The sequence below is a fragment of the Chitinophaga varians genome, assembly GCF_014529945.1.
GTDB lineage: Bacteria > Bacteroidota > Bacteroidia > Chitinophagales > Chitinophagaceae > Chitinophaga > Chitinophaga varians.
The window spans coordinates 1903161-1960831 of sequence record NZ_JACVFB010000001.1 but is presented as its reverse complement, the minus strand read 5'-3'; the positions used below and the strand labels follow the sequence as shown (position 1 = coordinate 1960831).

The 57671-nt window shown below is 50.1% G+C and carries 46 protein-coding genes and 2 tRNA genes (1 of these 48 only partly in view); 34 read left to right on the top strand and 14 right to left on the bottom strand.

Going from position 1 to position 57671, the window contains the following annotated elements; translation table 11 throughout:
* Nucleotides 1–760, bottom strand: the 5' portion of a protein-coding gene (locus ICL55_RS07615) for a helix-turn-helix transcriptional regulator (protein WP_188095547.1). It extends 194 nt beyond the left edge of the window; 760 of the gene's 954 nt are visible here — the first part of the coding sequence; its start codon is at nt 758–760; the stop codon falls past the left edge of the window.
* Between the two features lie 90 nt (nt 761–850).
* On the opposite strand from ICL55_RS07615, the gene ICL55_RS07610 reads away from it, so the two are divergent.
* The 8 genes from ICL55_RS07610 to ICL55_RS07575 all read left to right on the top strand — a co-directional run bounded on the left by ICL55_RS07610 (nt 851) and on the right by ICL55_RS07575 (nt 15060).
* Complete coding sequence (locus ICL55_RS07610; RefSeq protein ID WP_188095545.1) at nt 851–1837, top strand: NAD-dependent epimerase/dehydratase family protein; 987 nt, start codon at nt 851–853, stop codon at nt 1835–1837.
* Between the two features lie 151 nt (nt 1838–1988).
* A tRNA-Arg gene (locus ICL55_RS07605) sits at nt 1989–2062 on the top strand.
* 144 nt (nt 2063–2206) lie between these two features.
* Nucleotides 2207–2280 (top strand) — tRNA-Arg (locus ICL55_RS07600).
* A 190-nt stretch (nt 2281–2470) separates the two neighbouring features.
* Complete coding sequence (locus ICL55_RS07595; RefSeq protein ID WP_246496170.1) at nt 2471–6541, top strand: hybrid sensor histidine kinase/response regulator; 4071 nt, start codon at nt 2471–2473, stop codon at nt 6539–6541.
* 218 nt (nt 6542–6759) lie between these two features.
* Nucleotides 6760–9876 (top strand): SusC/RagA family TonB-linked outer membrane protein, encoded by a 3117-nt coding sequence (locus ICL55_RS07590; RefSeq protein ID WP_188095543.1) that lies wholly within the window; start codon nt 6760–6762, stop codon nt 9874–9876.
* 17 nt (nt 9877–9893) lie between these two features.
* The gene (locus ICL55_RS07585) at nt 9894–11567 is read left to right on the top strand and encodes a RagB/SusD family nutrient uptake outer membrane protein (RefSeq protein ID WP_188095541.1); all 1674 of its coding nucleotides are present in this window, start codon (nt 9894–9896) and stop codon (nt 11565–11567) included.
* A 161-nt stretch (nt 11568–11728) separates the two neighbouring features.
* Nucleotides 11729–13258, top strand: a complete 1530-nt coding sequence (locus tag ICL55_RS07580; protein ID WP_246496169.1) for a glycoside hydrolase family 30 protein — start codon at nt 11729–11731, stop codon at nt 13256–13258.
* On the top strand, nt 13255–15060 hold the full coding sequence (locus ICL55_RS07575) for a glycoside hydrolase family 35 protein (protein ID WP_188095536.1): 1806 nt from the start codon (nt 13255–13257) through the stop codon (nt 15058–15060). Before ICL55_RS07580 ends, ICL55_RS07575 begins: the two co-directional genes overlap by 4 nt.
* 82 nt (nt 15061–15142) lie before the next feature.
* Here ICL55_RS07575 and ICL55_RS07570 read toward each other — a convergent pair whose 3' ends face one another.
* The 4 genes from ICL55_RS07570 to ICL55_RS07555 all read right to left on the bottom strand — a co-directional run bounded on the left by ICL55_RS07570 (nt 15143) and on the right by ICL55_RS07555 (nt 19883).
* Nucleotides 15143–15841, bottom strand: a complete 699-nt coding sequence (locus ICL55_RS07570) for a T3SS effector IpaJ family cysteine protease (RefSeq protein ID WP_188095534.1) — start codon at nt 15839–15841, stop codon at nt 15143–15145.
* Nucleotides 15842–15859: 18 nt separating this feature from the next.
* Entirely contained in the window at nt 15860–16435 is a 576-nt protein-coding gene (locus ICL55_RS07565) for a tail fiber protein (protein WP_188095531.1), read from the bottom strand.
* Between the two features lie 4 nt (nt 16436–16439).
* Nucleotides 16440–19178, bottom strand: a complete 2739-nt coding sequence (locus tag ICL55_RS07560; RefSeq protein WP_188095528.1) for a hypothetical protein — start codon at nt 19176–19178, stop codon at nt 16440–16442.
* An 84-nt stretch (nt 19179–19262) separates the two neighbouring features.
* A complete protein-coding gene (locus tag ICL55_RS07555) occupies nt 19263–19883 on the bottom strand; it encodes a hypothetical protein (RefSeq protein ID WP_188095525.1) in 621 nt (206 codons plus the stop codon).
* 225 nt (nt 19884–20108) lie between these two features.
* On the opposite strand from ICL55_RS07555, the gene ICL55_RS07550 reads away from it, so the two are divergent.
* Genes ICL55_RS07550 through ICL55_RS07540 form a run of 3 tightly spaced genes read left to right on the top strand, consistent with a single transcriptional unit; the run spans nt 20109 to nt 23118 of the window.
* The gene (locus ICL55_RS07550; protein ID WP_188095522.1) at nt 20109–20537 is read left to right on the top strand and encodes a hypothetical protein; all 429 of its coding nucleotides are present in this window, start codon (nt 20109–20111) and stop codon (nt 20535–20537) included.
* An 8-nt stretch (nt 20538–20545) separates the two neighbouring features.
* The gene (locus ICL55_RS07545; protein ID WP_188095519.1) at nt 20546–22369 is read left to right on the top strand and encodes an ATP-binding protein; all 1824 of its coding nucleotides are present in this window, start codon (nt 20546–20548) and stop codon (nt 22367–22369) included.
* Nucleotides 22366–23118 carry a LytR/AlgR family response regulator transcription factor gene (locus ICL55_RS07540; protein WP_188095516.1) on the top strand — a complete coding sequence of 251 codons (753 nt, stop codon included), beginning with the start codon at nt 22366–22368 and terminating at the stop codon, nt 23116–23118. The genes ICL55_RS07545 and ICL55_RS07540 overlap by 4 nt, the downstream gene beginning before the upstream one ends.
* Here ICL55_RS07540 and ICL55_RS07535 read toward each other — a convergent pair.
* The gene (locus ICL55_RS07535; RefSeq protein WP_188095514.1) at nt 23111–23503 is read right to left on the bottom strand and encodes a hypothetical protein; all 393 of its coding nucleotides are present in this window, start codon (nt 23501–23503) and stop codon (nt 23111–23113) included. The two genes, ICL55_RS07540 and ICL55_RS07535, sit on opposite strands and share 8 nt — an antisense overlap.
* Before the next feature lie 65 nt (nt 23504–23568).
* Nucleotides 23569–23976, bottom strand: coding sequence for a hypothetical protein (locus tag ICL55_RS07530; protein WP_188095511.1), 408 nt, complete (start codon nt 23974–23976; stop codon nt 23569–23571).
* Nucleotides 23977–24030: 54 nt separating this feature from the next.
* On the opposite strand from ICL55_RS07530, the gene ICL55_RS07525 reads away from it, so the two are divergent.
* The 10 genes from ICL55_RS07525 (at nt 24031) to ICL55_RS07480 (ending at nt 36846) form a co-directional block, all read left to right on the top strand.
* Complete coding sequence (locus ICL55_RS07525; RefSeq protein WP_188095508.1) at nt 24031–24825, top strand: AraC family transcriptional regulator; 795 nt, start codon at nt 24031–24033, stop codon at nt 24823–24825.
* 97 nt (nt 24826–24922) lie between these two features.
* Nucleotides 24923–25945 carry a hypothetical protein gene (locus ICL55_RS07520; RefSeq protein WP_188095506.1) on the top strand — a complete coding sequence of 341 codons (1023 nt, stop codon included), beginning with the start codon at nt 24923–24925 and terminating at the stop codon, nt 25943–25945.
* Between the two features lie 81 nt (nt 25946–26026).
* Entirely contained in the window at nt 26027–26425 is a 399-nt protein-coding gene (locus ICL55_RS07515) for a hypothetical protein (RefSeq protein ID WP_188095504.1), read from the top strand.
* A 184-nt stretch (nt 26426–26609) separates the two neighbouring features.
* Nucleotides 26610–26813 (top strand): hypothetical protein, encoded by a 204-nt coding sequence (locus ICL55_RS07510; RefSeq protein ID WP_188095502.1) that lies wholly within the window; start codon nt 26610–26612, stop codon nt 26811–26813.
* A gap of 239 nt (nt 26814–27052) precedes the next feature.
* Complete coding sequence (locus ICL55_RS07505) at nt 27053–27505, top strand: response regulator (RefSeq protein ID WP_188095499.1); 453 nt, start codon at nt 27053–27055, stop codon at nt 27503–27505.
* Nucleotides 27506–27571: 66 nt separating this feature from the next.
* A complete protein-coding gene (gene treZ, locus ICL55_RS07500) occupies nt 27572–29422 on the top strand; it encodes a malto-oligosyltrehalose trehalohydrolase (RefSeq protein WP_188095497.1) in 1851 nt (616 codons plus the stop codon).
* Nucleotides 29412–32099 carry a malto-oligosyltrehalose synthase gene (gene treY, locus ICL55_RS07495; RefSeq protein ID WP_188095495.1) on the top strand — a complete coding sequence of 896 codons (2688 nt, stop codon included), beginning with the start codon at nt 29412–29414 and terminating at the stop codon, nt 32097–32099. Before treZ ends, treY begins: the two co-directional genes overlap by 11 nt.
* A gap of 211 nt (nt 32100–32310) precedes the next feature.
* A complete protein-coding gene (locus ICL55_RS07490; protein ID WP_188095493.1) occupies nt 32311–34053 on the top strand; it encodes an ABC transporter ATP-binding protein in 1743 nt (580 codons plus the stop codon).
* Nucleotides 34037–35791, top strand: a complete 1755-nt coding sequence (locus tag ICL55_RS07485) for an ABC transporter ATP-binding protein (protein WP_188095491.1) — start codon at nt 34037–34039, stop codon at nt 35789–35791. Before ICL55_RS07490 ends, ICL55_RS07485 begins: the two co-directional genes overlap by 17 nt.
* 86 nt (nt 35792–35877) lie before the next feature.
* Entirely contained in the window at nt 35878–36846 is a 969-nt protein-coding gene (locus ICL55_RS07480) for a class I SAM-dependent methyltransferase (RefSeq protein WP_188095489.1), read from the top strand.
* Here ICL55_RS07480 and ICL55_RS07475 read toward each other — a convergent pair.
* Entirely contained in the window at nt 36773–37837 is a 1065-nt protein-coding gene (locus ICL55_RS07475) for an App1 family protein phosphatidate phosphatase (protein ID WP_223151355.1), read from the bottom strand. The genes ICL55_RS07480 and ICL55_RS07475 overlap by 74 nt on opposite strands.
* A 15-nt stretch (nt 37838–37852) precedes the next feature.
* Here ICL55_RS07475 and ICL55_RS07470 point away from each other — a divergent pair, with 15 nt between their 5' ends.
* Nucleotides 37853–38755, top strand: a complete 903-nt coding sequence (locus tag ICL55_RS07470; protein ID WP_246496168.1) for a diacylglycerol/lipid kinase family protein — start codon at nt 37853–37855, stop codon at nt 38753–38755.
* On the opposite strand, the gene ICL55_RS07465 is transcribed toward ICL55_RS07470, so the two are convergent.
* The 3 genes from ICL55_RS07465 to ICL55_RS07455 form a co-directional block, all read right to left on the bottom strand.
* Entirely contained in the window at nt 38744–39151 is a 408-nt protein-coding gene (locus ICL55_RS07465) for a hypothetical protein (protein ID WP_188095487.1), read from the bottom strand. The two genes, ICL55_RS07470 and ICL55_RS07465, sit on opposite strands and share 12 nt — an antisense overlap.
* Nucleotides 39152–39163: 12 nt before the next feature.
* Nucleotides 39164–39526 (bottom strand): DUF1304 domain-containing protein, encoded by a 363-nt coding sequence (locus tag ICL55_RS07460; RefSeq protein ID WP_188095485.1) that lies wholly within the window; start codon nt 39524–39526, stop codon nt 39164–39166.
* Between the two features lie 113 nt (nt 39527–39639).
* A complete protein-coding gene (locus ICL55_RS07455; protein WP_169226312.1) occupies nt 39640–39963 on the bottom strand; it encodes a KGG domain-containing protein in 324 nt (107 codons plus the stop codon).
* Nucleotides 39964–40231: 268 nt separating this feature from the next.
* On the opposite strand from ICL55_RS07455, the gene ICL55_RS07450 reads away from it, so the two are divergent.
* The 3 genes from ICL55_RS07450 to ICL55_RS07440 all read left to right on the top strand — a co-directional run bounded on the left by ICL55_RS07450 (nt 40232) and on the right by ICL55_RS07440 (nt 42021).
* A complete protein-coding gene (locus ICL55_RS07450) occupies nt 40232–40684 on the top strand; it encodes a DUF6496 domain-containing protein (RefSeq protein ID WP_188095483.1) in 453 nt (150 codons plus the stop codon).
* 116 nt (nt 40685–40800) lie between these two features.
* The gene (locus ICL55_RS07445; protein WP_188095481.1) at nt 40801–41061 is read left to right on the top strand and encodes a hypothetical protein; all 261 of its coding nucleotides are present in this window, start codon (nt 40801–40803) and stop codon (nt 41059–41061) included.
* A 72-nt stretch (nt 41062–41133) separates the two neighbouring features.
* Nucleotides 41134–42021: a mechanosensitive ion channel family protein gene (locus ICL55_RS07440; RefSeq protein WP_223151353.1), complete on the top strand. Its 888-nt coding sequence runs from the start codon at nt 41134–41136 to the stop codon at nt 42019–42021.
* Here ICL55_RS07440 and ICL55_RS07435 read toward each other — a convergent pair.
* A complete protein-coding gene (locus ICL55_RS07435; RefSeq protein ID WP_188095479.1) occupies nt 42018–43148 on the bottom strand; it encodes a histidine decarboxylase in 1131 nt (376 codons plus the stop codon). The two genes, ICL55_RS07440 and ICL55_RS07435, sit on opposite strands and share 4 nt — an antisense overlap.
* 166 nt (nt 43149–43314) lie before the next feature.
* Here ICL55_RS07435 and ICL55_RS07430 point away from each other — a divergent pair, with 166 nt between their 5' ends.
* A complete protein-coding gene (locus ICL55_RS07430; RefSeq protein ID WP_188095477.1) occupies nt 43315–43779 on the top strand; it encodes an Lrp/AsnC family transcriptional regulator in 465 nt (154 codons plus the stop codon).
* A 1-nt stretch (nt 43780) separates the two neighbouring features.
* Here the strand turns inward: ICL55_RS07430 and ICL55_RS07425 are convergent, their stop codons facing one another.
* Nucleotides 43781–45751 (bottom strand): tetratricopeptide repeat-containing sensor histidine kinase, encoded by a 1971-nt coding sequence (locus tag ICL55_RS07425; protein ID WP_188095475.1) that lies wholly within the window; start codon nt 45749–45751, stop codon nt 43781–43783.
* Nucleotides 45752–46059: 308 nt separating this feature from the next.
* Here ICL55_RS07425 and ICL55_RS07420 point away from each other — a divergent pair, with 308 nt between their 5' ends.
* The 3 genes from ICL55_RS07420 (at nt 46060) to ICL55_RS07410 (ending at nt 48783) form a co-directional block, all read left to right on the top strand.
* Nucleotides 46060–46335, top strand: coding sequence for an Rdx family protein (locus ICL55_RS07420; RefSeq protein WP_188095473.1), 276 nt, complete (start codon nt 46060–46062; stop codon nt 46333–46335).
* A 156-nt stretch (nt 46336–46491) separates the two neighbouring features.
* Complete coding sequence (locus tag ICL55_RS07415) at nt 46492–47670, top strand: BamA/TamA family outer membrane protein (protein ID WP_188095471.1); 1179 nt, start codon at nt 46492–46494, stop codon at nt 47668–47670.
* An 84-nt stretch (nt 47671–47754) separates the two neighbouring features.
* Nucleotides 47755–48783: an outer membrane beta-barrel protein gene (locus ICL55_RS07410; RefSeq protein ID WP_188095469.1), complete on the top strand. Its 1029-nt coding sequence runs from the start codon at nt 47755–47757 to the stop codon at nt 48781–48783.
* A 147-nt stretch (nt 48784–48930) separates the two neighbouring features.
* Here the strand turns inward: ICL55_RS07410 and ICL55_RS07405 are convergent, their stop codons facing one another.
* Nucleotides 48931–49884 carry an aldo/keto reductase gene (locus ICL55_RS07405; RefSeq protein ID WP_188095467.1) on the bottom strand — a complete coding sequence of 318 codons (954 nt, stop codon included), beginning with the start codon at nt 49882–49884 and terminating at the stop codon, nt 48931–48933.
* Nucleotides 49885–50071: 187 nt separating this feature from the next.
* Between ICL55_RS07405 and ICL55_RS07400 the strand changes: the two genes are divergently transcribed.
* The 5 genes from ICL55_RS07400 (at nt 50072) to ICL55_RS07380 (ending at nt 57258) form a co-directional block, all read left to right on the top strand.
* Nucleotides 50072–50887 carry a DUF6630 family protein gene (locus ICL55_RS07400; protein ID WP_188095465.1) on the top strand — a complete coding sequence of 272 codons (816 nt, stop codon included), beginning with the start codon at nt 50072–50074 and terminating at the stop codon, nt 50885–50887.
* A 94-nt stretch (nt 50888–50981) separates the two neighbouring features.
* Nucleotides 50982–51326 carry a hypothetical protein gene (locus tag ICL55_RS07395; protein ID WP_188095463.1) on the top strand — a complete coding sequence of 115 codons (345 nt, stop codon included), beginning with the start codon at nt 50982–50984 and terminating at the stop codon, nt 51324–51326.
* A gap of 188 nt (nt 51327–51514) precedes the next feature.
* A complete protein-coding gene (locus ICL55_RS07390; RefSeq protein ID WP_223151351.1) occupies nt 51515–52909 on the top strand; it encodes a TolC family protein in 1395 nt (464 codons plus the stop codon).
* A gap of 34 nt (nt 52910–52943) precedes the next feature.
* On the top strand, nt 52944–56147 hold the full coding sequence (locus ICL55_RS07385; protein ID WP_188095460.1) for an efflux RND transporter permease subunit: 3204 nt from the start codon (nt 52944–52946) through the stop codon (nt 56145–56147).
* Nucleotides 56148–56169: 22 nt separating this feature from the next.
* Nucleotides 56170–57258, top strand: a complete 1089-nt coding sequence (locus tag ICL55_RS07380) for an efflux RND transporter periplasmic adaptor subunit (protein WP_188095458.1) — start codon at nt 56170–56172, stop codon at nt 57256–57258.
* The last annotated feature ends 413 nt before the right edge of the window (nt 57259–57671 follow it).

The window sequence follows — 57671 nt, the reverse complement described above, 5'->3', positions numbered from 1 at the left end:
GCAATTGTTGTTTGATCTGGTATTCCGTTAAGGTGAAATGCCGGGCCACCGCTGCAAGGGATGGAATATCGAGGTAGTGTTCAAGGATATAGTGATAGATGTCCTGCATCTCCCGTTGCCATGCGGGGCGCGGTTCTGGATGAAGGCCGGAAAACAGCAGGGCGATGATTTCCGTTACTTTGCTATGCAGATACACCGGCAATAAATTGTCTGATACCGGCGGGCGTACCAACGAGCGTAGTGCCAGTTGGATCTCCGGTGAGATGGTCATCGCTTTGGGAGAGAGCGCGAAAGTGGCGCCGGAAGCCAGTTGCGCGGCAACATCCCCTGGAGGAGCGGTAAGCTGTGCCAGCACCTGTTGTAAAAGAGCCTGCCGGAAAGTAATAGCGAGGTATTCAAATCCTTGCTGGGCTTTGAAATGGAGGTCCGACTGGAAATTGTCAGAGGCGTACAAATTAAACTCCCCGGCTTGCAGCGGTTGAGGGGGAAGTCCTTTGAAATCGGCGCAGGAATTACCTTTGAGCTGAAAATGAAGGCTTACGTGAGGGACGGCTCCTTTTACCTGCTGTATCGTAATGTCCCGCTCAAAATCGGCCCTGAACTGTATGATTCCGAAGTCGTGGTTAAAGGCATGCGACACCTGATGCCGTACGTAGGGTAAGGCAACGGTGTTATGCTCGAAGTGATCGAAGCGGCGGCCATCGGAAAACCTCCGGGCTGCAATCTCTTTATAGGCGTCTCCGCTGATCGTGTATGACATACTACAAAGATCAACATTTTTACCTCCTAAATCAATATCCTTTGCCGGCTGGTCCTGCTATCTTTGAGGGTATCAAAATATCAATATAATATGCGTGTTTTAGTTACAGGTAGTTCCGGGCACTTGGGAGAAGCATTGGTGCGCAGATTGCTGGAGCTGCGTTATGAGGTAGTGGGCATTGATCAGAATGCCGGTGTTTTTACCAGTCATATTGGTTCCATTACTGATGCCGACTTTGTGCATGAGCGTATGAAAGGCGTGTCTGTGGTGTTTCATGCGGCCACGTTACATAAGCCACATGTAGTGACACATTCGGTACAACAGTTCATCGATACCAATATCACAGGCACCTTGCGTCTGTTGGAAGCCGCAGTGGCGGCGGGAGTGGAGCGTTTTGTTTTTACCAGCACCACCAGCGTGTTTGGGGACGCTATGGAGCCGGCGCCAGGTGGACCGGCAGTGTGGGTAACGCCGGCGCTGGCGCCGATGCCTAAAAATATCTATGGCATCACCAAGTTGGCGGCAGAAGATCTTTGCCGGTTGTTTTACCGTAAGCATGGCCTGCCTTGTGTGGTGCTACGTACTTCGCGGTTTTTTCCGGAGATCGATGATGATCGTAATAAGCGGGAGGCATATGATGATGCCAACCTGAAAGTAAATGAACTGTTGTTTGGCAGGGTAGACCTGGCGGATGTGGTGACGGCGCATTTGCTGGCAGCGGAGAAGGCGGCGTCCATTGGCTTTGATCGTTATGTGATCAGCGCTACCACGCCGTTTTCCAGGGAGTATATGCTGGCATTGCAACATGATGCGCCGGCGGTGTTACGTCATTATTATCCTGGTTTCGAAAAGCTGTATGCCCGGCTGAACTGGAAGATGCAGCCGGTAATAGACAGGGTGTATGATAATGCGAAAGCCCGAAAAGACCTGGGGTGGAAGCCGGAGTATGACTATGGAAAGGCACTGGAAGCACTGGAAAATGGTCAGCATGTTTTTAGTCCACTGGCACAACAGGTCGGCTCCAAAGGTTATCACAACACTGTTTTTACAGAAGGCCCTTACCCGGTAGAGAAATAAGATGATGCCTGAAAGTGTGTATGGTGGCTGTTTTATGTAGTGTTGTGATCACTGCGTATAGTGGTTGACGGTAGTGCCTTCAAAAAAATATTTCAAAAAAATTTGTTTAAATAAAAAGTAATCCTACATTTGCAATCCCAAACGGGGAAATGGCCTTGTAGCTCAACTGAATAGAGCATCTGACTACGGATCAGAAGGTTTCAGGTTTGAATCCTGACAGGGTCACAACTTAAAAAATGCTGCAATACATTTTGCAGTTTTTTTTAGCTCAATAAAAACATACTGTTAAAAAGTAGCAGATGTAAAGAATTGAAAAATAATTTGTTAAGATAAAATAAATGTTTATCTTTGCAACACCGAAAGGGAACTGGCTGCGTAGCTCAACTGAATAGAGCATTTGACTACGAATCAAAAGGTTTCTGGTTTGAATCCAGACGCGGTCACAAATTTTAAATGAATAATAAAGGGTAGCATTTTCAAGAATGCTGCCCTTTATTTATTTAAGACCTGGACCCATAAGAAAAGATTCCACATTCCCCTGCGTCTTCTAAAACATTTCAGCAACACCAATCCATTTCTCCTGTCTCGAAAGTTTATCTTTTTCAATAGCTTTATAGCCGTTAAAAGAAGCCTATGCACGTTGTGAGGATATGTTGCTTTGTTTTATTGCTGATGGTGGTCACTGCCACTTCGTTTGCTATTGGTTATCCCATCCGGTACCTGGGCATAGAAGACGGGTTGTCCAATAATGCCGTTACCTCTGTATATCAGGACCACAAAGGATTTATGTGGTTTGGTACGTATGATGGACTCAGCAGGTACGATGGGTATAGATTTAAAGTGTACCGGAACAAAGTAGGCGATAGCACCTCACTGGCCGATAATGGTATTTACACGCTTGCCGATGATAATCACCACCAGCTCTGGGTGGGCGGCCGGCGGGGAGTAAGTGTTTTTAACCCTGCCACAGAAAAATTTCTCATGCCGATGTACCGGCCGGTGAATAGTCGTACCCTCCAAAAAGCCAATGAAAACATACATATCATCAAGTCGGATGAAAATGGACTTGTCTTAGTCGGCACCGAGAAAAATGGCTTGCTCGTATTTGATAATAATCTTTGTAACGGCTTGCAAATTCCAATACATAGCGGCGCCACCACCATCACCAATTATGAGGTGACTGGTATAAAATTTACGGGTAAGTCTGCCTGGATATTCGTGCAAAATGTTGGCCTGTGTAAATATGAAACGGAGCAGCATTCCTTGTCCATCGTCTCCGGGGATATTCCCCGCGCCAACTGCCTCAATGTCGACAAGTCCGGCAACCTGTTGCTGGGCACGGATGCCGGCGTATTCCGTTATATGCCGGGCACCGGAAAATTTTCCGCTAACGCCTTACCCGACAACAGTAAGATCGTACACCTGTATACCGACAGGGAAGGGACTACCTGGTGCGCCTCCGACGGCAACGGCATTTATCTGATAACGGGTACCGATGTTCCTGCCCGCCCGTTTACCAGTCCGGGCAGCCGGTCACAGCTGAGCAGCAATTCCGTTTATTCTATTTATGAAGACCGGGAAGGCCGCAAATGGATCGGCACCCTGCGGGGCGGCATTAATATCCTTGAATCGCGACGTAACCCGTTTGAGCTAAATGTGCTGAATCGCAACCCTGATGCCAGGGCCATCGATAATTTTATTTTTTCCTTTTGTGAAGATGACGCAAAAAATATCTGGATAGGTACCGACGGAGGAGGCCTGAAACACTGGAACCGGGAAACCGGCGCCATTACTTCCTACAGCCATGATATACATCAGCCGCAAGGCATCAGCAGTAATTTTATCACCTCCATCATCCATGATGTTCACCGCGACCTATGGATATCTACCTGGTTTGGCGGGGTAAACCGCTACAGCACCACCACCAGGAAGTTTGAGCACTATACCTGTTTTAATCCATATACCCGTACCGCAGAAAACAATGTATGGATGGTCTATGAAGATCGTCAACAGCAGCTATGGGCCAGCACGACCAACAACGGTACCCTGTATCGTTTTAATCCGCAGGAAAACCGTTTTACCCTTTTCGACAGTAGCCTGGTAAACATGCAGTGCCTGGCAGAAGACCGTGAAGGACAGCTATGGGGCGGTAATTACTCGGCTCTCATCAGGGTAGACCGATATCACCTGAAGCACCAGCGTTTTGATATTGGTTATACGGTCCGGTCTATCTACCATGATAAACAAGGTAATTTCTGGGTAGGTACGGATGGTGGCGGCTTATTGCGCTTTAACCGGCAAACCGGCGCCTATACCCGCTACACCATGACGGAAGGGTTGCCGAGCAATTCCATTCTCCGGATGCTGGAAGACAACAAAGGCAATATCTGGATCAGCACCTTCAATGGGCTCTCCAAATTTGACCCGGTAAAGAAAACGTTTCGCAACTTCTATGCCTCTGACGGATTACAGAGTAATCAGTTTAGCTTTAATGCGGCACTGGCACTGCATTCCGGCGAGCTGGCCTTTGGTGGCATTAAAGGGTTCAATATCTTTTACCCCGATAGCGTGTATGCAGAAACTACCATCCCGCCGGTGTGGCTGACCAATATCAACGTCAACAATACGCCGGTGACGGCCTCAGATCATTATGTATCCGGCAGGACATCGGAAAAAGAAGTACAGGAGATTACTGTTCCCTATGACAAAGCCACCATTGCTTTCGATTTCGTAGCGCTGGAATATACGCTGCCTGATAAAATCAGCTATGCCTACCGCCTGCGAGGCTGGGACAATAACTGGAACTATGTCGGTCAAACCAGGACCGCCAACTATACCCATCTACAGGAAGGACATTACACCTTTGAGATAAAAGCCAGCAATGCCGATGGATATTGGGGGCCGGCAATACGCACGGTTTCCCTGATTGTATTGCCTCCGTGGTACCGTACCTGGTGGGCTTATCTGTTGTATATCAGCACCACCCTGGCTGCTATCTATCTGTATATTCAGTATCGGGCACGGGAGGAACGGCTGAAATACGAAATCAAGCTGGCTTATCTGGAGAAGGAGAAAGAAAAAGAGCTGAATGAGAAGAAACTGTCGTTCTTTACCAATGTTTCTCACGAGTTCCGGACACCGCTCACCCTCATTATCAATCCGCTGAAAGAACTGCTGCAGCATAAAAACGATCGGGACCTGGGCATTGTATACCGCAACGCCAGACGCCTGCTTAGTCTGGTAGACCAGCTGCTGTTATTCCGCAAGGCCGATCAGGAGGGCGACCAACTCAAGATTGCCCGGCTGGATATGGTGAATCTCTGCCATGAAGTATATCTCTGCTTTTCCCAGCAGGCAAAAGCTAAAAATATTGAATACACTTTCCATACCCGGCAACCGGCCATAGACTTATACGGCGATAGTGAAAAACTGGAGATTGCCATTTTTAACCTGCTCTCCAACGCCTTTAAGTTTACCCCCGATAACGGGACCATTATTTTTGAACTGAGCGCCGATGCTGACACGGTGACCATTGTAATCAAGGACAGTGGTTGTGGCATTGAAGCGGGCGTAGGTAACCGGATCTTCGAAAAATTCCAGCGGGCGCAGGACCGTAAAGAGTCGTTACAAACAGGTTTTGGGATTGGGCTTTACCTGGTAAAACACTTCATCGAAAAGCATCACGGCATCATCAGCTATGAGAGCAAGGTAAGTGAAGGCACTGCTTTCCGGCTTTGCCTGAAAAGGGGCTATGCCCATTTCGACGGTACGCCATTATTGGAAAGCAGCGGGCACCAATCGGCTTTTCTGAAGGAGCTCAGCGCTGACGCCAGCCTGGAGGTACAGGATACCGCCACTGACGCCCAGGAGGCAGATGTGCCCACCACGACCATTACCGAAAAGAAATCCATCCTACTGATCGATGACCACGATGAAATCAGGCAGTACCTCCAGCAGCTGTTCAAAGATAAATTTGTGGTATATGAAGCGGACAATGGTACCAGTGGTTTTGCAGCGGTACAGAAATATATGCCCGACCTGGTGATCAGCGATATCCAGATGGAGGGGATGGATGGGGTAGAGCTCTGCACCAAAATAAAACAGACAGAGATGATCAGTCATATCCCGGTGATCCTGCTTACCGGGTCTTCTGCCTCCGATACCCGTCTCAAAGGTCTCGAGGGCGGAGCAGATGATTATATTACCAAACCTTTCGACAAGGACCTGCTGATGGCCAAGGTGAATAACATCATCAAGAACAGGAACCTGTTGCAACAGTACTTTTTTGACCGCATCACCCTTAAAAACAGTAATATCAGGGTACCAGCAGAATACCAGGATTTCCTGAAACGCTGTATTGAGATCATAGAGTCGAACCTGGAAGATGAAACCTTCTCCATTAAAAAGTTCACCCTGGAAATCGGTATGAGCCACTCCAGTTTATACAAGAAGGTAAAATCTATTTCCGGCCAGACGATCAATTCTTTTATCCGGTCGATCCGGCTCCGTAAAGCGGCCGTTTTATTGCTCCGGGAAAATTACACGATTACACAGGCAGCCGTTCAGGTAGGCATCGGAGATATTAAATATTTTCGTGAACAGTTCGTGAAACTGTTTGGGATGAATCCTTCCAGCTACGTAAAAAAATACCGGCATTCCTTTAACCGTGACTTCAATATCACGGAAAGCCATGAAGAGATATAATTGCTCCTTTCCCGCTACTGCATTCATTTTAGATATAGGGGGTGATGAAATGCCCCCTATAATATTTTACGATTTTACCCCCGTTTTTAAATGATTTACCCCCTCTATGATCTGTGTACGGCATAGTACATTGCGGAGGTCACAGCGGCTGAAAATAGACCGTCCAATCAACCAGAATTAATTCGCCAGCATTCCATCAATCATTTAAATAGAGCGTTATGAAAAAACTTCCATCCGGAACGGACCGTGAACTATTTGTCCCTTTACGGAGCCTACCTATTCTTACCCACTTATTTTTTACGTTGTTATTGTTATGGGCCGGCAGTGCCCAGGCGCAGCAGACCGTTGTAACCGGTACGGTGTCTGCCGACAATAGCCCTGTTCCCGGCGTTACCATTCGGGTAAAGAACAAAACAGGCGGAGCACTGACTGATGGTGATGGGAAATTCAGCATCAGCGCTGCCATTGGAGATACCTTATTATTTAACCATATGTCATATAACGAGCAACGGGTAGCCGTAAAAGGCGGCGCCCCGCTGCGTATTGTGCTCACTGCCCTGAGTAAAACAGTGAATGAGGTGGTAGTGGTAGGGTATGGCACCCAAAAGAAAGCTACCCTCACCGGCTCTATTTCTGTGGTGAAGGGGGCCGACATTGTGCAAAGCCCGCAGCCTAACGTATCCAATGCGCTGACAGGCCGGTTTTCCGGTGTGATTGCCAACAACCGCTCCGGTGAGCCAGGCTACGACGGTTCAACGGTGACTATCCGCGGACTCGCCACCACCGGTAACAACGACGTATTGATCGTGGTGGACGGCGTGCCCGGACAAATCGGGGGCCTCGAACGGCTGGACCCGAACGATATAGAAAGTATTTCGGTACTGAAAGACGCCTCCGCCGCTGTATATGGCAGCCGTGCTGCCAACGGCGTGATGCTGATCACCACCAAACGGGGTAAAACCGGGAAGCCTGTGATCAACTACAGCTTTAACCAGGGATTTTCATCGCCAACCAGGTTACCTAAAATGGCGGACGCCTATACCTATGCTCAGATCATGAATGAGATCCGGTATTATAATAATACCGCCGGCGGGATGAACCAGTTTTACACCGACGAGCAATTGCAGAAGTTCAAAGATGGTTCAGACCCGGTAAACTATCCGAATACCGACTGGCAAAAGGCCACCCTGAGAAAAACGACGACGCAGAACCAACACAGCCTTTCTGTGAACGGCGGAGGGGAAAATGTACGGTATTATGTTTCCCTGGGCATGATCGGGCAAAATGGCTTATATAAGAACGGCGCTACCAAATACAATCAGTATAATTTCAGGTCAAACATTGACGCCGATGTTACCAAACGGCTGAAAGTAAGCTTGTACTTATCCGGTCGCCAGGAAGATCGTCAATATCCTACCACTTCGGCGGGAGATATTTTCCGGGGTATCTACCGGGCATATCCCACGGTATTGGACAGATATCCCAACGGCCTGCCTACCACCGGCATTGAAAATAACAACCCGGTGATGCAGGTAACAGATATCGGCGGTATTTCCCGCAACCCTGTCCAGGTGTTTAACGGTATCCTGAAAGGGTCGTACGCTATCCCGGGCGTAGAAGGGTTATCCCTCGATGGTTTCCTGTCGGCCGATAAAGCATGGAGCTTCGCCAAGGCCTTTGCTACTCCTTATAAAGAATACACCTTTGATGCGCCGTCCAATACCTACGTGCCGAAGATAGTGGGAGGGTCCAACGGTAAAGCATCTCTGGTAGAGCAACAGCGGAACATGTCCCTGTTGACCACCAACATTAAACTGAATTATGTCCGCCGTTTTGGGGCGCACGATTTTAATGCGTTGATAGGGTATGAGCAAAGCAAAAACATGGTAGATACCCTGAGCGCCGGCCGTATCAACTTCCCGACACCGCTCACCCCGGAACTGTCGCAGGGTGGCGCTGCCGCAACCGACAGGAGCAATTTTGGCAGCAGCTACAATTTCACCAGGAAAAGCTATTTCGGAAGAATCGCTTACAACTACCTGGAGAAATATCTGCTGGAAGTACAGGCCCGTGTGGATGGATCTTCCACTTTCCCGAAAGGTAATCAATATGGATTTTTCCCTTCCGTTTCTGCTGGTTGGGTAGTCTCCAAAGAATCCTGGTTTGAACCGGTGAAATTCATGAACAGCCTGAAACTCCGTGGATCGTATGGTTCGCTGGGTAATGATAATGTGGGGCTGTTCCAGTATTTCGACAACTATTCTTTCTATAACCAGTATGTGATCAACGGACAAATTCAGAGTGGCATAGACCTGGTAAAGCTGGCCAATCCCAATATTACCTGGGAGGTAGCGAAAAAAATGGACCTGGGCCTGAACGCCACTTTCCTGGACCACTTCTCCCTGGAGTTTATCTACTTCCAACAGCGCCGTACCAAGATATTGACGCCACGTACCTCCCTGACACAAACCTCCGGCATTGTGAATCCGTTTGATAAAAACAATCCGTTGGTGCCCGCAGAAAATATCGGTAAAGTCAACAGCCAGGGTATTGAGGCAACGCTGGGATATGACAATACCACCGGCGGTTTCCACTATAATGTTTCCGGTAACGTCACCTATGCCAAAAATAAAATCATCTTCAAAGATGAAGCAGTAGGCACTTTGCCCTATCAACGGGAAACCGGCGGGCCGATGAATACTTACCTGTTGTACAACGCCATCGGCATTTTCAGAACAGCAGACGATCTGGCCAAATACCCACATCTGCCCAATGCCAAACCGGGTGATTTGATCTATCAGGATTATAACGGCGACAAGCAGATCACAGCAGATGATATGGTGAGGACCAAATATGGCAACATTCCTGAAATCACTTACGGAATGAATCTGGCTGCCGACTACAAAGGCTTTGATTTGTCTGTGTTGTTTGCCGGACAAACACACGTGAGTCAATATGTACTACCTGAATCCGGTACCATTGGAAACTTCTACAGCAGCTGGGCCGATAATCGCTGGAGCCCTTCCAACACGGGAGGTTCTTATCCCCGCGTAGATGAACGTGCTTCCTCTTCCGTCAATGGCGGCCTTCGTCCTAATACTTTCTGGCTGAACAACGCATCTTTTCTTCGCCTGAAAAATATTTCCCTGGGATATACCATCCAGTCGCCTGCTTTGTCACGCGCCAGGATAGCGGGTCTTCGTGTATATGCCAACGCCTTCAACCTTTTCACCATCACGCAGGTAAAAGACTACGATCCGGAAGGATTCAGCAGCAGCGGACAGTTCTATCCGCAACAGCGTATCGTGAACCTGGGTGTAAATGTTAAGTTGTAAAACTCAAAAATTAAATCATGAAAACGACAAATATATTCTTCGGTCTGGCTTTAGTGGCGGCTGGTTTCCTTTGCTCCTGTCAGAAAGATTTTCTGAATGTGACACCTACCGATAAAATACTGGGGAACGCCGTCATCGCGGATTCTTCTTTATTTGAAAACTATGTCATTAATCGCTATCTGAGCATCCGGTTGCAGGACAAAGAAGGAGAGGGCAGCAACCCCGGATTTGGAAGAGGATTTGAGTACGGCCTGTGGAGCTCTATTACAGATGAATCCATTTACAATAATGATGATAATACCTGGGTAGTTCAACAAGGGCAACTGGCGCCGGAAAACATGGGTATCACCGGTACTATCTGGGGAAGAAGTTACCGCGGTATCCGGGAATGCAACTACGGGCTCAATAACATTGACAGCGTAGTGATGAGTGCCGCACACCGCAAGCGGTTAAAGGCAGAACTGCGTTTCATCCGCGCCTACCGTTATCATGATCTCATCCGCAACTATGGCGGTGTGATTATGATGGGAGATAAAGAATACAGCTTACAGGATAACCTGAACGACCCGGCCTTATTCAACAGGGCTACCTTACAACAGTCGATGGACTACGTTATCGCCGAGCTGACAGCCGCAGCGGCCGATCTTCCGGTTGATAACAACAGCGCCGACTGGTTGCCAGGCAGAGCTACACAGGGTGCCGCATTGGCCCTGAAAGCCCGTCTGTTGCTTTATGCAGCCAGTCCGCTTTATAACGTAGGTACCTGGCAGGCCGCAGCCGATGCTGCCAAAGCAGTCATGGCACTCTCCAAATACAGCATAGCGCCGGATTATACGCAGTTGTTCCTCAACAATAATAACAACGAAATCATTTTTGCGCGGCAGTTTGCCATCGGCGCCCGCCACGTATGCCTGGAGATCTCCAACGGCCCCAATGGCTATGGAGGATGGGCCGGCAATACACCTTTACAAAATATGGTGGACGCCTACGAAATGAATAATGGGAAGCCAATTACTGATCCTGCTTCCGGATATGATCCGCAGAACCCCTATCAGAACCGGGACGCCCGTTTTTATGCTACCGTTCTCTATAACGGCGCTTCCTACAGAGGATCTACCATACAAACCTTTACCCCTGGCGGTAAAGACAGCAAGGACGGACCTTCCAACTGGAATGCCTCCAAAACGGGTTACTACCTGCGCAAATTTATGGATGACAAAAATCCGATCGACAATCCCTGGGATGTAGCCGGTTTACAGCCCTGGATATACCTCCGTTACGCAGAAGTGTTGCTGAACTACGCAGAAGCACAGAATGAGGCCATGGGGCCCGACGCCAGCGTATACAACGCTGTTAACCAGATCAGGCAGCGTGCCAGCGTGCAGCAGCCGGCGTTAGCTCCCGGCCTCACCCAGGAACAGATGCGGGATGCCATCAGGAGAGAAAGACAGGTGGAGCTGGCCTTTGAGGAACATCGTTTTTATGATGTACGCAGATGGAAAATCGCCAACGTCACTGAAAATATTCCGGCTTACGGTATGACCATTACCCGGAATAATAACAGTTATACCTATACGCGTAAAGTAGCGTTAGATAACCGTCTGTTCAAAGAAGCCAATTACTGGTTACCCATTCCGAGGGCAGATATCCTGGCATCTAATGCCACCCTGAAACAGAACCCTGGCTACTAGTTAATCGGGCAACACAGTTGTAAAGTGGTAAGATAGCCGACCGGATTTAGAAAAAAATCAGCGACTATTTTACTACTTTACAGCCTTGCGACCATGCTTCTTATGATCAACGGGAAGTCTTGCATACCCTGCGGCTTTGCGTGCAACCGCTTACTATGAACATGAAAAAAACAATAGGTGTTCTGCTGGGCTGTATGGTGCTGCAGCAGGCTATGTCTCAGCATCATCAGGCGATTCAGGTAAACATCGACCTTTCCGGGAAAGCACAAACCATTCACAACTTCGCAGCATCAGATGCCTGGTCCTGCCAGTTTACCGGCGCCTGGCCGGATAGCAAAAGAAACCAACTGGCAGATTGGTTGTTTAGCAGCGACACGGCCGCTAACGGGCAGCCCAAAGGCATTGGCTTGTCGATGTGGCGATTTAATATTGGGGCCGGTAGTACCGAACAGGGCGACGACAGCGGCATCCGTGATGAATGGCGCCGCGCCGCCTGCTTTCTGGGCGCCGATCATCAGTACCACTGGCAGCAGCCCGCAGGGCAGATCTGGTTCCTGAATGCCGCTAAAGCCAGAGGCGTTCAACAGTTCCTGGGCTTCCTCAATAGCCCGCCGGTAGCCTTCACCCGCAATGGTAAAGCCTTTGCCACTAAAGGCCTGTGTAACGTATCGCCGGAGCAATACCCCCTCGTCGCCAACTTCCTGAAAGACGTGGTACTGGGTATTCAGCAAACGACCGGCATCACGCTCGATTTTGTAAGTCCCGTTAATGAACCCCAATGGGACTGGAGCGATGGAGGCCAGGAAGGATGCCCTTACAACAATGAACAAATTCACGGGCTTGTAAAAGCGGTAGACCAATCCTTTCGCCAGCACCAGCTGTCTACCAAAATATTAATTACAGAAGCAGGCAAACTCAACTATCTCTATGCCGGTGAAGACAAGCCCGCCAAAGGCACTCAGATAGCGGCTTTCTTTGATCAGCATAGCCCTTTTTACCTCGGCAATTGTTCCCATGTGTATAAGGCGCTGGCAGGACACAGCTATTTCACCACCTCTCCCCGGGATACGGCCTTGGCTATACGCCAAAGACTGCACACCACCCTGAAAGGTATTCCTTTCTGGCAATCAGAATATTGTATACTGGGCGATAATGCCGGAGAAATGAACGGCAGTAAAGTTGATCTCGGGATGGACGCCGCACTGTACGTGGCTAAAGTTATTCATACAGACCTTACCGTTGCCAATGCCTCGGCCTGGCAGTGGTGGCTCGCGATATCGCCCTACGACTATAAAGACGGATTGATTTATATTGATAAAAATAAGGTAGACGGGCAAATACACGACACCAAAATGTTATGGGTGTTGGGCAACTATAGCCGCTTTGTACGGCCTGCCGCGCAAAGGGTGGCCGTGCAGCTGGGTGGCAACGCTGAAGTGAAAGACCTGTACCTGTCGGCCTACAGAAATAAAGACAACAGCCTCGCCATGGTGGTGATCAACAGTGGCACTTCGGCCGCTACCATCGAGGTGCGGGGTAAAGGCATTCCCCGTGGAGGCATGCGCAGTTATACCACGAATAGGGAGGGGAACCTGCAACCGGATAACGTAAACGGGCATACGCTGGTGGTCCCGGCGCGTTCCGTTGTCACAATAACGCAACAACTAAATAAAATAAACAGTAAGCAATGAAGAAAATCAGCGTAGTAATACTGATGATGTTATACTGTGTTCAGCTCAGCGCGCAGCACACCTTTCAGTTAGGCGACTCCACCTTTTTGCTGGACGGGAAACCGTTTCAGATGATTTCTGGCGAAATACATTATCTGCGGGTGCCCCGGGAATCGTGGCGCGGCCGTATCAGGATGGCGAAGGCCATGGGGTTGAATACCATCGGTACTTATGTGTTCTGGAACATGCACGAACCAGAGCAGGGACGGTATAATTTTTCCGGCAACAACGACGTCGCTGCCTTTGTGAAAATATGCCAGGAAGAAGGGATGTGGGTTATTTTACGTCCCAGTCCTTATGCCTGTGCCGAGTGGGAATTTGGCGGTTATCCGTATTGGCTCCAGGAAATAAAAGGACTGGAAGTGAGGAGTAAAGAACCACAATACCTGAAGGCCTATAATAATTATATCAAAGCGGTGGGCAGGCAGCTGGCGCCCTTGCAGATCAATCATGGGGGGAATATCCTGATGGTGCAGATCGAAAATGAATACGGTTCGTATTCCAACGATAAATCTTACCTGGAGATCAACCGTAAAATGTTTACAGAGGCGGGTTTTGATGGGTTGTTATATACCTGTGATCCGGGTGCAGATGTGGCCAAGGGGCATCTGCCGGGCCTGCTGCCGGCTGTAAATGGCGTGGATGATCCCGAAAAAGTGAAACAACTGGTAAGAGAAAATCATCAGGGTAAAGGACCTTTCTATATTGCCGAATGGTATCCCGCCTGGTTTGACTCCTGGGGCGAAAAGCACCATACCGTTCCTTACGAAAAATTCCTTACCCGTTTAGACAGAGTGCTGGCTGCCGGTATTTCTATCAATATGTATATGTTCCACGGCGGTACTACCCGCGGTTATATGAACGGCGCCAACTATAGCGACGAGGCGCCCTATTCGCCACAGATCAGCAGCTATGACTATGACGCTCCGCTGGACGAAGCAGGAAATGCAACGCCCAAATTCATGGCGTTCAGAAACGTCATCGCCAAACATCTGGCGCCGGGAGTAACACTGCCGGAAGTACCAGCGAAAAAACCGGTGATCACTACGCCGGTGATTACTTTTGAACGCAGCGGCGCCCTGTTCGGCCAGCTGCCAGCTGCGGTAAAAAGCGTATATCCGCTAACGTTCGAAGACCTGAAACAGGCCTATGGCTTCGTATTGTATCGTACTACCCTGAAAGGTGGCAGTAGCGGTACTTTAAAGATAAAAGACCTCCGCGATTACGGACTGGTTTTCGTAAACGGAAAAAGAGTGGCCATCCTCGACAGACGCCTCAAACAAGACAGTGTCGATATTACCCTTCCTGCGGGCGTGGTAACATTAGATATTCTGGTCGAAAATCTGGGACGCATCAACTTCGGTCCTTATCTCCTGAAAAACAGAAAAGGAATAGATGGTCAGGTATTGTTTAACGGAACGGCTATCAGCCAGTGGCAGCAATTTAAGCTCCCGTACGAACAGCAGCCGGTTGTCAAAACCTCCGCAGTGACGGCAGATGCGCCGGTATTGAAAGAAGGTAGTTTCACTTTAAACAGCAAGGGCGACACTTACCTGGACATGAGCAAATGGGGCAAAGGTGTTGTGTGGATCAACGGCCATCATCTGGGCCGTTACTGGCAGGTAGGCCCACAGCAAACACTGTATGTGCCGGCTGAATGGCTGAAAACCGGTCAGAATAAAATTACTGTGCTGGAACTGATTAAACCTGCTGAAACACAGGTGCAGGGATTAGACCATCCCATATTGGACGTGGTCCAGTAATTCATTTTTTTCGAAGAAGCTCATCACAAAGCGGTTGATTCACTGATCGAATCAACCGCTTTGCTTTTTTGGCTACCAGCTGTTACGCCTTCAATTTGATCCATACGCCGCTGAAATTATAGTTGACAACCAACCCGCCGGGGAGGGTGAAACTAATTTGTGTCAACGGCAAAGGTCCGTTGTTATTGAGCGTATAAGGTCCCACATAGCCATAGCCGGGATCATAGAGCTCATTATCATTCAGCGCAATCGTGTGGTTAAGATTATCCACTACCACCAGATGCGCTTCCTGGGCGCCGGGCTTTTGTGTATAGTTAACCGGGCCATTCACCAGTCCATATGCCGGTTGCGTCGTGATCAGATCAATTTCTGTCTGTAACAGGTCGGTACCTGCACCCACATTGGTGACCTGTATGTTCTGCAGTATCGCTGCGGCCTGATTGGTATAATACACGATGATGTTGGTGGCCGCCAATCCAAATTGATTGGCGATATAAGCCAGCGCTGAAGGCGGATTATAGTCGTCGACCGGTTCTTCGTACCGGTAGGTGGCGGTAGGAGCCGTGGCGGCGAGGTTGAGAAGCAGATTGCCTGTTGTCTGGTAAATACGTTGGGCAAGGGCTGCCGGACCAGGCGCGGTATACCGTTGCGTCAGGTTGCCTGTATTCAGGATGTCTGGGACGGCAGCGGCGCCGAGATGTACCAAAGCCGCGGCCAGCGAGAAGGCGCCACAACTGTTGTCAGTCGTTTGCGTGACGCCATGATAAGCATTAAAAGCCATAAGATAAGGTTTTAACTGTTAAACAAATTTGATGATATAATAGACGTAGACGTTTTTAGCCCTTGTTTCAGTGCTGGTTCGTACACTGCCCGGGGAGCCGGTACCGTCAACGGGATCGCTGGTGAAAGCAGAACCCGTTGGCACAGGTTTGCCCTGTTCGTTTTTACCTTTAGGGTCATTCAGCTCGCCGGTTTTCAGGTATGCATGCTGGTGTATTTGCAGGGCGTCTTCCTGAATGGAGCCCACTTCACTGCTGACGGAATTGTTCGCCAGCTTCCTGCTGCCGGCATCGGGATCGCGTCCGCTGCCCATATCGGCCATGCGCAGAAAATACCCCCGGTAATCCGGAATACAGAACGCATCGTCCTTCACTTCGGCGGTATTGTATTGGTCGCCTAACACGGCGTATAGCACCGGATAATCACTTTGTGCCAAGGTCCGCCCGTCACAGAGCATCCAGCCATAGGAGTTGATCATACTCTCGAATTGAACGTAATGGTCCGTTACTTTTCCGGCGAAAGCCATGACGGCTCCGGGCGGAATGCTGGTGGGCATCATCGCCAGATGACCGGGGTAGAAAGGTGCTGTTATCATGGTCTTAAGTATGAGGGGGTGAAGTGAATTCCGGAAGCTGACTGCTTTCCTGTACTACCTGCATGGCGGTAGGGAGGACGATCTCCCAGGTATGTTCCGGTTTCGTATAGGGGTGATGGTTATATACCGCTTTCAGATGATTAGCTATCCGGATGTCTGGCTCGTTTACCGGCACAAATGGATAGGGGGCGGGCCATATCATGCCGGAGGAGAGATAGTACAACAACTGAAAATTGAACGATGGTCTCACCGGCAGCAGCACCCGCGCCTGCTGCGCCTGCAGGAAAGGCCTCAATGAATCGTTTCGTCCCTGCAGGGCATAGCTGAATATAGAAGGACTGTCGTCAAAGAACCAGGTCATTTCATCCCATTCAAGTGCTTCCCGGAAGAACTGATCGTAACGGGTCCCATTCACGGCGAAGCTGGCGGTGGCCGGGCCATCGGGCGGAATGCCCACTTTGGTGCCATGCACCTGCATCAGCAACGCTGTGCAGCGCCGCTGCAGGGCTGAGCGCTCCGTATTGCGTAACAGTTCAGGATTGTTCTGTTCATCTTCTCCGGCAAGCCGGCTAAGGCTACCAACGTACAGGGATAAACGCTGCTGATAGGCTTCGTTAACCTGACGGTAGACTACGGCTTTCCATTCGTTCATTTTTTCTTCGCTCACGCGGCATTTGATCCGGATATTGATGATGAAGTCATTGGGCTTGTAGGGTGGCATGTCTGGCAGATTGGGCCCGATAGCGGATACGGGCAGCTGACCGGTTTCGCCCTGCATGTTGAGTGGTTCCGATGTCGTCGCCGGCACTTCAAAAACAGTGCTGCCAACGATGCCTTTGATCACCTGTACCGGTGCGCCATCGGCAATAATGCCCGCTACGGACGCCTCTTCCGCGGCATAGTGCTCCGGTATGTCCGCATATTTCTCGGTTTCTCCCGGACGAAGTACCGCTGCTGCGTAGGTGAATGGCTCCGGTGGTGGCTGTATGGTATTTACCTGATAATAGCTGAGTAGCTCCGCATAGTTGCTGACGGTGATATCGGTAAATACAGCGATGCCTTTTGCTGCTGGTGACAGTGGCATCTGCAAATCGATCGCATTGAGCGACTGTTGCGATGTTATATAGTCCAGTGCGGGTTGCTCGATGTTGAATTCCAGTAAAAAGCGATGCCCGTAATTTTCTACTGTAACACGGTATACTTTATTCAGCCAGCGATAAATACCTCTGAAATGCCCGTTGCCCTGACGGTTGTCAAACAGACTGCTGGTCACTGCTTCCTGTTCATTGTATTGACTGAAAGACCTTATTTTGGAAATGCGCTCGCTGACACGGTTGATGGTGCTGTTCAGCACCCGGCTCATAAACCCGCTGTCGGATTGTTTGCCGTCGCTGTCTGGTTTTAAGGATGATGACCAGCTGCCATTGAGCACGGCCTGTGTAGGCGGACCATAAGTCGTCGTGAAATTATTGTAGGAGGTGCTTTGTGTGAAGCCGGCCAGTGTTTTCCGGGCTTCCAGTAGCAGGTCGTTGCTGGTCTGCTGATAACTGCCGGTGTTGCTATGCTGCTGTGAGCTGCTTTCCTGCTGCGTTTCCTGACTACTTTGCAGCTGCCGCTGCACCACTTTTTTCTGTTCTCCTTTCATCACATTCTGGATCCCGGAAATCTCTCCCGGCTGATAGCGGAGTAGTCTGTAACGCGACATCTTCAGTTGCCCGATGGCAAAAGGCATGATCCAGCTGTTATTTTTCAGAGGAGGCGGAGTGGTAGCGTAAGGAGGCAACGGAAATATCACCGGTGGCAATAAAATAGTGGCGTGCAGCAGGCTACGGATCTCTTCCTGTGTGAATGCCCGTGGTGGCTCGGTGCTGTACTGTGTTTGCAGCAGATTACATACCAGCAGTATTTTGTTCAGCGCGATAGCAAAGGATTCGTTAAAACCTGGTATGATGGCCAGCGCGAAGTAATTCTGCCACAACTGGTCGATAATGGGAAGCCAGGAGGTGGTGTCAATGCCGGCACTGGCATCTTCGTCGCTATCGCAGGCGGTAGCGGCTATCCACGTGTCGTACAGCGCAGGGAAGCTGTTGAACGGCGGCGGTACCTGTTGTACGCTGCCATAATACTGACCGGTAAAGGGCTCATCCTGCTGCAGAAACTGAAGGGCCAATTGTTCCATGGCCTGCCGGTTCTTTTGCGGCGCTATCGCTGTCAGTTGGCTATAGAGAGACGTAGCGCCGGTATGGGCAGGGTCGTAGGTAAAGAAATGAAGCCAGCTGTCTGCCGGGGTGTCGTCAGGCCAGGGCTGTATATTGATATAGGGAAAAAGCGGAGCGTCAACAGTGAGCTGCGGTGGAAAGTCGTCACTGTTTTCGTTGTTGTCATCCGGATATGGCGGTGGCGGTGGTAGCTCCCGGAACAAAGCAAGCGTACCATCGAAATGATGTTGCAGGGCCGGATTTTCATTATGTCCGTAGTAAAGGTTACCGTTCAGTATGACTTCCTTTTCTTTTACTGTCAACGTCAGCTGACCTTTTATCCGGAACGCATCGTATCCTGTGTATTGTACCTCCCGGCGGTGTTGGGCGTCGATATAGCCGGTGATCACCGGTACGGGCGCCTCTACAGGGTAGTGGAACTCATACTTTACTACCGTCGCTGTTTTATGAGGATGTTCCTGGTCCGGAGCAAGCAGCTCAGACACCACCTTAAACGTGTTATTGATAATAGTTGTCTCAATCATCGCTGACAGTTTGAAAGATGAAAGGAAAGCCCCACCCCATTTCACTCGGCAGTTGGCGTTGGAAGCGGGAATGGGGCGTAACGGTTATGCATAGAGGATATTCTGCAGGGTAAACTCGAAAGGAGTAGAGCTGGCACCGGGTCCGCCGCCTGTCATCACGATATCTGCGCTGGCAATACCGAACAGCGACAGTTCCGTGTTGATCTGCTGCAGGATCGCGCTGTTGATCAGCTGACCTTCCTCTACCTGGGAAACCACGCCTATCCAGATGGTAGGCCTGAACTGGAAAGTAGCTTTCTGGCCTGGTGCAATAGCGGTTTTGGTGGCCAGCAGTTTACCGTCGCGATATACGTTGGCGTTAACGGCGCCCTGGTCCAGTGCGTTCAGTACTTCCACTTCGTTCTGGCTGGTAGCCTGACCGGTGTATTTCAGGATATCGCCTGAGGGGTCACGTACTACCTGGAACTGCTGACCATTTTCTGCTGCTTTCAGCGGGCTGTAGTTGCCCCAGCTATCGCTCGCGGCAACGGCCATTCCCATCGGATAAGCGAAAGGGTGGCTCCAGCCTTGTCCCAGATTTTTAACTACCTGCCAGGCTACCGCCAGCTCATTAAAAGAAGTGGCTTCATTCCGTTGGAAAATAACGATGCTGGAATTGTTGCGGTCATTAGACCGGTTGATAAGGTTTAACTTAATGTCTGCCATAAAAAAGCGTTTAAAAGGATAAAGTGAATGTTTTGTTATCTGAAGTGCATCACCGGTGATGAACTGAAGTAAAGGTAGGACGGGGACAGCCCCGGTTTGAGGCAGATGGCATAAGCGTGCGGTTGGATGGAATAAGTGGCGGGATTTAAGGTATGAGCGAAAAAATGAATGGAGATTAATCTTATATTTGTTACACTCAATTAATAATCGTTCAAACTATCCTCGATGAACCAGACTGGTACTAACTCACCCGTTGTCATTAAAAGTCAGGAAAAGAAACTATTTGGCTCCGGGCTGGCTGCCAGGCTGTCTACAGAGCCGCTGGTAGCAGTTTATCCGGATGCGGAGTTTCCCAATATGTATCACCTCGTTATGAGTTTATATGTTCCGGACGGCGCCGAACCGATGATTGATGATAACTTCAATAACATCGTGGAGGAAAATACCGAAGCCGGGCCATTAATGATACGACAGATCATCATCGATTATCCTAAAAACGAGTCGCCTGATAGCACCTGGTCGTTATGGAAGATACTGATCAATTATGCCGTAGAAGATGAAAAACTACAGGCCCAGGCTATCCGCGTGATGTACAGGATCGGTGATCCGGAAACTTCCAGAGGTACTGTGACGACCGTAAAAAGACCCGCATAAGTGGTTACATGAAACAACTCTTTGCTGTTCCTGTGGTGGCCCTCCTCTGGGTAACACAGGTGTTGGCATCGCCCGGACCTGTGACGGGCGCCATCTACAACACGCTGCGCCAACGATGCAGTATTTGCCGGCATACACCTGCAGATTCTGCCAGGCTGATGGCAGACAACCAATATCCAACGTCTTACCTGGTCTATTTTCATAATAGCCATGTATCATTGCGGAACAGAGATCCTGACAATGCTTACCGATACATCCTGAAAACATTGGAAGACATTGACAACGCGCCAACACATCCTCTTTACCCTTACGCTTTTTTTCTACGTGCCAGCATACAGTATAACCGACAATTATATCATGAGGCGTTACAGGATTTTCTTCAGCTCACGACAACAAAAGGACTGGACCCGCAACTGCTGGCCGACTGCTATATCAATGTAGCAGAGATCAGTCTTGAATTGCGGCAGTTCACGACAGCGCTGCAATATTTCAATAGCTGGGAAAACCGGTTTATGCCGCTGTCGGAATTAGACGTCAGAAAAAGCGTTTATCATAATAAAGGGCTCTGCTTCTTTCACATGGGAAGGTTTAGCGAAGCGGAGAAGTATCTCCTGCAAAGCATGAACATGGAAAGACAACTAAAGGATACGACCGGACTGGCTATTTCCAGCATGGACATTGGAAACCTGTATTATGAGCAGTACCTCGACAGTAAAGCGATTCCCTATTTCGAAGCCGGTCTGCGCTTTGCCCGGAAATCCGGTGATACGGCCGTGCTCCGCAATGCCTACCGCAACATGGCCGTGGTGGAGGAAAACAGGAAAAGCTATCGGGCGGCGTTACAATACCGCAAACAATACGAAGCTTTACAGGACAGCATCTGGAACAGGGACCATATCTGGGAGATGGCGAAGCTGGAGAAAAAACTCGCTGTGGAGAAAAGAGAACTGGCTATCCGGGTACTGGAACAACAAACGCGGCTGCAACTGGCCGCGCTCTCCACACAGCGCTGGCAGCGGAATACCTTGATGGTGGCTGTGGCGGGCCTGATGGTACTGGTAGCTTTCGCCTGGTATGCTTACCGGCAGCAGAAAAGAAACGCCTATATCATTGCGCAGCAGAAAGAAACGTTACACGTGCTGAATGAAACAAAAGACCGCCTGTTCTCTATAGTGGCGCATGACCTCCGGTCGCCGGTATACCGGATGAAACTCAGTCTGGGACGGCTTAGGAAGGCGATACAACAGGCGCGCCATGAAGAAGCGGATGTGCTGGCGCTCAACAATGAAAAGATTGCCGGCAGCACTTACGCGCTGCTCGATAATCTGTTGCACTGGGCACTCAGTCAAACCGGGCAGCTGTTCTTTCGCAAAGAGAAGCTGCATCTCCGCACGGTGGTCAATCAGATCTGCTATGACCTGCTTCCGGTAGCGGCAGATAAAAACATCACCGTTCACCGGGAAATTCCGGAACCGGCCTTTTTTTCCGCCGACCTGAATACATTCCGGATCATGGTGCGTAACATCATTGATAACGCCATTAAATATACGCCGGAGGGCGGCGCCATTACCATATCGGCCAACCTGCAGGGTACCGGATGTCAACTGATAATAAGCGATACAGGAGTAGGGATGGACACACACCTTCTGCAGACATTAATGACGAATAACCATATGAAAAACCAGGCAGATACCGATGGAAGACAAAGCACCGGACTGGGCCTCTGGCTCTGTAAAACACTCGCTGAAAAGAACGGGGCACGGTTGCTGTTTTCCGCCCAACAGGGAAAAGGTACTACCGTAACCATCTCTCTCCAAACAGACGTATCATGAAAGGAGTGAAAATAATGATCATCGAAGATGACCGGCACGATGCCGGTCTGCTGGAAGACATGTTGCTGGACCACGGCTACGAGGTAGGCGGCATTGCCAACTCATTGCAGGAGGCATTGCGGCTGTTTCATGCTATAGAGCCAGACCTGGTGATCATCGATATTTTTTTGCACGGAAAAAAAGACGGAATCACCTTTGCGGAACAGATCAGTGAAGAGGAAGATTCCCGAAAGCCCTTTATCTTCCTGACCAGCGCCGCCGATCGTAATACCTTCGAAGCGGCCAAACTCACGGCGCCTTTCAGTTATCTGCTGAAGCCTTTCAACGAGCTGGAGCTCCAATATGCGATTGAACTGGCGATCGAAAAATTTGCCGGTGCGCCTGCCGGCGTTTTCGCCATGGAGGAGAAGCATACCATCATGCTACAGGATATCTTTTTTATTAAGAGAGGAAATGTGCTGGCTAAAATAGCATTAGATGATATACAATATATCGAGGTAGAAGGCAAATACAGTAAGATTGTCTGCAATAAAGAAAAATACCTGGTACAGCAACCGCTAAAACTTATCCTTGGCCGGTTACCGGCCATCCGCTTTGTAAGGGTGCACCGTAATTATATTGTTAATATCCGCGAGGTGGCAAAGGTAAATCTGATAGACAATGAAATTGTGCTGGAAGATGGACGCACGGTATTATTCAGCCGCCGTTACTTCGATGATTTCATGCGGGCGTTCGATATACTCAGGTGATCTTATGACTTAGGTTTTCTTTACGTTTCTTCCAGGTAATAATTTGGGTGGGTTGGTTGACGGGCGCCCCTTTTTTATCAACAAGACCCAGCGCCTTCACCAACTCTTTGCTGATACTGGCGGCCTTTCTGTTCTTTTTCATCCAGGCAGATTGTTCTGCTTTTACATTGTCTTCATAGGCCTTTATCGCCTCGTTAATGATGGCCATCTCTTTCCGGGGCGCCTTCTGTTTTCTGTAAAGTATCATTAACCGGTTGTATGCGGCCGCATTTAGGTGATCTTTCTTCACCACGCTCAGGTAAAGTTGGATAGCCTTTTCCGGCGCTCCCTCTTTTTCCAGTTGCAGCCCTTTTTCGATGAGGCTTTTATGGGACTCTCGTATCATGGCAGTAGCAGTTTGGGTGTGAAGAAATCAACCGCAAAAATGTTACCATATTCGCAGCCAATACCTCAAAAAACCAGCAGGTTCCTCACCTCGCCAAGGAATACCCGTTTGTTCATAAAATTTATCTTGCCTTCGTCGATGCGGTATATCTGCCCAAAACTATAGCCGAAGTCTTCATCCACATTGTAAATCTGACAAACAATGGCATCGAAGGTTCCATCCTTTAACATGACGGTGTCCGGATAGGCGAGTACGACTGTTTCACTGTCGTCCGCTTCCCCGATGATCTCTTCCGCTACTTCAAGAATTTCATCGGTGTCCCGGGTTTGTATGCGCTTGATTTTATCGAGTGACTCGCCACAAAGGATAAACGGGTCAAAGTCGCGCAGTGACTGTATTTGCTCAACGGCGATGTTTTCAGCCTTTACCGCGGCTGCCTGCAGGGAAGGAGAGAGGTCGGTGTATTCCATCATATGTGTAATGTATCCAAATCAATTTAGTATATATTTACCAGACAAGCATAATTTATGATGAATGCAAAACCTGTTGCCAACAAACCATCTTCCCGCCTGAAGAAAAATGAGGAGCATGGCTTGACCTACAGCGAAGGGAAGGCATGCCTGGCGATGTTGGATAAGCCTGGTTTTTATTTTATCCTGTTGATAAAGACAGCGACAGCATATCAGTTGCGTTTGCTGTTGCCCGGGCAGCCTCTTCCTGTGGAATGGCCGGACCATCGGGAGATGCACCAACTCAATATCAGCCCGCAGCGCTTTGAGCTGATATTGAGCGCCCTGCGTTTCAACATACTGATATATGAACAGCATCCGGTAATAGCCCTGGAAGAAGAAGAGTACCATCATTTGCTACATGAATTCATCTGCATAAAAAAAGAACTGACGGAAGAGCAGCCGTTGTGGGAAATAGTGATGGCCAGAACGAGACTGATAGCGCTGGCGGTCAGCCGTAATGTAGAAAAGCGGATGAAAGACCAGCAGGCGTATGGCATTCCGCCGTTGCTGCTGCAATACATGAAACTGATGGACCAGCATTTTAAAAAGTACCGGGAGCTACAGTTTTATGCGTCCCGGCTGCAGGTGACGCCTCATTACCTCAATACGCTTTGTAAAAAACACTACCGTAAATCAGCTACAGATATTATCCGCGGAAGAATTTTGCTGGAAGCCCAAAGGAGGCTGGTATTGCCGGACAGTTCCATCAAAGCCATTGCCTATGAACTGGGATTCACTGATATGGCTCATTTCTCCAGGTTTTTCAAAACACAGACCAATTTATCCCCGCGAGAATTCAGGGATGCATGAACTATTGTACAAAAGCGACATAAACTTGTACATTCCCCGCTCCGCGCGCATAAAATGCGTATGACTCCTTTATCTTGCACTAACAAATGACCTGTCTATGCGGATAAAAGGAATTACTTATGACACCGGGTTTATCAACCTCGGTGTAAGCACCAAAGAGAAGTTTGAACCTGCTATGGTGAGGCAGGAAATGCAGATTATCAAAAATGAGCTGCATTGTAATGCGGTGCGCATCACCGGCGGCGATGCCGACCGCCTGGAGATGACCGCCCGGCTGGCGGCAGCAGCCGGATTGGAAGTATGGTATTCGCCTTTCTCCTGTGGGTTAACGATCGATGAACTGGCCAGCTTCCTGCTGGACTGTGCTGAACGGGCGGAGCGACTCAGAAGGGAAGGAGCGGCAGTGGTTTTTCTGGCTGGCTCAGAGATCAGTTTGTTTAATGCCGGTTTTTTCGCAGCGGCCACGCTGGACGAACGTCTCGATCTCTTTAAAGATGCGGTAAAACTACGGAATGAAATACCCCCGGTACAAAACCGTGTCCGTACCTTTTTTGGTGAACTGGTACCGCTGATACGGGAGCGGTTTGGTGGTCTGGTCAGCTACGCTTCTATACCGCTGGAGTTTAGCGCTATCGACTGGAGCCTGTTCGATTTTGTGGCCACAGATGCCGGGTACCGGTCGGCCGATATTGCCGCGGCTTATCTGCCGGGGCTTCGCCGGCTGATGCAAATGGAGAAGCCTCTCGCCATTACGGAGTTTGGATGTGTTACGCTGCGCGGCGGCGCGGATATTGGCGCGCATGGCGGCGCGCTGATAGACTGGGCAAACGCAAGGCCCCGTAAAATAAAGGGAAACCACGTCCGCTCTGAAGAAGAGCAGGCTGCGCATATCAAAGAGCTGTTTGATATTTTTGTCGCCGAAAAGGTGGACGTGGCCTTCCTGTGTACATTCGCCCAGTATAACCTGCCCCACCGGCCCAATCCGGAATACGACCTGGATATGGCCAGCTACGGTATCGTAAAGGTCTACGAAGTGGGATCGGGACAAACCTATCCGGGAATGCCATGGGAACCGAAGGCGGCTTTCCATACATTGGCAACGTGTTATGAAAATAAATAAGGTGTGCTGCAATATAGCTACAGGCCTGTGTTTTGTTGGCAGTAACTACATTTATTTTTAAGGAAACCAAATGTTACCCATATGAAAAAACTGTTATTCTCCGTACTGGTAGGAGGCATTTTTGTTAACTGTACGATGATTTCCACTGTAGCGGCAAATCATGTTAGCCCGGTTTCATCAACAACTGTACTGCAGCAGGTTTATTTTCATGATGTAGAAGAATTCCTCGCACAATACGAGCCATTGTTGAACCAGGGCCACGTATATACCTTGGCGTTGGAGCCCGGTAAAGGTGTCTATATTGTTAGTTCACCTGCCAGTATCAGCAGTGCAACAGACCTGCTGGCTGTCAGACAGCATTCCTACTCCACTAAAGACAGACTGAAATTCGCCAAATGGTGTAATGATCAGCTGAATAAAGGAAATGTGCTGACCATCGGTAAAGACAAAGACGGTACTTATTGGGCGGACATTAAATAAGTTCCAAACAATTTTTCAGGAATGATTGATGACGAGGTTGCTCCTTACCGGGGCAGCCTCTTTATTTTGGGGCTGGAAGCTGGTCTGTTACGCTGCCGTTTGCCAGCAAAATGTTAAATATGCGGTGCTGCGGTTTCATGGCACAACTCTTGGCGGGATGCTTACGGAATAAAACTTCATCACCATGAAAAAAATATTGTTAGCGTCCACCATTGTAGGTACTGCAGCAGCAGGTTTGATTATCTATCTGGTCAAAAAAAGCAGGGACAGGATGATTGACCGCTCCGCCGGTGTGATGGAAGATGACGTACATACGAAACAAAAGATATTCGGACAGAACCATCATCCGGCGCAACAGGAAGATATCTACAGTAGTGCAATGGGTTAAGTAAATTTTAATCCCGTATATGACCGGGGTCATCAAAAAATGGCTGCCGGTTTTTTATTTTCCGGTTTTGATGATAACCGTGGCGGTCATTTCACACGAAACGGGATTTTTGTCTACAGCGATAAAAAAACAGTAGTCGTGTTGTGATTATACCGTAATTTTGCGCCGGCATTTCTACTTGCTGGACTTGCCGGTTGTTAACCATTTTCAATTACCATGTGAATAAACTATCCGTAACAATGAAACAGAAGATTTCCTGCTTTTTGATTGATGAGATGCGTGATAACAGAAATCAGTTTTTTCTTGCGCTCGATCTGTTACAGGTAACCCAAGCCTGTATTTGTTTTGATAACGCCGCCCATGCGTTGTCCTACGCCACCCGGCAGCCGGGCAAACCGGACTATATTTTTCTGCATACCCGTCGGCCGGCTGTGGATGGTATCCGCCAGCTGGAAGAAATACAGCAGTCGCCCGTGTTGAAGGATGTTCCTGTTATTTTTTATGCCCCTTCCTTTGATCCGGAAGATATGACCCGGATGAAGTTTATGGGAGCTGCCGACTGGATGGTAAAACCTTCCGGTGTGCACGCGCTGCGCGACGGACTGAAGCTGATATTTGAAGCCGTCGGCGCAAAACAGGCTGCACTGCCGCTGCCGGTTGCTGAGGTACTGCCCGCCGGCGTATTGGTATAGTGTATCGGTAGCCTTGCTTTTAACGGGGTGGGCGTGAAATATTTCCTTGTCTTAAATACCGGTGAGATGATGACACGTGATCGACAACAAGGAGCATTGCTGAAAGAAAACGGAGAATGCGTTTTCTGCGTATGGGCGCCATTCAGGAAGAGTGTGACACTACTCCTGCTGGGTGGAGAAGAAGTGGCCTATCCGCTCACCCCGGAAGACAATGGCTACTGGAGCACGACCGTACAGGACGTGGCCGACGGCATGCACTATTATTACCTGCTCGATGAACACCTGCAAAGGCCGGACCCAGCCTCCAGGCGCCAGGAAAGTACCGTTCACCGCGCTTCCTGCGTGGTGGATCCTGCCGGTTTTACCTTCACCGATCAGGGCTGGAAAGGCATGGCGCCGGAAAACCTGATCATTTATGAAATACACATAGGCGCTTTTACCCCGGAAGGAACCTTCCAGGCGGCCCGGGAAAGGTTGCCTGCTTTGGAAGCCCTCGGTATCACCGCGATAGAACTGATGCCGGTATGCCAGTTCTCCGGCGACAGAAACTGGGGATATGATAGCGTTTATCCCTTTGCGTTGCATAACCACTACGGTACCACCAACGACTTTAAGGCGCTGATCAATACAGCCCATCATCTCGGGATAGCTGTCATCCTCGATATGGCCTATTGCCATGCGGGCGCTGAAGGAAATTACCAACCGGACTACGGTCCCTACTTTACAGAAAAAAATACTACTTCGTCGGGCGCCGCCGGTATCAATTTCGATGACGCCTGGTGTGACCCGGTACGCGATTTTTATATCCAGAACGCGCTCATGTGGCTGGATGAATTTCATATCGATGGGATACGGCTGGACACCTTACATGCCTGTCAGGACAACAGCGCTCAGCACTTCGCCTGGCAGCTGTCGGCAGCCGTGCAGGAACTGGAACAACAAACCGGTTGCCGCAAGCTGCTCATCGCCTCCACTGATCTGAACGATCCTCGTTATACCAATCCGGTATCTGTTGGTGGATATGGCTTCACTGCCCAGTGGGCAGACGAATTTCACCACGCGCTGCACGCCCTGCTTACCGGTGAAACACAAGGCTATTACGAGGATTTCGGGCAGCTGGATCAGCTGGCGCGCGCCTTTGCCAATGCCTTCGTATATACCGGACAGTATTCGGCTTTTCGTAAACGGAAATTTGGCCGTCAGCTGGTAGACAGTGATGCACGGCATTTCGTGGTGTTCTCCCAGAACCACGAACAGACAGGTAACCGGATGCTGGGAGAGCGGCTTAGTACATTGGTTTCTTTCGAAGCCCTGAAACTGGCAGCCTCCGCAGTCCTGTTATCTCCCTTTATCCCTTTGTTGTTGATGGGGGAAGAATACGGGGAGAAGGCTCCCTTTTTGTTCTTTACCGCTTATAGTGATCCCGATCTGGTGGAAAAAATGAAAAAGAACAGGAGCCGTTGGTTTTCCGCTTTTTTTAATACGAGCAAGTCCATACCAGAACCCCAACTGGAAGATACCTTCCTGCGCAGCCGGCTACAGTGGGATACTACAACAGAAGCTAATGCTGCTATGCTGGCCTGTTACCGTTTTCTGATCGCTTTCAGAAAACATCGCCCCGCGATGCAGGCCGTTTCCCGGGATGCCCTGCAAATATATCCTGTCGGTCAACTGCCATTACTGGTCGTGGAACGAACCAGCGGACCCGATACGGTGTTGATATTATTGAATTTTGATAAGGCAGTGCAAACTTATCGTCATATGGCCCCAACACCGTTAAAGAAGATATTTGATTCCGCCCATGAAATATGGAATGGTCCGGGTGTGAAAGCCGCTGATGAGGTATTGGAGAAGGAACCGATTTTGCTGCAGCCCCTCTCGGCTGTTGTATATGAAATGGCGCATCATGAGGAATGAGTTCTTTACCCCGGTAGCTACCTACCGTATACAGTTTAACAGGGACTTTACCTTTACTGACCTGGAGAAACAACTCGATTACCTGCACCAGCTGGGTATCACCACTATTTATGCCTCGCCGGTTTTCGAAACAGCCCCGGGAAGCCTGCATGGCTATGATATCACCAACCCCCGGGAAATTAACGCGGCCATCGGTTCCCTCGCACACATGCGCCAGCTGCACGTAAAACTCCGCTCGCTGGGTATGAGCTGGATACAGGACATCGTTCCCAACTACATGGCCTTCCACTGCAACAATACCCGCCTCACAGACGCCCTGGAAAGAGGAACCGCTTCGCCGTACTACAACTATTTCGATATCGACTGGCACCATCCGGATACAGACCTGCACGGGAAACTGATGATGCCTTTCCTTAAGAAGACGCTGCGGGAAACCATGGCCGATGGGGGTATTCGTCTGGGTTACAACAGGCAGGGACTGGGATTGGCCACAGGTGGACAGTCATGGCCGCTGTCTGCTCAAAGCTACAAATGGCTGCTGAGCATCCTGCCGGCCGGCATGGACCCCGTGAAGGAATGGCTGACGGAAATGAAGGCCAATATTCTCCAGCGTCGCTCGCTGTTAGACTGGGACGCAATGAAATCCATGCTGAAGCCGCCCCGCAAACAGGCTTTCCTGCCGCTGCTGCAGCTGATAAACAATAACACACCGCTCCTGTATGAGTTGCTGGAACTGCAACATTATACCTTTACGGCAAGGAGCGAAGCAGATTTCCGGATCAACTACCGCCGCTTCCTCGGTGTCAATGAACACATTGCCCTGCGCATGGAAGACAAAATAGTATTTGATGAATACCATGGTTTTCTGCATCGGCTGTATCAGGAGGGCATCATTCAGGGACTGCGTATCGACCAGATAGATGGGCTGCTCGATCCGGCGCAGTATATCTATCATCTGCGGGAACTGTTTGGCAATAATTGTTATATCATCGCCGAAAAGATATTGGCAGGTCATGAAACATTACCGGAGAGATGGGCGTTGCAGGGGAGCACCGGCTATGACTTTCTCGCCGGCGTGAGCCAGCTGCTGACAGATGAGGAAGGCATGGAAAAGCTGGGACGCTTTTACCGTGCACATTTTCCGGCCCTTTCTCAGTATCCGAAGCTGGCCCGCAGCAAAAAACAGCTGGTACTGGAAAAACACATGAACGGAGAGTGGGACAATCTGGTGAGAGATGTATTTCGCCTGAAACTGGTGCATCCGGAAACAGATAAAGGCCGGTTCAAAATGGCCATGGGCGATTTTATGGTGTGCCTGCCGGCAAACCGTATCTACCCCGAAGGATGGCCGCTGTCATTGGCAGACGCACAGCAGCTGGACAAAGCCGTGGAAGATGCCATTCTGCGTAACCCGGCAACAGGCACCGCCCTGGAACTGATCCGTTCCTTTTGGGACCCCGATAAAAAACAACAGCAGGCTGTTGCCGCATTAACGCTGCTGAAAAAGATCACCCAGTTTGCCGGTCAACTCTACCGGGAGGGAGTAGAGGAAACGCTGTTTTACGTGTACAATGCATTGCTGTCGCACAACGAAGCCGGCGATTCGCCGGTACAGAACAAATGCACACTCGACGGGTTCCACGAACGGATGGCTGTCCGGCAATACCTGTCGCCTTTTTCGCTCAATACCACCGCCACCCATGACACCCGCTGGGGGGAAGATGCCCGCATCCGGCTCAATGCGCTCACTATCATACCGGATCTTTGGATTCAGCAGGTACAGGCCTGGCATACGATGAACCGCGATTATATTACACTGATTGACGAGCAACCGGCGCCGGACCTGAATGATGAATATTTTATCTACCAGGCCGTGCTGGCCTGCCTGCCTGTTTCCGCCGAAGCAGATGCAGATTTTGTAGCCCACATTACCGCCACCTTTTTGAAAGTAGTACGGGAAGCGAAAGTGCATAGCAGCTGGCTGTTGCCGGATACGGGTTATGAACTGGCTTGTCTGCAGTTCATCGAAAAAATACTGTCGCCCGGCAGCGCTTTTATGGAAGGAATGCACCAGCTGGCAGAAAAACTGGGAGCCCATGCACATATTTTTTCGCTGGCACAGACGCTGATCAAAATAACGGCGCCGGGAATACCGGATATTTATCAGGGGTGTGAGCTGTGGGATTTTAGTGCAGGCAACAACGATGGTCGCCATATGGTCAATTATCCGCTACGCCGTAAACTATTGGCCGGGTGGCAGGAGGAGGACCATGCGCCGGCATGGCCGAAAGAACATGCGGGAACCAAATCCGCGGTAGGCAAAGAAAAGCTATATCTTGTCAGTAAAGCGTTACAACTTAGAAATGCCCATACGTCCCTGTTTATTCATGGAGAATATATCCCGCTTACAGGCGGGGAACGTAGCAGCCAGATTGCCTATGCCCGTAAATACCGGCAGGACTGGTGCATTGTGGTGGCGCCATTACTCCCCGCAGCGCACCTGGGCAAACATGACCTGGCGCCGCTGACCCTCCCTGCCAATGCACCCATTAAATGGAAAAACGTTTTTACGGGAGAAGTCCTGACGGTACAAAACGATCAACTGTTATTGTCGGGCACACAAAATTGGCCGGTAGCCTTACTTTCCCCGATTCCTGACCATAAATTCCGCCGCTGAGAAAATTGTTTTTTTAATAAAAATGTGAATATTGTTTCAAAATTTGAACACTGTTCAATATTTTTGTGTCGTCAAAAAAATAAATAAGTGGATCACTACAATATTTTCGGTGGCTATTCGTCCTCTGTTGATATTGACTTTATGTTTTTAAGTTTTTAAGTTTGTATGATCGCTCACCATGCTCTTCGTACACTAATCACCGCCCAACTATATGAAACAACCTTCCGTCAAGGAGAAAAAACCGTCAGGTATCTTTGGATTGTTACGACCATACAAAGGACTGATAGCCCTGTTGGTGTTGTTTGCCCTGCTGGGCAACAGCCTGAACCTGTGGCTGCCTAAAATCATCGGGCATGGTATTGATGACTTTTCTCATGGTATTTTTGCTTATGAACCCCTGATCATTAAATTTGGACTGGCCGCTTTATTGATCTTCGTGTTTACCTATTTCCAGAACATTATCCAGACCTACGCATCAGAAAAGGTGGCTAAAAGCCTGCGTGAGCAGCTGGCGGAAAAAATATCCCGTCAGAGCTACGCCTGGATGGAACAGTCCAACCCATCCCGGTTGCTGACCAATCTCACGGCTGATGTGGACTCCATCAAACTGTTCGTGTCCCAGGCGATCGTATCGCTGGTATCATCATTTTTTATCATTATCGGCGCCAGCATCCTGCTGTTGACCATCGACTGGAAACTGGCCCTGGTGGTAATTGCAGCCATCCCCATCATGGGGATCACGTTTTTCCTGGTACTGAAAAAAGTGCGGGCCCTGTTCCTGAAAAGCCGGGAAGTGATGGACCGGCTCAATAAGGTGATCAACGAAAGCATCCTGGGGGCCGCATTGATCAATGTGGTCAATGCGCAGCAACGCGAGTATGAAAAATTCCTCGATGCCAACGGAAAGGCGCTCGAATTCGGTCTCTCTATTCTGCGGCTGTTCGCCGGCCTGATCCCGGTGATCGTCTTCACGGCCAATATGACCGGCCTGGCGATTCTCGCCCTGGGTGGCCGCTTTGTGATCGACGGCAGTATGACCATCGGTGACTTTGCGGCATTCAACAGCTACCTGACACTGCTGATATTCCCCGTCCTCGTGATCGGTTTTATGAGCAATGTGATTGCACAGGCAACGGCTTCCTATCAGCGCATCAGCGGCGTATTAAACTCCCCGGACATGCTGGAAACCGGCGCCCTTGTCAAAAAACTCGACGGCAGCATCTCCTGCGAACACGTGTCGCTCAGCTACGGTGAGAAACCCGTCCTGAAAGACATTTCCTTCTCCGTGAAAGCCGGTTCCAAAATAGCCATCATCGGCCCCACTGCGGCAGGTAAAACACAGCTGCTGTACTTGTTGATGCGGCTGATCAAACCCAACCAGGGGACCATCAAAATCGACGGTGAAGATATCGCAGCCTACGAAAGTGAATCCTTTCACCAGCAGGTGGGATTTGTGTTTCAGGACAGCGTCGTTTTCAATATGAGCGTGCGGGAAAATATTGCGTTCAGTGATGTTGTCACCGACGCGTCCCTGGAAAAAGCCATCACGACAGCGGAAGTAAAGGAGTTTACCGACCAGCTGCCGGAAAAACTCAGCACCATCGTATCGGAGCGGGGCACCAGCCTGTCTGGCGGACAGAAACAACGGCTCATGCTGGCCCGCGCGCTGGCACTGAATCCTAAAATACTGCTGCTGGATGATTTTACTGCCCGGGTGGATACCCGCACAGAACGGAAAATCCTAGCCAATGTACACCGGAACTACCCGGACCTGACCCTGGTGTCTGTGACCCAGAAAATCGGGGCTGTGACCCACTATGATCAGATCATCCTGCTCATGCAGGGCGAAATGATCGCTGCCGGCACCCATGAAGAACTCATGGAGAAAAGCCCGGATTATGTACAGATTTTTAACTCCCAGCAAAGCACCAGCAACTATGAATTACAATCTTAATAAACCTGTTACGGGAAAAGGCGTGTCTAACTATACCGCCTTTAAAGGCCTGTTGCAGCTGATCTCCCATGAAAGAAGTAAACTGGCAGTGGCATTGCTGGCAACCGTAGGCAACTCAGGCCTGAACCTGGTAGGCCCTTTGCTGACGGCCTATGTCATCGATACCTATGTGATGCATAAACAGTATCACGGCGTGCTGGTTTATTCCGGAGTGCTGCTGGTCGTTTATCTGGCGGCTTTCGGCATTAACTACCTGCAAACAAAACTCATGGGCACGGTGGGGCAACGTACGCTTTACACCCTGCGCAATGCGGTTTTTCATAAGCTGCAACAATTACCGGTAGCCTTTTTCAACCAGAACAAGGCGGGTGATCTGATCTCCCGGGTGAACAATGACACGGATAAACTCAACCAGTTTTTTTCGCAGGCGCTGATGCAGTTCGTGGGTAGCATCATCTCCATGACCGGCGCCGGTATCTTCCTGTTGGCATTGAATATTAAGCTCGGTGCATTGGCACTCCTGCCGGCATTGCTGTCCCTGATTTTTACCCGGCTGTTATCTCCCTGGGTGAAAAAGAAAAATGCCGCCAACCTGAAAACGGTGGGCGGACTCAGTGCGGAAATTCAGGAAAGTCTCAGCAATTTCAAAGTGGTGGTGGCTTTCGGCCGCCGCGACTACTTCATGCAGCGTTTTAACGAGGCCAATCAGAAAAACTATACGTCGGCTACGGCGATGGGGATTGCCAATAACATATTCCTGCCGTTTTACAGCCTGATGGCCAGTGCGGCACAGCTGCTGATCCTGGTATATGGCGTGCACCTGATCAGTACAGGCTCCTTTACGCTCGGCCTGCTGGTCAGCTACATCGCCTATGCTAACTACTTCTACAGCCCGCTGCGGCAGCTGGCCTCACTGTGGGCCAACTTCCAGACAGCCATGGCCGGATGGGAACGTATTTCAGAAATACTGGTGCTGGAAAACAATATGGGGACCATCGACGATCATACCAGACAGGAAGCTGCGCCACTGCTGGAAATGAAACAGGTGCATTTCGGTTACGATGAAGGCAGGGAAATCCTCCACAATATCAATCTCCGTCTGGAGAAAGGAAAAACATACGCCCTGGTAGGGCCTACCGGTGGCGGTAAAACTACCACTGCCTCGCTGATAGCACGCCTGTACGACCCGGTGAAAGGCCAGGTACTGCTCGATGGAAAGGATATCCGCTCTTACAATCCGGCCGAACGCACCCGCCGTATCGGGTTTATTTTGCAGGACCCCGTCCTGTTCACCGGCACGGTCAGGGAGAATATCCTGTATGGTAACGAAGCATATGAAAACTATACTATCGAACAGCTGGAGGAAGTGATCCGTGCAGCCAATCTGGGCAAGTTATTGGGCCTGTTTGAGAACGGACTGGAAACGCCGGTACAGTCGGCGGGAGAGGGCGTGAGCCTCGGACAAAAACAACTCATTGCCTTCATGCGGGCCGTACTGCGCAAACCCGATCTCCTGATACTGGACGAGGCGACGGCCAACATCGATACGGTAACCGAAAAGCTGCTGGGAGAAATACTCGATAACTTGCCCGCCAGCACTACCCGGGTGATTATCGCGCATCGCCTCAATACCATCGAAAATGCCGATGAAATATTTTTCGTCAATGACGGCGCCGTTACCAATGCCGGTTCCTTCCATCAGGTGGTAGACCAGCTAATGCACGGCAACCGCCACTGATTTTTCGTATATACGTCATCGTTAATTGTTTGAAAGGCAGTCAGGCTTACCGGCCTGACTGCTTTTTTTTGCTGTATCTTCGCCGTATGATCTCCGCCCTTATCCGCCAGAGTATTGACTGTCAGTATCAGCAACATGCCCGACATAATTTCTTTTATCCGGGAAATGACATTGCCTGGACCGATGTCACCCGTCGCCTGACGACAGACGGTGCGCCGGAGATATTGGCGCTTCGTGACGCTGACAAGGCAACGGCCGTGGTGGACTATCTGACAAACAGCGCCCGTCGCACCTTCTGTGCGGTGAATCAGTATTTTGATATGGCGACAGCCAACACCAACGCGCTGCGGGAAGTATATACCGCTTTGGTGGAGGATATGGTGACCGCCGCTTCCATCGGCTGTTTCCGGGAAGCACAGTTGACCGCCCGGCATACCAAACGGCTACAGCGGTGGCTGCAACGCACCCATCCTTTTTTGGAAACACATTACGCGAATGCCGGCGCTCAATTGGAACCGGTTGTTTGTGCCGAATATGCGGCCGCTTTGCAGCTGAACGTGCTGCGGCTGGACCCGGCCACACTGATGGGACCAGTACTGGATATTGGTTGTGGTCCTCAGGCCGCACTGGTACGCCTGCTGCGTCAACAGGGCATCGCAGCTTATGGGGTGGACAGGTTTATTGCATCTCCGGAGGTTTACCTGAAAGCCGGCGACTGGCTGGACTTCGTGCTGCCGGCAGGTTCCTGGGGCACCATCGTCTCCAATCTTTCTTTCTCCAATCATTTTCTGCATCATCATCACCGCAATAGTCCTGATTGCGCGCGGTATGCCGTCAAATACATGGAAATACTGCGGGCACTGCGCCCCGGCGGTCGTTATCACTATGCGCCGTCGCTGCCCATGGTGGAGAAATACCTGTCTCCGGAGGAATTTACGGTTAGCACAACGCCGGTCACCGCGCAGTTTTCCGGTACCGTTGTTACCAGGATGCCGGCAACGGCGCCACAAGCCCCATCCGGCGGGAATGCGCTATCGCCTCTTCACTGTGCCTGAAATAACAGCACGCAATCCCCAATGCCTCCAGACTACGAACGACAGCCTGTACTTCCGGTTTCTTTTCATCGGAGAGGTGCCGCAGGTATACGCTGATGATCCGTCGTGGAAAGTGCCGGGCAATGGCCTCATAAATATAGGGGTCTTGCTGGGTATCATCTCCCAATAATACAAAGGGCATATGAGGGTAACTCTCCAGTATACGGGCTATACGGGTGAATTTGGTATGATGTTTCCCCCGGCCTGTTTTCAGCAGTTGGGAGAATAATTTCAGTTGACTAAGCAGATAAACCCCTTGTGGCAGCCGCCAGGTGTCCGAGAACTCCCGGATGTAATCGTACAGGTTCCATTCACTGCTGGACACGTAGAAGAACGGGTTGGGGATAGGCGGTACGGTATGTCCGTGGCTGAGCAGCTGATAGTGGCGCACGGCGCCATCAAAAGGGCGCCTGCTGGCGGCGTTATGGGTAAGGAGCACTTTCAGTTTTCTGAATACATGTTCCGAGTGGGAGATAAGGAAAGTATCATCAATATCTGAGATGCAGCCAAACTGGGTACGATGGGGAATATACACCTCACCGGTGCCTTCGGCGATATTTTCCCCGTTTTGTGTATGCGTGACCGTTACCCTGTGCCAGCCGGCAGGAGTGGGGTATTCGGGTTTCCACTGAAAATGGAAAAAGCCGTCTTCTGCTGTTTGTGTGTGGATGGTGCGGTCTTGCCACAGCAGCTGTACCGCTGCATGGGGCTTGGGCTTTACCATGAACAGGCGGAGCAACGCCCATATATTGCCCAGCAGGTGATAACGGGTACGCCCCTCCGTAACGGGGCTGCGGGAGAGCACATGTCCAAATACCTGTAACTCGCCTTCGTGGCCGTATCCATGATATACTTTTACCACCGTGGCGGTGTTGATGCCCATACGCGCCCACCATCGCCGGGGGCGACTGTCTTTTGCGGCGTCATATTTGTATTTGCCGGATGGATGCATATCATGCTACTGAAAATGGAAAAGAAGTTAAGTTTATTATTTGTCATTAATCCCGCTTCGGGAGCTGCCCGGAAAGTTGCCCCGCAAGAAGCAGTCCAACGTTTTCTCGCGCACCGGTCCAACGTCCGGGGAGAATTGCTGTTGCTGACGGGCAATCCTACAGCGGACGAAGCGCGCCTGCAGCAGCTGTTGCGCGAAGGCGGATGGGACGGCGTTGTGGCGGCAGGTGGCGACGGCACGGTAAAAATGGTGGCCACCTGTTTGTTGAACAGCGATATTCCGTTAGGTATCCTGCCGGCGGGTTCGGCGAATGGCATGGCGCGCGACCTGTGCATCCCCGAGTCGTGGGAGGCAGCGCTGGACCTGATATTACAGGCACATGTGCGGAAAATAGACGTGATACGCATCAATGGCCGGGAGATATCCATCCATCTGAGTGATATCGGGCTGAATGCCTTGCTGGTGAAGTATTTTCAACGGTCAGGCGTGAGGGGCATGACCGGTTATGCGCGGGTGGTGCTGAAAACGTTCTGGTACCGTCAGCGGTTTGCCGTGGAAATAGACAACGGAGCTGACCAGGTGTCCCGGGAGGCATTTATGATTGTACTGGCCAACGCCGGCAAATATGGCACCGGGGCCTGCATCAATCCTGTCAGCGATCTGAGTGACGGTATCTTTGAGGTGGTGCTGGTGAAAAAGATTTCCCTGCTGGAGACGCTGAAAATGTTGTTTGTCCGCCGCCCGTTCAACCCCCATAAGACGGAGATCATCCGGGCGAGGAAGGTGTACATCCATACGCCCAAAAAGGCCGAGTTTCAGATCGATGGCGAGTATATGGGAAAAGTGAACGAAGTGACAGCTGAGGTGGTCCCTCGCGCGCTCGCTGTTTTTGTGCCGTCGTCAGGATCACAGGGTTAGTTCATCGCGGCTGAGGGCATGAAACAGGTTTTGCAGCTGATGTACATGTACCAGCGGGCGTCCATAGGGCACAAAGCCGTTGGGTGATTCCGTTACCGGTTGAAAGCAGCCGTTTTCATGGCGGATATGCAGGCTATTGAGGCGGTTGTATTTCAGGGAATAGATGTTTTCATCTTCCCCTTCCTCCGGTACGCCGCGGATGAAGTCAAATTTGATCAGCTGATAGAGGTCCAGTAGTACGGGGTTGGCCTTTTCGCAGGAAATCTTGCTCCTGGGCAATCCGGAATTGTAGATATAACCGTCCAGGATCCCTTCCACTGCGAAGACTGATTCCTCCATGTTATAGTCAAAATAAGCGACATAATTGCCAATCCTGATATCTGCTTCGTCGATCATTAGAGTGTCAGTTTACGCCAGGTGAAGCAATATCAGGGCCACCAGTGCAGGTAACGCCTGTACCAGGAAGATCTTTTTCTCGGCCGTCAGCGCGCCATAGATACCGGCTACCGCCACGCAGCCGAGAAAAAAGACCGCAACATGCCGCGCCCATTCCGGGTCCGTAATGAGCAATGACCAACACAATCCTGCAGCCAGAAAGCCATTGTAAAGACCCTGGTTGGCAGCGAGTGGTTTGGTGGCAGGGAATAGTGCTTTGGGGAATTTCTGGAAAATTTTAGGCCCTTTGGTGGTCCAGGCAAACATTTCGAACCACATGATGTAGAGGTGTTCCAGCATGACGAATGCGATCAGGAACTTGGCCAGTACTAGCATAACTTAGATTTGATGGTTATGCTAAATATAAGAAGAATTATGACGAATTGCGGATGACGAAAGGCGAATTTTGAGCTGAGAATCCCATTCACGTTCCGCCATCCCTCAATTCATTAGAAGTTATTTTCTTCAGTGGTCGCATTATTCTTCTTTTTACCGCGGTTGGTGCCACCTTTTCTGCCTATTGCCGCCATGTGTTCGCGGTTGCGACTAACTGCCTCGCCACCTTTTTTACCGGCCGCACGGGCTTCTTCGGAGGTAAATTTGTGGGCAACACCCTGCTGATGGGCAGCCCTGCCACCTTCCCTCGAAATAGCACGTTGTTGTTCAGGGTCCATGGATGCAAATCCCCGTTTGCTGTGTTTGGGTTTGTCTATTGGACTCTTCTCGTGGTTCTCGGCACTCGGTGCGAGTTGTTGATACCTGATGTGTTCCATAATCCTGGATTTTAATAGTTTAGTGAACAATATTGCGTAGAACTCGATCAATATACATGCCACCGGCCGAATTGCCGTGTACAGGCGTTTTAGAGCTCCCCTGCATGGGTTGATGGGGCAATTCGTTCCACAATGCATAGAATTTTTAACACAGTTTTAGCCTCCTTTCCCCATATTTCCGATGGATTATGACCGCTGTCAGCTGGCGTATAATTTGTTTCGTTTACACCTGTTACTTCTTTTTTTAACCCATTTAAATCTTCAAATCATGGCAAAGTATTCCAGGAAGTCTCAGGAGAAAGTGGAAAAATCCATGCATGAGATGCACGAAGGCAAACTTAAAAGTGGCCGAAGCGGAAAAAAAGTAACAAGCCCCAAACAGGCAATCGCCATCGGATTGTCTGAAGCAAGAAAGGAAGGCGCTAAGGTCCCCAAAAAAGCCGCAGCTAAAAAAACAACTACCCGGAAAGCTGCCGCAAAAAAAGCAGCACCCAAAAAAGCGGCTGCGAAGAAAACTACGGCTAAAAAGGCAACCGCAAAAAGAACGACTGCTAAGCGTACTGCTGCGAAGAAAACAGCTGCCAAAAAGACAACTGCCAAAAGAGCAACCGCAGCAAAAAAGACGACGCACCGTAAAACATCTGTTAAAAAATCTACCGCCAAAAAAGGCGCTACCGCACGTAAGAAAACCACCAGACGCCGTGCTATGGCCACTGCCTGAAACAGACCGTTTTATCCTTCTGTTTATATACAAAAAGAGACCGGTAACCAAGTGTCACCGGTCTTTTTATATGGCATACCTATTGCCCTCTTAATAGTGGATCAAAACCAGTTTGTATGGAAAAGCATAGTATAACGGTGATGATTAAAGGAAAACCATACGGCCTGACTATCAGTATCAACAGGATCGCTTATGAAACCATTTATGAGGTAATCCCTGATGTCCGTGAACATGTACTGGACGATTTTCAACCCCATTCCCAGACCTTCATGATAGATCATACAGACACCCCGGAAGGAAATCTGCGTATTGTGGAAAGTGAACAAATAGCCCGCATTATCTGGACTGAAATACTGAACAAAATGGGAGAACTATAGGCCTTCCTCCGGAAGCCACTTTTTTTAGCCGCACGCCTTTTGTACTTTTGCGGGAAAGCGTGTGGGACCACTATGATGTTAGTAACCGATAAAACCTATAAAAATACGAACCGCCGTGAGCGGATCATCTTCGTGATAAAACTGCTGATCTATTCCGGTATTGTATATTTTAACCTTGAACATCCTGCATTTTACGATAAGTTCCAGTGGTTATTTAAAGTAACCAACGCCCTGTCATTTTTTCTGGGCGCCAATATCGTCATTTCTATCGCATGGCTCGTGATACTGTCCTGGTACACCCGTCGCCACCGCACCAAACCACTGGAGAAAGATAATTTCATACTGGGGATCAACCGCATCACTTCCGTCATGAATACGGCTTTCTTTCTGTTAGCCATCCCCATCTTTTTCGGGAAAGACCTGATGCAGCTCATCACCAGTATCACCATCGTGGCTGCTGCCATCGCGTTATTAACAAAAGATTATATCGCTAATATGATCAATGGACTGATCGTCATGTTCTCCGATCAGTTATCGCTGGGAGACCAGGTCAGGATCGGCGAATATAAAGGGAAGATCATGGACATCACCCTGATCAACGTGGTGTTGCAGAACGATGATGACGATATTGTTATCATTCCTAACTCTGTTGTGTTTACCAGTATTGTGGTGAACCAGTCCAAACAGAATATTAAAAAGCTGAGCCTCGAATTTGAGATCGATCATAAACATAAGTTCACGCCGGAGGAGCTGGAAGCGCGCCTGCGCAAGTCTATAGAGGCCTATCAGCGCTACTACCGGGAGGAAAGTTTCTCTCTCAAAACCCTGGAGATCAAAAAAGATTTTGTCCAGTTTAAAGTACAACTGCTGGTGCCGCATCCGGACAAAGAAAAAGAGCGCCTGATTAAACGGGCGCTCAACACGGAAATCATCGCTATCGCGGAAGGCGGTAAGATCTAAACCATCACCGAAGCAGCCGTCATCTCTGCCAGCAGGGCATCCATCTGGGACGTTTCCACATTCGGCATACAGATAATATGTGACCAGCCATTTTCTGAGGCCAGCTGCCACTTACGGCGGATATTTCCGGGGGGCTCCGGAAATACCACCGTGATGGAGTCGGGGTTGCGCCATGCGGGAATGCCGTTTTCCTGCAAACGGTCCACTGCATAGGCGGCTACGGACAGGCTGTGCCGGGCCCTTCTTTCCAGGCCGGCGAGGCCGAGGCTTTTCAGCGCGTACCATAGAAACAACGGACTGTGGCCGTTTCTTGAACCGGTGATGGTAGTGTCCATACTCCCGATATAGGCAACAGAACGGGCAATCCTGTCGCGGTAAGATTTTTTGGCCACCACTACGCCGCAAGGGATAGGTGAGCCTATAAATTTATGTCCGCTGATGGCGATGCTGTCGGCGCCATCTGCAAAGTCAAAAGCGGGCCTTGGGTTTAAAAATGCGCAATAACTGCCGGACAACGCTCCGTCAGCATGGATGTAATGGTGCCGGATGGCCAGTCGCTTCAAAATATCTTTGATACGCCGGATGTCATCTCTGGCTTCGGTCATCGTGGTGCCGATATTGGCCAGCATGATCACGGGCATATGCCGGTTCATGCCCATGGTCTGCTCCAGGTCATCATAATCGATTTCCCCGTTGGGCAGCGTCCGGATCATAATACTGGGCATATTCAGCAGATGCAGGTTCTTTTGCACGCTGTAATGGGTGGCTTCTGAATAATATACCATCGCCTTGGGATACAGTTCCCGCGCGAGATACAGCCCATAAAGATTGCCTTCTGAACCACCATTGGTCACATAGCCCCACCAGTCGTTGGCCGGCGCACGGAACAGTCGGGCAAAAAATTCCACAACATATTTTTCCATCTCCCGGGAACCAACCGTATAGGTGGAATCCACAAAAGGATCTCCCAGATTATTCAGCGGATATTGTAAAAAAGGGAGAAGAGGGGTGTAGTCAAAGTCTTTGGATACCGGATATCCCAGGAAATGTTGGGTGTGGTCCTGCACTTCAGTCAGCAAACGGTCCAGCGTGGCCGCATCGGCGGCAGATAACGGGTGATCTTTCATAATCGGCAATTACAGGTGTATGATGCTGCGAAGCTATGTAAATGCCATTGAAATGAACCAGTATTGTGTCATAATCAGAAAATATATACTAGTTTTGGTTTTATTATAGTTTAAAACAACTAAAAGTGACTGCCTGTGGCCGCTTTTTTAGATAAAACTTTCTGCTATGGACACACTCGATAAAACAGATCGCCGCATTCTGGAAGTATTACAGGAAAATGCCCGCCTCAACACCAAGGAGATCGCCCATCGTATAGGCCTGAGCGTTACTCCGACCTACGAACGGCTGAAGAAAATTGAGAAAATGGGAGTGATCCGGAATTATGTCACGCTGCTACATCCGGAGAAAATAGGAAAAACACTGGTGGCCTTCTGTAATGTGTCACTGCAGCTGCATTCGCAGCCGCTGCTGAAAAAATTTGAATCGGCCATCGGCCAGATGGAAGAAGTGATGGAATGTTATCACGTAGCCGGCACATTTGATTACATGCTGAAAGTCGTGGTGGACGATATGCGGCGGTACCAGCATTTTCTGACCAACAAACTGGCGGCTATTGAAAATATAGCACAGGTACATAGCTCCTTCGTGATGACGGAGATCAAACATACAACAGCATTCGGGCTCGTGTAAACTACCTTCGCAGGACGCTCATGCCGCTGACAGGATTGTCCTGTAGCACCACCGTATAGCCGCGGGCGTTAATGTCCTGTTCGTCGGAAAGGGGCACGGTGAAACTAAAGCAGCTGCCTTCTCCGGGTTTGCTTTCAAACCAGATGTGGCCATGGTTGCGCTCTACGAAGTCTTTCGACAGGTGCAGCCCGAGACCGCAGCCCTTTTCATTCCGTGTGCCGGTGGTGGAGTAATATATATTGGAGAAAATACGATGCTGATCATCTATAGGGATGCCGGTGCCATTATCTTTAACGGATACCTGGGCTTCTCCCTTGTCCAGCTGCGCTTTGAGCACTATCTCACCGCCGCCGGGCGTAAACTTAATGGCATTGTTGATCAGGTTACGCAGCACCAGTCTGATCATGTCGGGGTCAGCATATACCAGGATGGCGCTTTTCAGCTCGTGGGTAAGCTTCACATCTTTTTGCCGGGCCATCGTCTGCAGCAGTTCAAACTCCTGATTGAGCAGCAGGGTGAGGTCGAAATCATCCGCTTTAACACTGATGCCCTTCATCTGGTTGCTGGCCCACTGCAGCATGTTGTCCATCATGTACGCGGTATTTTTTACATCTCGCCACAGTTCATCTGTATAGAAGCGGAATTGCTGGGCATCGATCTTTTCATCTTTCAGGAGAAACAGCAACCCTTCGAGAATGGCCAGTGGTGACCGCAGGTCATGGGATATCACAGAGAATATTTTATCCTTTACCTGATTGAGATTTTCGAGGGTGGCGTTTTGTTCGAGAATGATGTGGTTTTGCAGAGACACTTCCTGGTTCTTGCTGTTCAGCTGCTGGTAGAGTTCCTGCTGGTGTTTGTACAGCCGGTATACCATGGCGGTGATCAGCAGGAGCGCGAGGAACAGGGCGGCGCCGGACAATACCAACACCCGCTGTTGCTGGATGGTGGCCAAGTGCAGCTGTTGTTCCTTTTTAAGCATCACATTTTCCCGTTGCTTTTTCTCCGCTTCATATTTCATCGTGGAGCGGCTGATCTGCCGGATCTTTTCGATATTAAAGTAGTCGATGTTGCGTTCGCTGAATGCCTGATAGTGTTTCAGGGCAGAGGCGTAGTCGTGCCGCGCAGAATCCAGTTTGGAGCGGATCTTATAATAGATCATCTCATTTTTCACGTTGCCCAGCTTTTCGTTGATCGCCAGGGCAGTGTCCAGGTTCTTTTCCGCGCTGTTCAGGTCGCCCAGCAGGGTCTGCACTTCCGCCAGGTTGAGGCTGGCCTTGGTGATACCGGGCTGGTTGTCGGTGTTCTTATAATACTGTGCCGACAGCTCATGATAACGCAGTGCGGTCTCATAACGATGCTCGAGCATGGCCACGATCCCCATGTTCTCATAGGTATAGGCCAGCCCGCGCTCATCGCGCAGTGACAGTTTAAGCTTCTCGGACCTGGTTAAATATAGTAGCGCGGAATCGGTTTGTTTCAGGGCGATGTAGGCAGAGCCAATATTATTAAGGGTTTTACTGATCTCGGGGATTTCTTTTAGTTGCTCTTTTATCTGAAGGGATTTTTGCAGGTAGACCAATGCGTCCCGGGGATTGTTTTGTTCCGTGAAGATGTTGCCCACATCATTGTTCAGAATGCCCAGGGTGCGTGGTTCTCCCTGTGCCTCTGCGAGTTTCAGGGCGGAGAAGGTAAGCTGCAATTGTTTGTCCAGATTGCCTTTCGTATTTTCTACGAGGGCAAGGTTACGGGTCGCCCATATTTTTCCTTTGACATAACCGAGTTCATTGCTGATCTGGAGAGCTTCTTCTCCCAATCGTCCTGCAATGCCTGCATCTTTGGTAAAGTATAGGCGTGATAGTTGGTTCAACAGGTTCACCCTGAGGGTGTCCCGCTGAAGGTGCGCATTAAGGTTGTGCTGCAGGCTGTCTATTCCGCTTTGTTGCGCTCTGGTGGCAGGGGACAGGAGCAATAAACATAGGGGAATAAAAATACATTTTTTCAAAGGTATGGCCGGCAGCATAAGGTATTATTGTTGGCTGTGACATAGTAGAGCGATTCGGGGACGTACGCTTTAATTATGGCATAAAAATAAAGATAAAGGAGGACGATTCAAAAGAACAGACAATAAAATGTGATCGCAGACGTGTGATTTTTGTGTTATACTCCCTGAAATCCGAATACAGTCGTATCTTTCCGGCAAACGAGGCCTCTACCGGTAACGGATAAACTTGTCGAGGGCGCCTCGTTCCCTAACATCTTAAACATCAGTCCATTATCATGAAACCGGTCATTACCATCGAATATTGTCCAAAGTGTGGCTGGCTGCTTCGCGCTGCTTATATGGCGCAGGAACTGCTGACTACTTTCACGGCTGAACTGGGGGGAGTAACGCTGCGTCCCAGCGAAACTGCCGGTACCTATACGATCTTTCTGAATGAGCAGCCGGTCTTTGACCGGAAAGAAGCCGGACATTTCCCGGAAATAAAATTCCTGAAACAACTGGTGCGCGACCTGGTAGCCCCCGACAAACAATTGGGCCATTCAGACCGCTAAGGGAATTACAAATGACGAATTACCAATGACGAATTACCAATGACGAATTGAGGGCTGTTTATGGCAAGGTTACTTATTAACCGCCCTGATAGGGATTCCTCAATTCGTCATTGGTAATTCGTCATTTGTAATTCTTTATGGTGTACATTTGCGGCCATGTATAAAGCACTTACTATCACGGCGTTGTTCGTTTCATTGGCCATCGGTACCCAGGCGCAACAGGATACAGTTTCAAAGGAAAGTACGCCCCCTCCGGCGGACAGTCTTGCATTCCGGAAGCGTAGTTTTTTCCCGCTGCCGGTGTTGGGTTATTCCCAGGAAAAGGGACTTGAAATTGGCGCCGCCATGTTGTATTCCTTTTATACAGACAACAAAAACCCGGATATCACTACCCGTAACTCCACGCTGAACCTGATTCCGGCTGTTACCACCGAGAGCCAGTTTAAAATAGACCTGAAGGCCAATATCTGGACCCGTGGTAATACCTGGCATTACAAAGGCAACCTGCGGTATCATAATTTCCCGCTGTACTTCTTCGGTATCGGTAACGAAACCCGGCACGATGACCGCTCCCTGTTAAATAATACCCGCTATAAAGCGCAGTTCGAAGCGGAACGGCGTATCACCGGCCACTTCTATGCCGGCGCCTCACTGTTATACCAGAACGATTCTTACAGCAGCAAGGATGATAAAGGTATTTATAATACCATGTCACTGGTAGGCAAAGAGGGAGGCCATGTAACATTCATCGGCCTCACCGGTATCTTCGATAACCGCGATAACCAGAACTATACCCGCAAAGGTTGGTGGCTGCGGTTGAATGCGGCGTATGCGCCGTCATTCGTGAGCTCAGAGCCCCTGTTCAAACTGGAAGCGCAGGGCGCTCACTTTATTTCCCTGTCTCCTAAAAGCACGTTGGGCCTGAATGGCGTGTTTAATAGTCTACAGGGCGACAGGCTGCCTTTTTATCTGTTGCCTGAAATGGGGAATGATAACATGATGCGCGGCTATTACACCGGCCGTTACCGTGATCAGAACTATCTGGCAGGGCAGGCGGAATATCGTTACCTGATCGATCCTAAAATGCATATCAAAATATGGTTTGTAGACATCCGGCCGAAATTCGCACTGGCCGCGTTTGCCGGCGCGGGCTCCGTGTTCAACAACCACAATTTTGCACTCAATGGCTTTAAGCCCAGCCTGGGCGGTGGTATCCGTTACTTCTACGATGAAAACGCCAAACTGACTATTCGTATAGACTATGCCGTTGGGGAGAAGAGAGACGGCGAGTCCAGACAGAAAGGCCTGTATCTGTCTCTGGCGGAAGCTTTCTAAACAGTTTGGTGAGATGCTTGTTATTTGATAACAATTCGTTAATTTCCGATAGGTTGAAAAACCATCTCACCAAAACCACTGTTTATGAAAAAAGTGCACCTGTTTTCAGCCACTATGCTGGCATTAACCCTTGCAGGAAGCGTCCAGGCCCAGGAGCTTACCGGCAAACATCCACAACAATCAAAATTTTATCTCAAAGTAACCGGTGGTTACTTCTTCAGCGTTTTCCCGGGACAGTTCCCGAACGTTGGCCCATTTCCGCCGCAGGACCTGCATACTGAATACAATCCTACCCGTCCCAATCCGCTGGACACCATCAGCCGTAAAGTACTCACCGGCTCCTATGGCGAAGGCGCAAGAGGAGGGATCGCAGTAGGGTATAACATCAACAAGTATATGGCTGTGGAAGCTTCGTTTAATTACTACCACAGCCGAAAGAACCTGATGACGAAAAATCTCACTACACTGGCCGGTAGCGGCAAACAACTGACCAGTGTGGAATCGCACGGATATGTAAACGCGATCGACTTCGCGCCCTCACTGGTGTTGAACCCCGGATTTGAGAAGGTAAATCCATATGTGCGTGTAGGTTTCGTGATACCGTTATGGGGCCGCCTGCACATCGATACAGACGTGGACCAGCTCACCAGTCCGGCAGGTATTCCTCCCGGTACCATGGTGCAAACCATTATCCATCGCAAAGAAGAGGTGAAACCTAACATCACCCTCGGCTTCCAGGGCGCTATCGGTGTATCCTTCTACGTGAGTCCCCGTATCGATATCTTCGTGGAAGGAGAATATCGCAATGTGCCGGTAAGAAGTAAGGAAAAAGACGTCACCGCCTTTGAGCAAACCAACAATATCGTCAATGCTACTACCGGCGCGGTGGTGGCGCCAGTGCCTGGTCAACCGACCCGCAGCCTCGGTGACCTCAGCGTGGCGGAGAGACACACCAAATACGTTACCACGCTGGATAAAAACTCCAACACGCCCATCAATCAGATCGGTAGTAAAGTATATTACAGGAACGACAACGAACCTTCCAACGACCTGAAATCATATATCAATATCGGTGGACTGGGCGCCAATGCAGGCATCAAAATAAAACTCTGATAAGCTGATTTACCGGATGATCGAAGATCAATAGAGACTTCCATCCACCAGAGTATATAATGAAAAAGCTGGCGTAAATAGCCAGCTTTTTCATTATAAGACAACAAATCACCTCGTAGCCCGGGGCTGAAGCCCTGGGACGCGGGATTATTCATACGCAGACGCCTCATTCAGCAGATGAACAGCATCTGCATCCAGCTGTAGCTGAATCCCGCTGATAATATCCTGTAGCTGTGCCACGCTGGTGGCGCTGGCGATAGGCGCTGCGATGGTAGGGCGGGTGAGAAGCCACGCCAGCGAAACACCAGCCGGCGTACTGTCGTACCGGTCGGCTACTTTGTCGAGCGCAACAAGGATACGCAGGCCTCTGCTGTCCAGGTAGCTGAGTGCTTTTTTACCGCGGGCCTTGCTTTTTTCTATGTCACCTTCATGGCGGTATTTGCCACTCAGAAAGCCGCTGGCGAGTGAGTAGTAGCTGATAACGCTCAATCCGTATTGCTCACAGAGAGGCATATACGTTTTTTCAAAGCCGGCGCGGTCGTAGAGATTATATTCCGGTTGAAAGGTATCGTAATGCGGCAGTCCGTTGCGGCCGCCGGTTTTCAGGCTCTCCTCCAGCCGGGCAGCGCTCATATTGGATGCGCCGATGGCCCGCACCTTACCGGCTTTGATCAACGCGGCATAAGCCTCCAGCGTTTCTTCCACCGGTGTACGGGTATCATCGTAGTGAGTCTGATAGAGGTCGATGTAATCGGTTTGCAGCCGTCGTAAGGAGTCCTCTGCAGCCTGGATGATATAGGCTTTGGTGGTATTAACGCCCTGGCCCATATCGGCGCCCGCTTTGGTGGCGATCAGCACGTCGCTGCGTTTGCCACTTTGTTTCAGCCATTTACCGATAATGGTTTCGGACTCTCCACCTTTGTTGCCGGGCACCCACCGTGAATAAACATCAGCGGTATCTATTAGGTTGAATCCGCTGCTGGTAAAGGTGTCCAGCAGTTGAAAAGAAGTGGCTTCATCCGCAGACCATCCGAATACATTCCCGCCAAAGGCAAAGGGGGCCGCTTCCAGCCCTGATTTTCCAAGTTTCCGTCTTTCCATAAAAATTAAATTTTGAAGCGCCTGTAATAATTCCTCCTGCTAAATTAACTACTTTTAACGTCGGACTTTTCATTTTGTACCCCTGCTGATAAACAACCATCCCCATAACCCCGTTTAAAGGGATGAAGGACAATGCCTGACGGTGTCCTCAGCTAATTTCACTACATTTGGTGATCAATTTTACTCTATGATGCTGCCAACAGGTATATCACATGCGGACTTCAACTGGCTGACGAGCGAATTCGGACAGCAGGGTGGTAATTCTCATATCGATACAGAAGAAGATGTTATTCACGAAATATTTCCTGATAAGGTGGTGATTGGTACACGCTTTCAGAATTGCGCTACCTACGAACTGTCGTTTGAAGGAGAGGAACTGATCGTGAAAAAGAGCCGGCTTGACAACTACAAGCTGGGAGACGCGGCCGTCATGATAACCGATGATCTGCTGGCCGAAGACGTGGAAGAGCTGACACTGCGCTGGAATGCCATGTTGAGGGAATTGAAGATGTTCGACAAATTAAAAACGCAGGGTAATGCGCGGGAGCTGCTATCCCAGCTTTACCTGGATATTTTTGAAGAAGAAGAGGCGGAGGAACAGATCAACAATCTGCCGGACAACGTGCCTGCCAATGTAATCGCCATATGGGAGGAGCTGCAGGTAGCGTTGCAACAAACCGGTAATCTGACGGATTTCGAATGGAGGACTTTGTCGGACGAAGGCGTGTTTGCACTCAACGAACTGTCGCCGCTGGTGAGAACAGGTGCGATTCTGGAAGCGCCCACACCGGAAGAATATGAAGAGATACAGGCCGCGGAAGATTTCGCCAAGGCGCTGCTGGACCATTTTAATGAACAACTGGAAGCCTTTGATCTGAAGATTGTCGCTATCGGACCGGCACTGGATGAATACCAGTCATTTGCCTGTTTCCCTATGCAGGACTTCCGTCTCGCCAACGCAATGTTGAAGATGGAAGAACTTTGCCTGGTCTGCTTTTTCTGATTTTTCGGGTATTAAAATATGATTAAAATGTGATGAGTGGTCTGGTAAAAGCCAGTCGCATTCAATATCTTAGTGGACATTAAGTTGGTTGGATGTGAAAATACTAAGGCTGCTATTCCTTGTACTCATTACTGTCTGCGTGCTCCCACAAGTGGAGCAGGGCGATAGTTATGCACGTTCCCGGAACAACCAGCATACTTTCAGTATCACACAGTATGTGCTGAAACATACTCCCCGGTATAAGACGACCATCAGGAAGTTGAAACGTCGGCCGGTAGGCATCAACGACAGTCACAGCCAGGTATGTTCCATATACTGTTCTGCTCTTCCCCCGTATTTTGTTTATGTAGATGATACCCGTACAGGCTATCACTATAATCCCTATCTCAACGTTCCTGTTCCCCTCCGCAGCTGGCGAGGCCCGCCTGTAGCAATTTAGGGATTTTTTGATGTTGGAATTTTTTGATTTTTGCGGTGTAGGGATTTTTTGATTGTGCGAAAGCATCGTCTTCGTTAGTCAACAATCCTCCAATCCTGCAATCACCAATCTCTCATCTCCCATCCCCCAAATCCCAAAATCCGAAAATCAAGAAATCGTTAATGATTTACTAATCTTTTCAGCGAATTATGCGTATACATATGACCGCGAAAAAGAGGTATGGGCTATTGCTATGTCTGCTGCCATTCACTTCTTTATTCGCCGGGCCGGTCGCAGACAGCCTTTCCCTTAAGCAGGCTGTAGACCTGGCCCTGACCCATTATCCTGCCGTGAAAGCGAAACAGGCACTTGTGAAAGCAGGAGAGGCCAACGTGACGGACGTAAAACACAACTGGTATCCGGCCCTCAGACTACATGAACAGGTAGATGCCGGTACCGATAACAGCATCTACGGTTCCTACTTCACCATGGGTATGATCCCTTCCACCTCCGGTGGTATCCGGGCAGACAACAATGCGGCGCTCATGAGCGGTAATATTGCCATGGCGGCTATGCAGTGGGAGATCTATAACTTTGGCGCCTACGGCACGCAGAAAGCCGCCGCCCGCCAGGATTTGCATGTGAATGAAGCAGATCTGAATAACATGACCAACCAGTTGACCGTAACCGTAGTCCGCGATTATCTCGAACTGTTACGGCTAAACGAACTTCAGCAAATACAATCAGACAACATCCGGCGTAATGCGGAGATGGCCCGCGCGGTCACCGCTATTGTGCTGCACGGCCTGAAACCCGGTGTAGACAGTGCTATTGCCGCGGCGGAGTTATCCAAAGCGCGCCTGAGCCTTCTGGAAGTATCCAACCGGTACAATCAGGTACGCATCGAACTGGCTTCCCTGACGGGACTGGATACCGCCAGGGTATTGCCGTTATTCGGAAGTGGCGCCACCTTGCCGCAACTGTTACAGCCAGATTCGCTCCAGCCGGCCGACAGCCATCCGCTGCTGGAGTATTACCATGCCCTCTATCAGCGCCAGCAGGCGCAGGAACAGGTGGTGCGTAAACAACAACTGCCGAAAGTGAACCTGATGGCCGCCGGATGGATGCGCGGCTCCAGCGGCAGCTTCAACGATGTGTATGATAAAAATCTCTTCAGCGGCCTGGGTTATAGTCGTTATAACTACCTGCTCGGCCTGGGCATCACATGGAACGTGGCCGACCTGAAACACACGCGTGATAAGATGGCCGTGCAGAAGCAGAAATCTGTCGCCGCAGCGCAGGAACTGGAAACTTCGCGTACTAACCTGCAAAGCCTGTATCAGCAGGCGCAGGCCGACATTGTAACGGCACAGGCTAAACTGAAAGAACTGCCGCTGCAACTACAGGCCGCACAGGCTGCCGCCAAACAGAAAATGGCGCTGTACAAACATGGTCTTACCAGTATCATCGAAGTCACCAACGCTTTGTTTGTGCTGAACCGCGCGGAGACAGACCTGGTACAGGCCCACGACGAAGCCTGGAAAGCGCTGTTCCGTGCGGCTTACGCCGACAACAACCTTGGACAGCTGATCAGCAGCCTCTGAGCATGATACCGGTTTTCATTTTAAAGTAACGCTTATGTCTTTAGTCTCTTCAGCCCTGAAAAAGCCGGTCACGGTGGTGGTGCTCACCGCCGGCCTGTTGCTGTTTTCAATTCTGGCTATATTCAGTATACCCATCGATATATTTCCCAAACTGAACCTGCCCACTATCTATGTGATAGAACCTTATGGAGGCATGTCGCCCAAGCAGATGGAAGGCTTTTTCGCTACCCGTTTGCAGGACCAGTTCCTGTATGTGAACGGGGTGAAAAACATCACCACCAAAAACATACAGGGGTTAACGTTATTAAAACTCACGTTCTACGAAAGTACGGACATGGCGGAAGCTTCTGCCCAGGTAGCCTTGCAGGTAAACAGGGCCATGAAGTTTTTCCCGCCCGGCGCATTGCCGCCACAGGTACTGCGTTTCGACGCGTCGTCGCTGCCGGTAGGGGAACTGGTTTTCAGCAGTCCCGATAAATCATTGAAGGAAATTTATGACCTCGCGGCTACCCGTATCCGGCCTATGTTTGCTTCGGTGCCGGGACTGTCGGCGCCACCGCCCTTTGGGGCCAACTCCCGCTCGGTAGTGGTGAATGTGGACCCACAGCGCCTTCGCAGCTTCAACCTGTCGGCCGATCAGGTGGTGGAGGCCATCGCCAAAAACAATGTGATGACGCCCTCCGGTAACATCCGGATCAACAATACCATGTTCGTTACCACCATCAATTCCCTGGAAAAAGAAGTGACGGACTTCGGGGAGATACCGATTGTTACCAAAGGCAACGCCACCGTGTTTATCAAAGATGTAGCCCGCGTGGCGGATGCGGCAGACGTAACGGTAGACTATGCGCTGGTGAATGGTAAACGTTCTGTATACATCCCGGTGGTAAAAACAGCAGATGCCTCCACCTGGGACGTGGTGAAAAAACTAAAAGCCAAACTACCGGAGATGCAAAGCCTCCTGCCGGATGATGTCAGGGTGTCTTACGAATTTGACCAGTCCGTATTTGTGATCAATGCCGTGAAAAGCCTGATCACAGAAGGTTTGCTGGGAGCGCTGCTCACAGGGCTCATGGTACTGCTGTTCCTGCGCGACCTGCGCAGCTGCCTCGTGGTGGTGATCACCATCCCGATCGCCGTGCTGTGTGCGGTGCTGGGGCTGCAGCTGGCGGGACAGACCATCAACCTCATGACGCTCAGCGGACTGGCACTGGCTATCGGTATTCTGGTAGACCAGGCCACGGTGACCATCGAAAACATACACCAGCACCTCGAAATGGGCAAGCCCGTGAGGCGTGCCATATACGATGCCTGCGAGGAGATCGCTTTCCCGCTGTTGTTGATTCTCTTGTGTATCCTCGCCGTTTTTGCGCCATCCTTTATTATGACGGGCGTGCCCCGCGCGATGTTCCTGCCGTTGTCATTGTCCATCGGCTTTGCCATGATCGCCTCGTTCTTTGCGGCGCAGTCACTGGTGCCCGTGGTGTCCAACTGGTGGCTGAAAGCAGAGAAGTTCAGTCATGGCCACAGCCATGCCGGACTGGCGCTGGATAATGCTGAAATAAAGGAAGTAAATGAGCACCTGCAGCACCAGGAGGCGATGCCGGAAGTGAAGAAAGACGGCTTCGAACGCTTCAAGGGACGCTTTGTCCGCGTGCTGGAAAACAGCATGAAACGTTCCGGACTAATTGTGGGCATATATGTGGTGGGCTCGCTGTTGCTGGCTGGTGGTTGTTATTGGTGGATAGGAAAGGACCTCATGCCGCACGTGAATGCAGGACAGTTTCAGTTGCGCCTGCGTATGCCGGACGGCACACGGCTGGAGCGGACAGAAAGTAGTTTGCATGAAGTGCTGAACATCATTGACAGCACTGTCAACGGGCACGTGTCTATCAGTTCCGCCTATGTGGGCCTGATTCCCAGCAGCTATGGTACCAGCAATCTTTACATCTTCAATAGCGGTACCCACGAAGCAGTGTTGCAGGTAAACCTCGAGGAAGATTACAAAGTCGATATAGAGCAACTGAAAGATCGGCTGCGGGCCAATATTACGGCCAGGATCCCGGAGATGCGGTTGTCATTTGAACCGATAGACCTCACCGAGAAGATCATGGCGCAGGGGGCTTCCACGCCGATAGAGCTGCGGGTGGCCGGTAAAGACATGAAGCAGATTGCCGGTTATGCCGAAGGGCTGGTGTCGCAGCTGAAGCAGATACCCTTTCTGCGGGATGTGCAGATAGCGCAGCCACTGCATTTCCCGGTGATCAGTATTGAGATCGATCGTCTCAAGCTGGCGCAGATGGGACTGAATATTTATCAGGTGGCGCGTTCGGTAACGGCTTCTACATCTTCCAGTCGTTTTACAGAAAAAAACCAGTGGCTGGATGAAAAGGTGGCCTATACCTATCAGGTGCAGGTACAGGTACCGGAATACAGCATGACGGCCATCAACGATTTAAAAGAGATACCGCTGGTACCGGGCCAGCCACGGCCGGTATTGGCCGATGTGGCCAGTTTCCGGACAACAGAGATGCCCGGGGAATATGACCGCGCCGGTCCGCGTAGGTTCGTGACCGTTAGTGCCAATATCACAGGTAAAGATCTGGGTGCTGCCACGGCTGCGGTGCAGCAAGTCGTGAAGGACGCTGGCACGCCGCCTAAGGGACTGGTCGTGGAACTGAAAGGCGCCTCAAGTTTGCTGGTAGACACGCTGGAAAGTCTGGAACGTGGGCTGGCTATGGCGGTGGTAGTAATTTTCCTGCTGCTGGCGGCAAACTACCAGTCCTTCAGGTTGTCGTTGGTGGTATTGGTGACCGTGCCTGCGGTAATTGCCGGTGCTTTGCTGGCGTTGCTGATGACGGGTGCCACGCTCAACCTGCAATCTTACATGGGGATGATCATGTCTACCGGTGTATCGGTGGCCAATGCGATTCTGATTGTCACCAACGCGGAGAAACTGCGGTTGTCTTACCGTGATGCCGGCAGGGCCGCTGTGGTGAGCGCGGGTATTCGTTTGCGGCCTATCCTGATGACGAGCTTTGCGATGATAGCGGGTATGATACCCATGGCCACGGGCCTTGGGGAGGCCGGCGATCAGACTGCCCCACTTGGCCGCGCAGTGATAGGAGGCCTGATTGCCTCCACATTGGCTGCTTTGCTGGTCCTGCCGCTGGTATATGCCCGGATGCAACGGAAAGCCACGCTCGAATCTCCTTCTTTAATGCCTACAGATCTTTAATTCAAAATAAAAAATTATATATATGAAAAATATGACTGCTAATTGGATGATGTTGGGCCTGGTGGTGGCACTGGCCGCCTGTCATTCGGCGGCTGCACCTGAATATAAACCGGTGGCGCATGAACGGCAGTACCAGTTTGCCAAAGTTGTACAACAACCGCTGTCGGGCAGTATCCGGCTACCAGGCACCCTGGAAGCGTTTCAGAAAGTGAGTATCTATCCCCGTGTGAATGGTTTTGTCAGCCGCATCCTGGTCGACCGGGGTTCCCGTGTGAAAAAGGGACAGGTGCTGCTGGTGCTGGAAGCGCCGGAGATCACGCAACAGTTTTATGCGGCCAAGTCGAAGTACATACAGGCGGCCGCCATGTATGCAGCCAGTAAAGATAACTACGAACGTACCATCGCCACTGCTGATGAAACGCCCGGTACTATTTCGGCGCATGATCTGGAGCTGTCCAAAGCCCGCATGCTGGGCGACAGCGCCCTGATGAACAGTGAACAGGCTAATTTCCGCGCCCGGGGTGTGATGCGGGACTATCTCACGGTAACGGCCCCTTTTGACGGCGTGATCACAGAAAGAAATATCCACCCCGGCGCATTGGTAGGCCCGGATACTAAAGTGGGCGACAAACCCATGCTCATGCTGGAGCAGGAAGATAAGTTGAGGCTCGTATTGCAGGTGCCGGAAATTTATAGCGGCCAGCTGATGGGACAGTCCATGGTGAATTTCAGTGTCAATGCGATGCCGGGGAAAACTTTTAAGGGGGCGGTTTCCCGTGAGGCGGGCACCTTAAACGATCGTTTTCGCTCCGAAGCGGTAGAGGTGGATGTAGAGAATACTTCCCGCGTGCTGAAGCCGGGCATGTATGCGGAAATTACGATGCCGGTCAACGGTTCCGCGGCGGCCCTTGTGGTGCCTGCATCTGCGGTGGTAATGTCTACGGAAAAAAAGTACGTGATCGTGGTGAAAGATCATCGGACACAGTGGATAGATGTACAGGAGGGCAATCATCATAACGATTCCACCGAAGTATTCGGCAATCTGAAAGCAGGAGATGAGGTGCTGGTGAATGCTACCGATGAAATCAAGGATGGTATTACCATTCACTGATAATGCCGGTTTAAAAACAAACATGCCGTCCCGATGATTCGGGACGGCTTTTTGCTAACTGTTCCGTCTATATTGATTTCTTTTGTTCCTATTGAAAAAAGGGAACGGTAACATCCACCTAGTAATCAATAACGGATATTTACCTGTTGTTCAACTAAAAACTTTATGGTACATGAATATCCTGACATGCCTTTCGACATGGATCGTTGTAAAACTGAAATAATGGAGGAGTGGTTAAATTAGACTGCTCTGCAATAATTAATATTTTGTCACGTCGGGCCAACAATTCCCTGGATGATCATGATGGATGAACTCAAAGTGGTCAACGCCAATAGCTGTTTGTCAAATCACAGAATAATTATAAAACTGTCTCGCTTGCGTCATTGTTTAAATAACACGAAACGTTTTGAAAT

What these genes read in the sequence shown, in the direction of transcription:
- ICL55_RS07410 (WP_188095469.1), top strand. Translation starts at nt 47,755, where the DNA reads ATGAAAAAAGTGCACCTGTTTTCAGCCACTATGCTGGCATTAACCCTT.
- ICL55_RS07585 (WP_188095541.1), top strand. Translation starts at nt 9,894, where the DNA reads ATGAAAACGACAAATATATTCTTCGGTCTGGCTTTAGTGGCGGCTGGT.
- ICL55_RS07595 (WP_246496170.1), top strand. Translation starts at nt 2,471, where the DNA reads ATGCACGTTGTGAGGATATGTTGCTTTGTTTTATTGCTGATGGTGGTC.
- ICL55_RS07460 (WP_188095485.1), bottom strand. Translation starts at nt 39,526, where the DNA reads ATGCTAGTACTGGCCAAGTTCCTGATCGCATTCGTCATGCTGGAACAC.
- ICL55_RS07490 (WP_188095493.1), top strand. Translation starts at nt 32,311, where the DNA reads ATGAAACAACCTTCCGTCAAGGAGAAAAAACCGTCAGGTATCTTTGGA.
- ICL55_RS07530 (WP_188095511.1), bottom strand. Translation starts at nt 23,976, where the DNA reads ATGATGGAATACACCGACCTCTCTCCTTCCCTGCAGGCAGCCGCGGTA.
- ICL55_RS07485 (WP_188095491.1), top strand. Translation starts at nt 34,037, where the DNA reads ATGAATTACAATCTTAATAAACCTGTTACGGGAAAAGGCGTGTCTAAC.
- ICL55_RS07470 (WP_246496168.1), top strand. Translation starts at nt 37,853, where the DNA reads ATGGAAAAGAAGTTAAGTTTATTATTTGTCATTAATCCCGCTTCGGGA.
- ICL55_RS07565 (WP_188095531.1), bottom strand. Translation starts at nt 16,435, where the DNA reads ATGATAACAGCACCTTTCTACCCCGGTCATCTGGCGATGATGCCCACC.
- ICL55_RS07380 (WP_188095458.1), top strand. Translation starts at nt 56,170, where the DNA reads ATGAAAAATATGACTGCTAATTGGATGATGTTGGGCCTGGTGGTGGCA.
- ICL55_RS07560 (WP_188095528.1), bottom strand. Translation starts at nt 19,178, where the DNA reads ATGATTGAGACAACTATTATCAATAACACGTTTAAGGTGGTGTCTGAG.
- ICL55_RS07575 (WP_188095536.1), top strand. Translation starts at nt 13,255, where the DNA reads ATGAAGAAAATCAGCGTAGTAATACTGATGATGTTATACTGTGTTCAG.
- treY (WP_188095495.1), top strand. Translation starts at nt 29,412, where the DNA reads ATGAGGAATGAGTTCTTTACCCCGGTAGCTACCTACCGTATACAGTTT.
- ICL55_RS07550 (WP_188095522.1), top strand. Translation starts at nt 20,109, where the DNA reads ATGAACCAGACTGGTACTAACTCACCCGTTGTCATTAAAAGTCAGGAA.
- ICL55_RS07480 (WP_188095489.1), top strand. Translation starts at nt 35,878, where the DNA reads ATGATCTCCGCCCTTATCCGCCAGAGTATTGACTGTCAGTATCAGCAA.
- ICL55_RS07540 (WP_188095516.1), top strand. Translation starts at nt 22,366, where the DNA reads ATGAAAGGAGTGAAAATAATGATCATCGAAGATGACCGGCACGATGCC.
- ICL55_RS07555 (WP_188095525.1), bottom strand. Translation starts at nt 19,883, where the DNA reads ATGGCAGACATTAAGTTAAACCTTATCAACCGGTCTAATGACCGCAAC.
- ICL55_RS07450 (WP_188095483.1), top strand. Translation starts at nt 40,232, where the DNA reads ATGGCAAAGTATTCCAGGAAGTCTCAGGAGAAAGTGGAAAAATCCATG.
- ICL55_RS07475 (WP_223151355.1), bottom strand. Translation starts at nt 37,837, where the DNA reads ATGCATCCATCCGGCAAATACAAATATGACGCCGCAAAAGACAGTCGC.
- ICL55_RS07405 (WP_188095467.1), bottom strand. Translation starts at nt 49,884, where the DNA reads ATGGAAAGACGGAAACTTGGAAAATCAGGGCTGGAAGCGGCCCCCTTT.
- ICL55_RS07435 (WP_188095479.1), bottom strand. Translation starts at nt 43,148, where the DNA reads ATGAAAGATCACCCGTTATCTGCCGCCGATGCGGCCACGCTGGACCGT.
- ICL55_RS07415 (WP_188095471.1), top strand. Translation starts at nt 46,492, where the DNA reads ATGTATAAAGCACTTACTATCACGGCGTTGTTCGTTTCATTGGCCATC.
- ICL55_RS07390 (WP_223151351.1), top strand. Translation starts at nt 51,515, where the DNA reads ATGCGTATACATATGACCGCGAAAAAGAGGTATGGGCTATTGCTATGT.
- ICL55_RS07385 (WP_188095460.1), top strand. Translation starts at nt 52,944, where the DNA reads ATGTCTTTAGTCTCTTCAGCCCTGAAAAAGCCGGTCACGGTGGTGGTG.
- ICL55_RS07430 (WP_188095477.1), top strand. Translation starts at nt 43,315, where the DNA reads ATGGACACACTCGATAAAACAGATCGCCGCATTCTGGAAGTATTACAG.
- ICL55_RS07590 (WP_188095543.1), top strand. Translation starts at nt 6,760, where the DNA reads ATGAAAAAACTTCCATCCGGAACGGACCGTGAACTATTTGTCCCTTTA.
- ICL55_RS07570 (WP_188095534.1), bottom strand. Translation starts at nt 15,841, where the DNA reads ATGGCTTTTAATGCTTATCATGGCGTCACGCAAACGACTGACAACAGT.
- ICL55_RS07580 (WP_246496169.1), top strand. Translation starts at nt 11,729, where the DNA reads ATGAAAAAAACAATAGGTGTTCTGCTGGGCTGTATGGTGCTGCAGCAG.
- ICL55_RS07510 (WP_188095502.1), top strand. Translation starts at nt 26,610, where the DNA reads ATGAAAAAAATATTGTTAGCGTCCACCATTGTAGGTACTGCAGCAGCA.
- ICL55_RS07400 (WP_188095465.1), top strand. Translation starts at nt 50,072, where the DNA reads ATGATGCTGCCAACAGGTATATCACATGCGGACTTCAACTGGCTGACG.
- ICL55_RS07535 (WP_188095514.1), bottom strand. Translation starts at nt 23,503, where the DNA reads ATGATACGAGAGTCCCATAAAAGCCTCATCGAAAAAGGGCTGCAACTG.
- ICL55_RS07465 (WP_188095487.1), bottom strand. Translation starts at nt 39,151, where the DNA reads ATGATCGACGAAGCAGATATCAGGATTGGCAATTATGTCGCTTATTTT.
- ICL55_RS07455 (WP_169226312.1), bottom strand. Translation starts at nt 39,963, where the DNA reads ATGGAACACATCAGGTATCAACAACTCGCACCGAGTGCCGAGAACCAC.
- ICL55_RS07610 (WP_188095545.1), top strand. Translation starts at nt 851, where the DNA reads ATGCGTGTTTTAGTTACAGGTAGTTCCGGGCACTTGGGAGAAGCATTG.
- ICL55_RS07420 (WP_188095473.1), top strand. Translation starts at nt 46,060, where the DNA reads ATGAAACCGGTCATTACCATCGAATATTGTCCAAAGTGTGGCTGGCTG.
- ICL55_RS07505 (WP_188095499.1), top strand. Translation starts at nt 27,053, where the DNA reads ATGAAACAGAAGATTTCCTGCTTTTTGATTGATGAGATGCGTGATAAC.
- ICL55_RS07440 (WP_223151353.1), top strand. Translation starts at nt 41,134, where the DNA reads ATGATGTTAGTAACCGATAAAACCTATAAAAATACGAACCGCCGTGAG.
- ICL55_RS07520 (WP_188095506.1), top strand. Translation starts at nt 24,923, where the DNA reads ATGCGGATAAAAGGAATTACTTATGACACCGGGTTTATCAACCTCGGT.
- treZ (WP_188095497.1), top strand. Translation starts at nt 27,572, where the DNA reads ATGATGACACGTGATCGACAACAAGGAGCATTGCTGAAAGAAAACGGA.
- ICL55_RS07545 (WP_188095519.1), top strand. Translation starts at nt 20,546, where the DNA reads ATGAAACAACTCTTTGCTGTTCCTGTGGTGGCCCTCCTCTGGGTAACA.
- ICL55_RS07445 (WP_188095481.1), top strand. Translation starts at nt 40,801, where the DNA reads ATGGAAAAGCATAGTATAACGGTGATGATTAAAGGAAAACCATACGGC.
- ICL55_RS07525 (WP_188095508.1), top strand. Translation starts at nt 24,031, where the DNA reads ATGATGAATGCAAAACCTGTTGCCAACAAACCATCTTCCCGCCTGAAG.
- ICL55_RS07515 (WP_188095504.1), top strand. Translation starts at nt 26,027, where the DNA reads ATGAAAAAACTGTTATTCTCCGTACTGGTAGGAGGCATTTTTGTTAAC.